This is a genomic window from Dickeya sp. MK7 (assembly GCF_000406305.1).
GTDB lineage: Bacteria > Pseudomonadota > Gammaproteobacteria > Enterobacterales > Enterobacteriaceae > Dickeya > Dickeya fangzhongdai.
In genome coordinates this window covers 4138501-4196171 of the sequence record NZ_CM001984.1, presented here as the reverse complement: position 1 = coordinate 4196171, position 57671 = coordinate 4138501, and the positions used below count along the sequence as shown (strand labels likewise).

Here is a 57671-nt window from a genome sequence, read left to right as displayed (position 1 = left end):
GACTCCGCTGATTACCAAGAACACTACTATCCCGACCAAGCACAGTCAGGTGTTCTCGACGGCGGAAGACAACCAGTCCGCGGTGACGATCCACGTACTGCAGGGTGAGCGTAAGCGCGCCCACGATAACAAATCGTTGGGACAGTTCAACCTGGACGGTATTCAGCCGGCGCCGCGCGGTATGCCGCAGATCGAAGTCACCTTCGACATCGATGCCGACGGTATCCTGCATGTTTCCGCTAAAGACAAGAACAGCGGTCGCGAGCAGAACATCACCATCAAGGCGTCTTCCGGCCTGAACGAAGACGAAATCCAGAAGATGGTGCGTGAAGCTGAAGCCAACGCCGAAGCGGATCGTAAGTTTGAAGAGCTGGTGCAGGCGCGCAACCAGGGCGACCACCTGCTGCACAGCACCCGCAAACAGCTGGAAGAAACCGGCGACAAACTGGCCGCTGCCGACAAGACCGCTATCGAAGAGGCGCTGAAAGCGCTGGAAACTGCGCTGAAAGGCGAAGACAAGGCAGACATCGAAGCGAAGATCCAGAAGCTGGCGGAAGCGTCTACCAAACTGCTGGAAGCCGCTCAGCAGCAACAGGCTCAGGCCGGTGCTGCCGGCGCCGACAATGCAGCCCGTCAGGATGATGATGTCGTTGACGCCGAGTTCGAAGAAGTCAAAGACAAGAAATAATCGCCCTTAAGCGGGCGCAGTAGCGGTAGCTCATACTGTTGCTGGCAACCAGCACGGGCGTCGGGGAAACTCTGCGCCCGTGCACGCATGTTGAGGGCAGGAAAAAAGAATGGCGAAGCAAGACTACTACGAGATTCTGGGCGTTGCGAAAGACGCGGATGAGCGCGAAATCAAAAAGGCTTACAAACGGCTGGCGATGAAATATCACCCGGATCGCAATCCGGGTGACAAAGACGCCGAGGCCAAATTCAAGGAAGTCAAAGAAGCCTATGAGATTTTGACCGATGCTCAGAAACGCGCGGCCTACGATCAGTATGGACATGCCGCGTTTGAGCAGGGCGGTATGGGCGGCGGTGGCGGCGCAGGTGGTTTCGGCGGCGCTGATTTCGGCGATATTTTCGGCGATGTTTTCGGTGATATCTTTGGCGGCGGTCGCCGTCAGCGTGCGAGTCGCGGCTCTGATTTACGCTACACCATGGAGCTGACGCTGGAAGAAGCGGTACGCGGCGTCACCAAAGAGATCCGTATCCCGACGCTGCAGGAATGCGACGTTTGTCATGGCAGCGGCGCCAGACCGGGCAGCAACGCGGTGACCTGTCCAACCTGTCACGGCAACGGACAGGTGCAGATGCGTCAGGGGTTCTTCACCGTGCAGCAGACCTGTCCGCACTGTCATGGCCGCGGCAAGATCATCAAAGATCCTTGCACGAAGTGTCATGGTCACGGGCGTGTTGAGAAAAGCAAAACGCTGTCGGTCAAGATCCCGGCCGGCGTGGACACTGGCGATCGCATCCGCCTGGCGGGTGAAGGGGAGGCGGGGGAATTTGGCGCCCCGGCCGGCGATCTGTACGTACAAGTGCAGGTGCGCGAGCACCCGATCTTCCAGCGCGAAGACAATAACCTCTACTGCGAAGTGCCGATCAACTTCGCTATGGCGGCGTTGGGCGGTGAAATTGAAGTGCCGACGCTGGACGGGCGCGTGATGCTGAAAGTACCGGCGGAAACGCAAACCGGCAAACTGTTCCGCATGCGCGGCAAGGGCGTGAAATCGGTACGCGGAGGCATTCAGGGCGATCTGCTGTGCCGGGTGGTGGTGGAAACCCCAGTCAATTTGAGCGATCGTCAAAAACAGCTGTTGCAGGAATTGCAGGAGAGCTTTGGCGGCCCGACTGGCGAAAGCAACAGTCCGCGCTCCAAAAGTTTCTTCGACGGCGTGAAGAAATTCTTTGACGACCTGACGCGCTGATCCTGATTACCACCGTGACGCGGTGATAAAAACCGGCCGGTTTATCCTGGCCGGTTTTTTTATTGCCGTTATCCACCGATTCGGTTTTTTCGAGTATTAATCCAGTTTAAAACTGCTTTTAACGATGAGTGGTGTGGCTTAACCTTGCTATCCATTATCGGGCAGTGATGAGTGATGCCCGCCGATGCTGTAAGGGAGAATAAACGTGATAAAGCTGTTCCGCTATCTGACCGGGCTGGAAGCGGCCGCCGGCATGATTTTGATTGCCGCGACTCTGCTGGCGCTGCTGGTCTCCAACATACCGGCCACATTGCCGTGGTATCAGTCCTTTCTGGAGATACCGGTGGTGATGGGCATTGGCGCGCTGGAAATTAACAAGCCGCTGCTGTTGTGGATTAATGACGGCCTGATGGCGCTGTTTTTCCTGCAGGTCGGTCTGGAAGTGAAACGCGAACTGGTGGTCGGCGCGCTGGCGAGCCGGCGGCAGGCGATACTGCCGGTGGTGGCGGCCTTTGGCGGGATGCTGGTTCCCGCGCTGTTTTTCCTGTTGTTTAACGCCGCTGAAGCGGAAACCCGTTCAGGCTGGGCGATTCCTACCGCGACGGATATCGCTTTTGCGGTCGGCATTCTGGTCCTGCTGGGTAAACGAGTGCCGGCAGGGTTGAAGGTGTTCCTGCTGGCGCTGGCGATCATTGACGATCTGGGGGCGATCGTGATTATCGCGCTGTTCTATACCCAGCAATTGCACTGGCTGGCGCTGTCGGGCGCGCTGGCGGCGATCGCTTTACTGGCGTACATGAATCACCAGCAGGTGATGAAAACGTCTGCTTATCTGCTGGTCGGGATAGTGTTGTGGGTCTGCATTCTGAAATCCGGCGTGCATGCCACGCTGGCCGGCGTGATTGTCGGTTTCTTTATTCCGCTGCGCGCTCTGGCGGGCCACCCCTCGCCCGCCAGTACGCTGGAACATGGGCTGACAAGCTGGATCGCGTTTCTGGTGATCCCGCTGTTTGCCTTTGCCAATGCCGGCATTACGCTGCAGGGCGTCGCCGTCGAACACTTGCTGTCGCCATTGACGCTGGGCATCGCCAGCGGGTTATTGCTGGGTAAACCGATTGGCGTGTCATTGTTTAGCTGGCTGGTGATCCGCTTTGGGCTGGGCAGGTTGCCGGGCGGCGTGGATTTCCGTCAGGTGATGGCGGTATCGGTGCTGTGCGGCATCGGGTTCACCATGTCTATCTTCATTACGTTGCTGGCGTTTGGCGAGGTGGCCGCGCAGGACATCCTGTACGCCAAACTGGCGATCTTGCTGACGTCGCTTACGACGGCGGTGCTGGGCTACCTGACGTTGCGTTCGGTATTGCCTGCCGCGCAACGCTAAGGCGTGCATGAGAGAGAAGGGGAACGATCGTATGTCGCACATCAACTTCAATCATCTCTATTATTTCTGGCAGGTGTGCAAGACCGGTTCGGTGGCGGGCGCCGCCGAACGGTTGTTCCTGACGCCGCAGACCATTACCGGGCAGATCAAGTCGCTGGAAGAACGTTTGCAGGGCAAGTTATTCAAACGTAAAGGGCGCGGTCTGGAGCCGACCGAACTGGGGCAACTGGTGTTCCGCTATGCGGACAAGATGTTTGCGTTGAGCCAGGAATGCTTGGATATCGTGAATTACCGCAAGGAGTCCAGCCTGCTGTTTGATGTCGGCGTTGCGGATGCCTTGTCCAAACGGCTGGTGAGCCGGGTGCTGGAAACGGTGGTGAATGAACAGACGCCGATTCACCTGCGCTGTTTCGAGTCCACCCATGAGATGCTGATCGAGCAGTTGAGTCAGCATAAGCTGGACATGATTCTGTCGGATTGCCCGGTCGATTCCGGCCAGCAGGCGGGGCTGTTTTCCCGCAAGCTCGGCGAGTGCGGCGTGAGTTTTTACTGTCGCCGACCGGGGCCGAGTCTGCCTTTCCCCGATTGTCTGTCGCAGCGTAAGCTATTGATCCCGGCGCGCCGCACCATGCTGGGCCGCAAGTTACTCAACTGGTTCAGCGAGCAGAATCTGCCGGTGGACATTATGGGCGAGTTTGATGACGCGGCGCTGATGACCGCTTTCGGTATGAACCATGACGCGGTTTTCGTCGCGCCGTCGCTGCATGCCCGCGAGATGGCCGCACAAGACGACATTATGGAAATCGGTCGCCTCGACAACATTCAGGACGAGTATTACGTCATTTTCGCGGAACGTATGATTCAGCATCCGGCGGTGCAGCGCGTCTGCAATGCGGATTTCTCTTCCCTGTTTTGCGAATGAAACAATTTCACTTTCGAGCAGGCACAAAAAAACCGGCCTGAGCCGGTTTTTTCAGCGATTCATCACGTAAACGTGATTATTGCATCGCGTTGATCTGCGCAGTCAGATTGGATTTATGACGAGCAGCTTTGTTTTTGTGGATCAGACCTTTGCTGGCCTGACGATCCACGATCGGTTGCATGTCATTAAATGCTTTCTGTGCAGCTTCTTTATCGCCACCGGCGATGGCCGCATACACTTTCTTGATGAAAGTACGCATCATGGAGCGACGGCTTGCATTGTGCTTGCGGCGCTTCTCAGACTGTACGGCGCGTTTCTTAGCTGATTTGATATTAGCCAAGGTCCAACTCCCAAATATATTCTATCGAGGACAATTCAAAGGCCGAGGAATATGCCCTTTTAGCCTTCTTTTGTCAATGGATTTGTGCAAATAAGCGCCGTTTGTACGCCAGCGCTTGTTACGTTGTGATGGCGCGGGATTTTAACAGCTTAAGCGTCGGGAATACAGCCTTTCGCGTCATAAATTCACCGTTTGCCGCCTTTGTGGCGTCAAGCGTTTGATTACGGGTTAAAAGCCGCACGCCCGGCGATGCGCCCGATTTTCGGTATATGAAAAATTCTCATCGAAGCGGGATGCTGAAATCCGCCGGGCCGGCACAAAAGGCATGAATCGCGGGTTAACCTTGCTCGCTGTACAAGGTATAATCCGCCGATTTCCACTGTTTTGAGCCAGTTATGCAGCTAATTCGCGGTATACACAATCTTCAGGCCTGCCATTACGGCTGTGTGCTAACTATTGGTAACTTTGACGGTGTCCACCGCGGACATCAGGCATTGCTTGAACGCCTGAAGCAGGAAGGGCAGGCACGCGGGTTGCCGGTGATGGTGATGATTTTCGAACCTCAGCCGCTGGAGCTGTTTGCCGCTGAGAAAGCGCCGGCACGGCTGACCCGCCTGCGCGACAAGGTGAAATATCTGGCGCAGGCCGGCGTGGATTACCTGCTGTGCGTGACGTTTGACGCCAGCTTTGCCGCTAACCATGCCAATACCTTTATCTCCAGTCTGCTGGTGGAAAAGCTGGGGGTGAAGTTTCTGGTGGTGGGGGATGACTTCCGCTTCGGGGCTGGCCGGGAGGGGGATTTCCTGTTATTACAGAAAGCTGGCGCCGAGCAGAATTTCGAGGTGATCAGCACCACCACTTTCTGCAGCAGCGGCAAGCGGGTGAGCAGCACCGCGGTGCGCGAAGCGCTGGCGCAGGACGATCTGATCCTGGCGGAGGAATTGCTGGGACACCCGTTCAGTATTTCTGGTCGGGTGGTGCACGGCAACGAGCTGGGTCGCACCATCGGTTTTCCAACGGCCAACCTGCCTCTCAAGCGCCAGGTATCGCCGGTCAGCGGCGTGTATGCGGTTCAGGTGTATGGATTGGGCGACGCGCCGTTACCCGGCGTGGCCAATATCGGCACCCGCCCGACCGTGACCGGAGACAAACGTCAGCAGTTGGAAGTGCATCTGCTGGATGTAACGCTGGATCTGTATGGCCGACATATAGATGTGGTGATGTGTAAAAAATTACGTAGTGAGCAGCGGTTTGCTTCGCTGGATGCGCTGAAGCAGCAAATCGCCAACGATGTGGTGGCCGCCCGTGAGTTCTTCGGGTTGAAGGCGCCGGTCTAATTTTTCTCTAGCCGAAAACGAAATCGAGAAGCGAATGAGTGACTATAAAACTACCCTGAATTTGCCGGAAACAGGGTTCCCGATGCGTGGCGATTTGGCCAAGCGCGAACCTGACATGCTGAAACGTTGGTATGAGCAGGATTTGTACGGGATTATTCGTGGCGCCAAGAAGGGTAAAAAAACCTTTATCCTTCACGATGGCCCGCCGTATGCGAACGGCAACATTCACATTGGTCACTCGGTTAACAAGATTCTCAAAGACATTATTATCAAGTCCAAAGGGCTGTCCGGCTATGATTCGCCGTACGTGCCGGGCTGGGACTGTCACGGCCTGCCGATCGAACTGAAAGTAGAACAACTGGTGGGCAAGCCGGGCGAGAAGGTGAGCGCCGCGCAGTTCCGCGAAGAGTGCCGTAAGTATGCCGCCGAGCAGGTTGCCGGGCAGAAGAAAGACTTTATCCGTCTGGGCGTGCTGGGCGACTGGGATCGTCCGTACCTGACGATGGATTTCAAAACCGAAGCCAACATTATTCGTGCGCTGGGCCGCATCATCGAAAACGGCCATCTGCACAAGGGCGCCAAGCCGGTGCACTGGTGCGCCGACTGCGGTTCCGCGCTGGCGGAAGCGGAAGTGGAGTATTACGACAAAACTTCTCCGGCGATTGATGTGGCGTTCAACGCGGTCGATCGCGCGGCGGTGCTGGCGAAATTCGGCCTGACCGCCGATGCGGTAAACGGCGATGTCGCGCTGGTCATCTGGACCACCACCCCCTGGACGTTGCCGGCCAACCGCGCCATTGCCCTGAACGCCGAGATTGACTACGTGCTGATTCAGGTGGCCGGCAAAGCCATCATTGTTGCCGAAGGGCTGGCCGACGCGGTCGCTAAACGCATTGCCGGGAGCGACGTCAGCGCCCGTCTGGGTCACACCGTCAAAGGCAGCGATCTGGAACTGCTGCGCTTCCGTCATCCGTTCATGGGTTTCGACGTGCCTGCCATCCTGGGCGATCACGTTACGCTGGACGCGGGTACCGGTGCGGTACATACCGCCGGCGGCCACGGCCCTGACGACTATGTCATCAGCCAGAAATACCAGTTGGAAATCGCCAACCCGGTCGGGCCGAACGGTTGCTACCTGCCGGGCACGTTCCCGGGGCTGGATGGCCTGTTCGTGTTCAAAGCCAACGACAAGATTGTCGAGCTGCTGCGTGAGCGCGGCGCGCTGCTGCATGATGAAAAACTGCAGCACAGCTACCCTTGCTGCTGGCGCCACAAGTCGCCGATCCTGTTCCGCGCCACGCCGCAGTGGTTTGTGAGCATGGATCAGAATGGTCTGCGTAAGCAGTCGCTGTCCGAAATCAAGGGAGTGCAGTGGATCCCGGACTGGGGTCAGGCGCGCATTGAATCCATGGTGGCGAACCGTCCTGACTGGTGTATCTCCCGTCAGCGTACCTGGGGCGTGCCGATGTCGCTGTTCGTTCACAAAGAGACGCAGGCGCTGCATCCGCGCACGACCGAATTGATCGAAGCGGTGGCAAAACGCGTCGAACAGGACGGCATTCAGGCATGGTGGGATTTGAACCCGGCTGACCTGCTGGGCGCGGACGCCGCCGATTATGAAAAAGTGCCGGATACGCTGGATGTCTGGTTCGATTCCGGATCGACCCACGCTTCGGTGGTGGATGTGCGTCCGGAATTCAGCGGCCATGCGGCGGATATGTATCTGGAAGGTTCCGACCAGCATCGCGGCTGGTTCATGTCCTCGCTGATGATTTCTACCGCTATCAAAGGCAAGGCGCCGTACCGTCAGGTACTGACCCACGGCTTCACCGTGGACGGTCAGGGCCGCAAGATGTCGAAATCCATCGGCAACACCGTTAGCCCGCAGGACGTGATGGATAAGCTGGGCGCCGATATTCTGCGTTTGTGGATCGGTTCTACCGATTATTCCGGCGAGATCGCGGTGTCCGACGAGATCCTCAAGCGTTCCGCCGACGCCTACCGTCGTATCCGTAACACCGCGCGTTTCCTGCTGGCCAACCTGAATGGTTTCGATCCGGCGCAGCATACGGTGAAACCGGAAGACATGGTGGTGCTGGATCGCTGGGCGGTGGGCTGCGCCAAAGCCGCGCAGGACGAAATTGTCGAAGCCTATGAGAGCTACGATTTCCACCGTGTGGTGCAGCGTTTGATGCAGTTCTGCTCCATCGAGATGGGGTCGTTCTATCTGGATATCATCAAGGACCGCCAGTACACCGCGAAGCACGACAGCGTGGCGCGCCGCAGTTGCCAGACCGCGCTGTTCCATATTGCCGAAGCGCTGGTACGCTGGATGGCGCCGATCCTCTCCTTTACTGCGGATGAGATCTGGGCTTATCTGCCGGGCGAGCGCGCGCAGTTTGTCTTCACCGAAGAGTGGTATGACGGTTTGTTCGGGCTGACCGACAGCGAGCCGATGAACGATGCCTTCTGGGCCGACATGCTGAACGTGCGCGGCGAAGTGAACAAGGTGATCGAGCAGGCGCGTAACGACAAGCGCATCGGCGGTTCATTGGAAGCCGCGGTGACGTTATATGCCGACGACGCACTGTTTACGCAGCTCAACAGCCTGCAAGGCGAACTGCACTTTGCCTTGTTAACCTCCAAAGCGCGTCTGGAACATTACGAAAATGCGCCGGCGGATGCCCAGCAGAGTGAATTACCCGGCCTGAAAGTTGTCCTTAGTAAGGCCGACGGGGAGAAATGCCCGCGTTGTTGGCACTATGAAACGGATATCGGCAGCGATGCCGCGCATCCAGAGGTGTGTGGTCGCTGTGCGACCAATGTTGGCGGCAATGGCGAAGAGCGTAAATTTGTCTGATGAGTAAATCTATTGGAGCAACGGGTCTGCGCTGGCTGTGGCTGGCCGCACTAGTACTGGTGGTCGATTTGGGCAGCAAACAGTGGGTGATGACCCACTTTCAGCTGGGCGAATCGGTATCGCTGGTGCCATTCTTCAATTTTACCTACGCCCATAACTATGGCGCGGCGTTCAGCTTCCTGGCGGACAAAGGCGGCTGGCAGCGCTGGCTGTTTGCCGTGATCGCGTTGGTGATTATTGTGGCGCTGCTGGCGATGATGCATCGTTCCAGCGCCAGCCAGAAGCTGAATAATATTGCGTATTCGCTGATTATCGGCGGCGCGATCGGCAATCTGGCCGATCGACTGGTACATGGTTATGTGATCGATTTTCTGGATTTTTATGTCGGCAACTGGCATTACCCGACGTTTAATCTGGCGGATAGCGCGATTGTGGTCGGCGCACTGCTGATTGTGTTGGAGGGGTTTCTGGCTTCTCCGCAAAAAAAGCAGGCGGAAGGTAAATAACGCATGACGGAATTCGTGACAAACGGCGGTGAAGTGCTGGTGCATTTTACGCTGATGCTGGAAGACGGTTCCGTGGCGGAAGCGACGCGCGAAAGCGGCAAGCCGGCGATGTTCCGGCTGGGCGACGGCAGTCTGTCGGCAGCGCTGGAGGCCCAGTTGCTGGACCTGCGGGTCGGCGACCGGCGCCAGTTTAGTCTGCCGCCGGAGTCGGCGTTCGGTCCCTCGAATCCGGACCTGATCCAGTTCTTTTTGCGTCGCGACTTTGCGCAGACCGGGGTGCCCGAAGTGGGCACCATCATGTTGTTCAGCGGCATGGCCGGTAACGATATGCCGGGCATTATCCGCGACGTGACGGAAGAGTCGGTAACGGTGGATTTCAACCATCCGCTGGCCGGGCACACCATCACGTTTGATGTGGAAGTACTGGAGATTCATCCCCCTTCAGACGGAGGCAACGCATGAAAATCCTGCTGGCTAATCCCCGTGGATTTTGCGCTGGCGTCGATCGCGCCATCAGCATTGTCGAGCGGGCGCTGGAAGTCTACGGCGCGCCGATTTACGTCCGTCATGAAGTGGTGCATAACCGCTATGTGGTGGAAGGGCTGCGCGAGCGCGGCGCCATCTTCATCGAGCAAATCGAAGACGTGCCGGATGGCGCTATTCTGATTTTTTCCGCGCATGGCGTATCGCAGGCGGTGAGGGCGGAAGCCAAAAGCCGGGAACTGACCGTTTTCGACGCTACCTGTCCGCTGGTGACCAAAGTGCATATGGAAGTGGCGCGCGCCAGCCGCAAGGGAACGGAAGCGATCCTGATCGGCCATGCCGGGCATCCCGAAGTGGAAGGCACCATGGGCCAGTACAACAACCCGAACGGCGGCATGTATCTGGTGGAAGGTCCCGAGGATGTCTGGGCGTTGCGGGTGAAAGACGAATCCAACCTTTGCTTCATGACCCAGACCACCTTGTCGGTAGATGATACCTCGGCGGTGATCGATGCGCTGCGGGCGCGTTTCCCGCAGATTGTCGGGCCGCGCAAGGACGATATTTGCTACGCCACCACCAACCGTCAGGAAGCGGTGCGTAATCTGGCGGCGGAAGCCAGCGTGGTGCTGGTGGTCGGCTCGAAAAACTCCTCCAACTCCAATCGTTTGGCCGAGCTGGCGCAGCGCGTCGGTAAACCGTCTTATCTGATTGACTCCGCTGATGATATTCAGGAAGAGTGGCTGAAGAATGTCGTCTGTGTCGGGGTTACGGCTGGCGCTTCCGCGCCGGACGTGCTGGTTCAGCAGGTGATCAAACGCCTGCAGAACATGGGCGGACAGATCGCGATGGAGATGCAGGGGCGCGAAGAGAACATCGTGTTTGAAGTGCCGAAGGAACTGCGTATGGACGTTCGTGAAGTGGAATAACACGTTCGCCTTATCATTATGAGAAGATGCCAGACGATGAAAATCGCCTGGCATTTTTTTGGGAGCAAGCTCATGAACCGAATCCCCATTATTCTGGATACCGACCCGGGCATTGACGATGCCGTTGCTATCGCCGCCGCCTTGTTCGCGCCTGAACTGGAGCTGAAGCTCGTCACCACGGTGGCGGGAAATGTGGATGTGGAAAAAACCACCCGCAATGCGCTGCAACTGCTGCATTTTTGGGGCTCGACGGTGCCGGTCGCACAAGGCGCGGCGACGCCGCTGACGCGCGCGTTGCGTGATGCGGCCTACGTCCACGGCGAGTCCGGGATGGCGGGGTACGACTTTGTGGCGCATGACCGGGTAGCGCTGGAAAAGCCCGCCGTGCAGGCGATGTATGAATGCCTGAACAGCAGCGACGAGCCGGTAACGCTGGTCACCATTGGGCCGCTCACCAATGTTGCACTGCTGCTGACCCAATACCCGCAATGTAAAAACAACATCAAGCGTCTGGTGATGATGGGCGGTTCGTCAGGACGCGGTAACTTTACGCCGAATGCGGAATTCAATATCGCGATTGACCCGGAAGCGGCAGGGCGGGTGTTCGACAGCGGAATCGACATTGTGATGTGCGGTCTGGACGTCACCAATAACGCGGTGCTGGCGCCGGATTACCTGGAAACGTTGCCGGGGCTTAACCAAACGGGCGCCATGCTTCATGCGTTGTTCAGTCACTACCGCAGCGGCAGCATGGCGACCGGTTTGCGTATGCATGATCTATGCGCTATTGCTTATCTGGTGAAACCGGCGTTGTTTACTCTGGAACACTGTTTTGTGGCGGTGGAAACCCGGGGCGAGTACACCGCGGGCACCACAGTGGTGGATCTTCAACATCGGCTGAATCGCCCGGCCAACGCACAGGTGGCGTTAGCGCTGGATGTGGACGGTTTCCGCGTCTGGGTGGCGCAGGTGTTGGCGCTGGCGCCTTAAGCAGCCTCGCGTAACGATGCGCCGTCGGCTAGCGTCATGAATAGGCGCTGGCGATATGAATACTTGCGGGGTTTAGTCTACTCGCCGGCGGCGGATAACCGCGGCGGCCGGGAGGCTCTGGCTAATCGATAGCTTTTACTGATATCCCCGCTGTTTTGTCATAAATTTCTAATTATTGGCGTTTTCGGCTGGCAGCCCTTGGCCGGGCTGGTTAACCTGATAACGTTTTCTCATTCATCAACAAATAAAGAGTACGAATATGCGTGATGCACAAATCCGCGTCGCCATCGCGGGAGCGGGTGGCCGCATGGGACGGCAGTTGATTCAGGCTGCGTTGCAGATGGATGGCGTAGTGCTGGGCGCTGCGCTGGAACGTGAAGGTTCGTCCCTGCTGGGCAGCGATGCGGGAGAACTGGCCGGCGCAGGTAAAACGGATGTCACCGTACAAAGCAGCCTTGAGGCGGTCGTTGACGATTTCGATGTATTTATCGATTTCACCCGTCCGGAAGGCACGCTGAGCCACCTGGCTTTTTGTCGTCAGCACGGTAAAGGGATGGTGATTGGTACCACGGGGTTTGACGATCAGGGTAAAGCCGCGATCCAGCAGGCCGCCGCCGACATTGGGATTGTATTTGCCGCCAACTTTAGCGTTGGGGTGAACGTGTTGCTCAAGCTGCTGGAAAAAGCGGCCAAAGTGATGGGCGACTACACGGACATTGAAATCATTGAAGCGCACCACCGCCACAAAGTCGATGCGCCGTCGGGCACCGCGCTGGCGATGGGCGAAGCGATCGCCGGGGCGCTGGGCCGCGATCTGAAGCAATGCGCGGTTTATGCACGTGAAGGCTATACCGGCGAACGTGAGCCGAAAAGCATCGGTTTTGCCACCATTCGGGCCGGCGATATCGTGGGCGAACATACCGCTATGTTTGCGGATGTCGGTGAGCGTATAGAGATAACGCACAAGGCTTCCAGCCGAATGACGTTTGCAAATGGCGCAGTCAGGTCCGCATTGTGGGTAAGCTCTCGTAATCATGGTCTTTTTGATATGAGAGATGTGCTGGGGCTTGATGATATATAACAGGTGAAAATCTTCCTGTCTTTAATCTATTGATTTTAATGGCGCTAAATTTAGCGCCATTGTTTTTATGTGAAAATGTTGGTTTGGTATTTATTTTTAATCAAAACCGATTTTTATCGGTGTTATCTGTCTTTTTCTCCGGTGTGCGTTAGCCATTTACGATTCCGGTTGCCGTTTTTGGCGTGATTTTAATCATTTCATTACTCATTGGCGCTGGCAACCGTTTACTTCCGATAGTTGATGTATGTTTTTGCGGGTATTACCGCATATTGCCTCCTGAAGCCATAAAATAGTGAAAAAAAATCCGGTTTGGCTAGACAACGGTCAGGGGCCTCATTAAAATGCGCGCAATTTGCCAAAAATTTGCCTTACAGGTGGTTTTTGCATTGATTTAGTACGTCAAATCTGAATTAATATGCAAATAACATGATTTTTTATTCCTTGGAGGGTGTTTTGATTAAGTCAGCGCTATTGGTTCTGGAAGACGGAACCCAATTCCACGGTCGGGCCATTGGGGCAGAGGGAACGGCAGTGGGGGAAGTGGTTTTCAATACGTCAATGACCGGTTATCAAGAAATCCTCACTGATCCTTCCTATTCCCGCCAGATTGTCACTCTTACTTATCCCCATATCGGTAATGTCGGCGCCAATAAAGCCGATGAAGAATCCCCCGCCGTTCATGCTCAGGGCCTGGTTATCCGCGATTTACCCCTGATTGCCAGCAACTACCGCAGCGAAGAAAGCCTGTCTGATTACCTCAAGCGCAACAACATCGTGGCGATTGCGGATATCGACACCCGCAAACTGACGCGACTGCTGCGTGAAAAAGGCGCGCAGAACGGCTGCATCATCGCGGGCGATGCGCCGGATGCGGCGCTGGCGCTGGAAAAGGCCAAAGCCTTCCCCGGCCTGAAAGGTATGGATCTGGCGAAAGAAGTCACCACCCGTTCCAGCTATAGCTGGCTACAGGGCAGCTGGACGCTGGAAGGCGAGCTGCCGGCGGCGAAAGAAGAGAGTGAACTGCCGTACCACGTGGTGGCGTACGATTATGGCGTGAAGCGCAATATCCTGCGTATGCTGGTGGATCGCGGCTGCCGCCTGACCGTCGTGCCGGCGCAAACCCCGGCGGAAGACGTGCTGAAACTGAATCCGGACGGCATTTTCCTGTCCAACGGCCCCGGCGACCCGGAGCCGTGCGATTACGCCATCAACGCGATCAAAGCCTTCCTGGAAACCGAGATTCCGGTGTTCGGCATCTGTCTGGGCCACCAGTTGCTGGCGCTGGCCAGCGGCGCGAAAACCATCAAGATGAAATTCGGTCACCACGGCGGCAATCATCCGGTCAAAGATCTGGACGGCAATCGGGTGATGATCACCGCGCAAAACCACGGGTTTGCGGTAGACGAGACGTCTTTGCCCGCCACGCTGCGCGCGACGCACAAATCGCTGTTCGACGGTTCGCTGCAGGGCATTCACCGCACCGATAAAGCGGCGTTCAGCTTCCAGGGTCACCCGGAAGCCAGCCCCGGCCCGCATGACGCCGCGCCGCTGTTCGATCACTTCATCGAGCTGATTGAGTCTTACCGTAGCCATACCAAATAATCAGAATCCGTTTAGTCACGCTGCGATAAAAGTACAAGGCGAAAACGCCGGCGCGGCGGTGAGTAAACGGGTTCGCAGGAGCGAAAAATGCCAAAACGTACAGACATAAAAAGTATCCTGATTCTCGGTGCCGGCCCGATCGTGATCGGTCAGGCGTGCGAGTTTGACTACTCCGGCGCTCAGGCGTGTAAAGCGCTGCGCGAAGAAGGCTACCGCGTGATTCTGGTGAACTCCAACCCGGCCACTATCATGACCGACCCGGAGATGGCCGACGCCACCTATATTGAACCGATCCACTGGGAAGTGGTGCGCAAAATCATCGAAAAAGAGCGTCCGGATGCGGTGCTGCCGACGATGGGCGGCCAGACGGCGCTGAACTGCGCGCTGGAGCTGGAACGTCAGGGCGTGCTGGAAGAATTCGGCGTGACCATGATCGGCGCTACCGCCGATGCCATCGATAAAGCGGAAGATCGTCGCCGTTTCGACATCGCAATGAAGAAAATCGGCCTGGAAACCGCTCGTTCCGGCATCGCGCACACGATGGAAGAAGCGCTGGCGGTGGCGGCGGACGTGGGCTATCCCTGCATTATCCGCCCGTCCTTCACTATGGGCGGCACCGGCGGCGGCATCGCTTACAACCGTGAAGAGTTCGAAGAGATTTGCACCCGCGGTCTGGATCTGTCGCCGACCAAGGAACTGCTGATCGACGAATCGCTGATCGGCTGGAAAGAGTATGAAATGGAAGTGGTGCGGGATAAAAACGATAACTGCATCATCGTCTGCTCCATCGAAAACCTCGACGCGATGGGGATCCACACCGGTGACTCCATCACCGTGGCGCCGGCGCAAACCCTGACCGACAAGGAATATCAGATCATGCGTAACGCCTCGATGGCGGTACTGCGTGAAATCGGGGTGGAAACCGGCGGTTCCAACGTGCAGTTCGCGGTTAATCCGAAAACCGGCCGTCTGATCGTCATCGAAATGAACCCGCGCGTGTCCCGCTCTTCGGCGCTGGCCTCCAAAGCCACCGGCTTCCCGATCGCCAAGATCGCCGCCAAGCTGGCAGTTGGCTATACGCTGGATGAGCTGATGAACGACATCACCGGCGGCCGCACCCCGGCGTCGTTCGAGCCGTCCATCGACTACGTGGTCACCAAGATCCCGCGCTTCAACTTTGAAAAATTCGCCGGCGCCAACGATCGCCTGACCACGCAGATGAAATCCGTGGGTGAAGTGATGGCGATTGGCCGCACCCAGCAGGAATCGCTGCAGAAAGCGCTGCGCGGTCTGGAAGTGGGCGCCACCGGCTTCGATCCGAAAGTGGATCTGGACGACCCGGAAGCGCTGACCAAAATCCGCCGCGAGCTGAAAGACGCCGGCGGCGACCGTATCTGGTATCTGGCGGATGCGTTCCGCGCCGGGATGTCGGTTGACGGCGTATTCAACCTGACCAACATCGACCGTTGGTTCCTGGTGCAAATCGAAGAGCTGGTGCGTCTTGAAGAGCAGGTAGCCGAGCAGGGCGCCAACGGTCTGACGAAGGAATTCCTGCGTCTGCTGAAACGCAAAGGCTTTGCCGACGCCCGTCTGGCGAAGCTGGCCGGCGTGTCTGAAGGTGAAATCCGCAAGCTGCGTTACAAATACGACCTGCACCCGGTCTACAAGCGCGTGGACACCTGCGCCGCCGAGTTCGCCACCGATACCGCCTACATGTACTCCACCTATGACGAGGAGTGCGAAGCCAATCCGAATCAGGATCGCGACAAGATCATGGTGCTGGGCGGCGGTCCGAACCGTATCGGCCAGGGCATCGAGTTCGATTACTGCTGCGTGCACGCGGCGCTGGCGCTGCGCGAAGACGGCTATGAAACCATCATGGTCAACTGCAACCCGGAAACCGTATCTACCGACTACGACACCTCCGATCGCCTGTACTTCGAGCCGGTAACGCTGGAAGACGTGCTGGAGATCGTGCGTATCGAACAGCCGAAAGGCGTCATCGTGCAGTACGGCGGCCAGACCCCGCTGAAACTGGCGCGCCAGCTTGAAGCCGCCGGCGTGCCGGTAATCGGCACCAGCCCGGACGCCATCGACCGCGCGGAAGACCGCGAGCGCTTCCAGCAGGCGGTCAACCGTCTTGGCCTGAAGCAGCCGGCTAACGCCACCGTCAGTACCATCGATCAGGCGGTGGAAAAAGCGGTCGGCATCGGCTATCCGCTGGTGGTGCGTCCGTCTTATGTACTGGGCGGCCGCGCGATGGAAATCGTTTACGACGAAGTCGATTTGCGCCGTTACTTCCAGACCGCGGTCAGCGTGTCCAACGATGCGCCGGTACTGCTGGACCGTTTCCTGGACGACGCGGTGGAAGTGGACGTTGATGCTATCTGCGACGGCGAGCGCGTGCTGATTGGCGGCATCATGGAACACATCGAGCAGGCTGGCGTGCACTCCGGCGACTCCGCCTGTTCGCTGCCGGCCTACACCCTGAGCAAAGACATTCAGGACGTGATGCGCCGTCAGGTAGAAAAACTGGCGTTCGAACTCTCCGTGCGCGGCCTGATGAACGTGCAGTTCGCGGTGAAGAACAACGAAGTGTACCTGATTGAGGTTAACCCGCGCGCCGCCCGTACCGTACCGTTCGTTTCCAAGGCGACCGGCGTGCCGCTGGCGAAAGTGGCGGCCCGCGTGATGGTTGGGCAGACGCTGGCGCAGCAGGGCGTCACCAAAGAGGTGATCCCGCCGTACTACTCCGTCAAGGAAGTGGTGTTGCCGTTCAACAAGTTCCCGGGCGTAGACCCGATCCTCGGGCCGGAAATGCGCTCCACCGGCGAGGTGATGGGCGTGGGCCGTACCTTCGCCGAAGCGTTTGCCAAAGCGATGCTGGGCAGCAACTCGCCGATGAAGAAAACCGGCCGTGCGTTGCTGTCGGTGCGAGAAGGCGACAAGGCGCGCGTGGTGGATCTGGCGGCTAAACTGCTCAAGCACGGTTTTGAACTGGACGCGACCCACGGCACCGCCGTGGTGCTGGGCGAAGCCGGTATCAACCCGCGTCTGGTGAACAAGGTGCATGAAGGCCGTCCGCACATTCAGGATCGCATCAAGAATGGCGAATACACCTACATCGTCAACACCACGGCCGGCCGTCAGGCGATTGAGGATTCCAAACTGATTCGCCGCAGCGCGCTGCAGTATAAGGTGCACTACGACACCACCATGAACGGCGGTTTCGCCACGGCGATGTCGCTGAATGCCGACCCGACCGAGCAGGTAATTTCCGTTCAGGAAATGCATGCCCGTATTCAGGGGTAACGGGTACAAAAAAAACGTGCCGGTTCCGGCACGGTTCTGTGAAAGATAAAACCGGTCAATTGCGTCTGACCGGTTTTTTTTCGTCTGTATACAGGGGGCGCGTTTAGCTTAAGGCGACTTTGATACCGAGGGTGATCAACACGCCGCCAAGCAGTTTGTCGATCAGCTTCTGGGCTTTGGTCAGGCCGCGACGTACCGGCTCGCTCTGGATCAGGATAACCAGCAGCGGCCACCAAATCAGCGTCAGTCCCCAGATGATCCCGGCGTACCACAGTTTTTCGCCAAAGCTGGAATTCAGGCTCAACACCTGGGTAAACACCGCCAGGAAAAACAGCGTGGCTTTCGGGTTCAGCAGGTTGCAGAGGTAGCCCTGCATAAAGGCTTTCCACAGCCCGACGCGCTGCGGCGCCAGACCGGACAGGTCCAGCTTGTTGCCGCCGCGCGAGCGCAGCGCCTGAATGCCCAGCCAGATCAGGTAGGCGGCGCCGACGTATTTCAGCAGGCTGAACAGCCAGGGCGTGGTGGTGATGACCACCGCCAGCCCGGCGACGCAGTAGGCCATGTGGGTGGCGACGCCGGCAATGACGCCGACAGCGGTCATCATGGCGGCCAGACGCGGGTAGCGGACCGCATTTTTGATCACCAAAAAGAAGTCCGGACCGGGAGAGATCATCCCCAGCGCGGCGATGGTCGCAACGAATAAAGAGGTTTCAAGCATGATGGATTCAGAATGACAATCAAGGAACCGACGGAAAAAGGTGGGCATAATACCGCCGGTGGCATTTTTTCGCACTATCAATCATCGATTTGAAATGTTAATAAACTTATAAAAACCGCGCTTATAGTGGTTGTATTCGGGCAGGGGACGGGAAAGTAACATGGTAAATGAAACCACACAGCAGCGGGATATCACCCGGTTGTGTATTCAGTGCGCGCTGTTGCTGTTGCAGCATGGCGCGGAAAGTATGTTGGTCGAGCAGCTGTCGTCGCGGCTCGGCGTTGCGCTGGGGATGGACAGTGTGGAAAGCTCGATTTCGGCTAACGCGATTGTGCTGACCACCATCATGCAGGGGCATTGCCTGACATCCACCCGTAAAAATGTGGATCGCGGTATCAATATGCACGTGGTGACCGAGGTGCAGCATGTGGTGATCATGGCTGAACATAAGCTGCTGGATGTGGACGGGGTGGCAAAGCGCTTTAGTCATATCAAACCGCTGCGTTATCCGCGCTGGCTGATGGTGACGATCGTGGCGCTGTCGTGCGGCTGCTTCAGCCGTCTGAACGGCGGCGGCTGGGATGCGTTTCTGGTCACGCTGATTGCCAGCGGCATGGCGATGTATGTACGGCAGGTGCTGACCGGCCGGCATCTCAATCCATTGATTAACTTCTGTATTACCGCTTTTGTGGCGACGTCGGCGTCCGGGTTGCTGATGCGAGTTCCTGGGCTGGAGCACAGCTCCTCCGTGGCGATGGCCGCCAGCGTGTTGCTGCTGGTGCCCGGCTTCCCGTTGATTAATGCGGTGGCGGATATGTTCAAAGGCCATGTCAACACCGGGCTGGCGCGCTGGACGATGGCCAGCCTGCTGACGCTGGCGACCTGTATTGGCGTGGTAACGGCAATGGCGGTATGGGGGCTGCACGGATGGGCATTGAACTGATTTGGGCGCTGATTCAGGACATGGTGCTGGCCGCGGTGCCGGCGGTGGGGTTCGCCATGGTATTTAACGTGCCGGTGAAGGCATTGCCTTACTGCGCGTTGCTGGGCGGGCTGGGGCACAGCGCGCGTTTTCTGATGATTCACTTCGGTATTCCCATCGAATGGGCGACCTTCGTGGCATCGATCATGGTGGGCATCATCGGTATTCGCTGGTCCCGCTGGTTTCTGGCGCACCCCAAAGTGTTTACCGTCGCGGCCGTAATCCCGATGTTCCCCGGTATTTCAGCCTATACCGCGATGATTTCGGTGGTGCAGCTTTCCCATCAGGGGTACAGCGAAGCGTTGATGCAAACGCTGATCACCAACTTCCTGAAGGCCAGTTTTATCGTCGGCGCGCTCTCCATCGGGCTGTCGTTGCCGGGGATCTGGATTTATCGCAAACGGCCGGGGGTATAAGGATTCGGTGTTCTCTTAAATATTGGGCGGCGACCCGGTAATCATATCGACGCATGAACGGGCTTTCCGTATAGTGGCACCAATTTTGTAGCCTGCAGGGTTTTACCATGGTGATTAGTTTGATTGCCGCACTGGCAGTGGATCGTGTGATCGGTATGGAGAACGCCATGCCGTGGCATTTGCCGGCCGATCTGGCGTGGTTTAAGCGCAATACACTCAGCAAACCCGTGATTATGGGGCGCAACACGTTCCGCTCCATCGGTCGGCCGCTGCCGGGGCGGCTGAATATTGTGGTGAGCAGTCAACCGGGCGACGATGACCGTGTGACCTGGGTGGCGTCGCTGGACGCAGCCCTGGCGGCGGCCGGCGACGTGGACGAGGTGATGGTGATCGGCGGCGGCAGTATCTATCAGCAGATGCTGTCGCAGGCTAGCCGTCTCTATCTGACCCACATTGACGCCGAGGTGGAAGGCGATACCCATTTTCCGGATTACGAGCCGGACGAGTGGGTTTCCACCTTCAGCGAGTTCCATGACGCGGACGAACAAAACTCCCACAGCTATTGCTTCGAGATCCTCGAACGCCGCTGATTGCCGCTGCTTTTCCGATATCAAACCCGCTCATCGAGCGGGTTTTTCTTTTGTTATCCTAATGTATCCACATGTAACTAACTGGTCACAATCATTGCGTAGTATCTGCTTTGGTTTTTTATCATCGCCTCAGCACCGGACGGTAACGGCGCTGGAACCAGAACGAAAGCAAGAGGACGTAGTCGAACATGACCGACAAGATTGAGCACCTGAGCACTGATGAGCTGAATGTCGACCGCCTGAGCAATCCTGCCCGCCGCAAACTGCTGGGCAATGCGGGGGCGCTGGGACTGGCCGGTTTTCTCGGCGGCGGTATCTGGTCTTTTCCGGCAACGGGGCTGGCGGAAGGTCAGCCGCCGGGTAGCAAACTGTTGGGTTTCAAGGGCATTACCGCCTCCGCCGATGATCATATCGCCATTGCCCCCGGCTACCGGGCCGAGGTGCTGATTTCCTGGGGCGACCCGCTGGTGGACGGCGCGCCGGCGTTTCATGCCGAAGGCAAGAACAGCGCCATCGATCAGGAAAAGCAGTTTGGCGACAACAACGACGGCATGAGTTTTTTCCCGATTGATGACCGTCACGGCGTGATGGCTATCAACAACGAATATGTGAACGAGCCATACCTGTTTGCGCACGGCGGCGCCAAAGCAGCCAGCCTGGAAGATGTGCGTAAATCTCAGGCGGCGCACGGCGTGTCGGTCGTGGCGGTGAAACGCGTAGCCGATTCGGCGCGCTGGGAAGTGGAACGCCCTTCACGTTATAACCGTCGTATTACCGCCAATACGGTTATGACCTTCAGCGGCCCGGCGGCGGGTCATGCGTTGCTGAAAACGGCGGCGGATCCGCAGGGCATGAACGTGCTGGGCACCTTCGGTAACTGCGCCAACGGCAAAACGCCGTGGGGCACCTATCTGACTTGTGAAGAGAATTTCGATACCTATTTCGGCACCCGGCAGGCCGATTACCACACCACGCCGGAACAGAAGCGCTATACGCTGAAAGTGCATGAACCGGAACGCAACTGGGTGGATTTTGACGAGCGTTTCGATGTGGCGAAGCACCCCAATGAATTTAACCGGCATGGCTGGATTGTAGAAATCGACCCGCTGAATCCGGCATCGACCCCGGTAAAACGTACCGCGCTGGGGCGTTTCAAGCATGAGAACGCCGCGGTGACGGTGGCGAAGAATGGGCATCTGGTGGTGTACATGGGGGATGATGAGCGCGGCGAGTTCATCTACAAATACGTTTCCAACGGCAAGGTGGATCACGCTAATCCCTCGGCCAACGCACGTCTGCTGGATGACGGCGTACTGTATGTGGCGCAGTTTGACGGCGATGCGGGCGGCACGCCGCTGAAAGGCAAAGGACGCTGGGTAGCGCTGGAGTTCGGCAAGAACGGGCTAACGCCGGAAAACGGGTTCCGCGATCAGGCGGAGGTGCTGGTTTTTGCCCGCAAAGCCGCCTCGCAAGTGAACGCGACGCGGATGGATCGCCCGGAGTGGATTGCGGTCAACCCGCATGACGGCCGCGCCTATTGTACCCTGACCAATAACAGCAAACGCGGCGAGGAAGGTATGCCGATCAATGCGGCCAATCCGCGGCCGAATAACGTCTACGGCCAGATCATTCGCTGGAACGAAAACGGCGATGCGACGGCGGACGTATTCGACTGGGACATGTACGCGCTGTGCGGTAATCCGGTGGCGCATCCGGATGGCATTAATCGCGGTACGCCGAACATCACGGCGGAAAACAGTTTCAACAGCCCGGATGGATTGGGGTTCGATCACGACGGGCGTCTGTGGATCCTGACCGACGGCAATTACAGCAACAAGGGCGATTTTGCCGGGCAGGGGAATAACCAGATGCTGGCGGGCGACCCGACCAGCGGCGAGATCCGTCGGTTCATGGTCGGCCCGAAATCCTGCGAACTGACCGGCATTGCGTTCACGTCCGACTACCGTACGATGTTCGTCAATGTGCAGCATCCCGGAGAAAAAGGGGATTCGCATTTCCCGAATAACAGTGTGCGGCCCCGTTCCTCAGTCATCATGATCACCCGTGAAGGCGGCGGCGTGATCGGGGCGTAACGGCGCGAGATACACGCGAGAGGCAATATGACCGGCGGCAGAACCGCCGGTTACATCAGATGGCGAAGGCTTCCGTATCCGGTGCCATCAGCGACGGTTGGGTGAAGTAGCGTTGGTCTTCCCAGCGCAGGCAGGTGAGAACGCCGCCCCAGCAACAGCCGGTATCCAGCGCGTAGATGCCTGCCGGCGTGCCTTTGCCTTCCAGCGACGCCCAGTGGCCGAACGCAATCGCGTATTCGGCCGCTACCGGTCCCGGCAGGTCAAACCAGGGTTTCAGCAACGACGGCGCCTGTGTCGGCGGCTCCTTGCACAGCATGTCGAGCTGACCGCCGGAGAAGCAGTAACGCATGCGGGTAAATACGTTGGTGCTGAACCGCAAACGCGCCAGCCCGCTCAGTTCCGGACTCCAGTGGTTCGGCATGTCGCCGTACATTGCGTCCAGAAACAGCGGGTAACTGTCGCTGCTGAGGATCGCTTCCACTTCCCGCGCGCACATTTTCGCGGTGTCCAGATCCCACTGCGGCGTGATGCCGGCATGAGACATCACCAGTTTGCGCTCGTCGTCCACCTGTAACAGCGGTTGACGGCGCAGCCAGTTGATCAGGTCGTCCGCATCCGGCGCCGACAATAGCGCATCCAGACGATCTTTGGGTTTGTTGCGGCTGATGCCGGCGTACACCGCCAGCAGATGCAAATCGTGGTTGCCGAGCACCATGCGCACCGCATCGCCCAGCGAACGGACATAGCGCAGCACGTCCAGCGAATCGGGGCCGCGGGCGACCAGATCGCCGGTCAGCCATAACGTGTCATACTCGGGGTCAAAGGCGACTTGCGCCAGCAGCGCTTTAAGTTCGACGGCGCAGCCGTGAACGTCGCCAACAAGATAGGTAGCCATAGTCTTTCAGTGTATCAGTGAGGGAATGGCCAGGCGGAATACCGTAATGGGGACCTGAAATGTTTCACCTTGATGGTCAATCATCTGGTAATGGCCTTCCATGGTGCCCATCGGCGTTTCCAGAATGGCGCCGCTGGTGTACTGGAATTCATTGCCCGGTTGAATCACGGGCTGCAGGCCGATCACGCCTTCGCCCTGTACTTCGGTTTGTTTGCCGTTGCCGTTGGTAATCATCCAGTAACGGCTGAGCAGTTTGACGTCATGACGACCCAGATTGCGGATAGTGATGGTGTAAGCGAACACGAAGCGCCCTTCCTCTGGCTGGGACTGCGCTTCTACATAGAAGCTCTGAACCTGTATACACACTCGGGGCGCGTTCATCATGACGACAACTCCAGCTTATTCCTGCGATGTGGGGTGCGCGGTCAGCCATTCGGCCAGACGGCAGTATTGCGCAATAGTGACGTTTTCCGCCCGGGCGTTCGGGTCCACTTCCAGCGCGGTCAATTGCTCCGGCGTGAACAGGTTGCCCAGACTGTTGCGCAGCGTTTTGCGTCGCTGATTAAAGGCTTCCGTGGTAATCCGGCTCAACATACGGGTATCCACCACCGGATAAGGCGACGTGGTGTGCGGCACCAGACGAACCACTGCGGAATCCACTTTCGGGGCCGGTTTGAAAGCCGTCGGCGGCACTTCAAGCACCGGAATCACCTGACAATAGTACTGCGCCATCACGCTTATACGGCCATAAGCCTTGCTGTCCGGCCCCGCCACCAGCCGGTTTACCACCTCTTTCTGCAACATGAAGTGCATGTCGCGAATAGCCTGAGTATAGCCGAACAGGTGGAACATCAGCGGTGTCGAAATATTATACGGCAGGTTACCAAAAACCCGCAGCGGTTGTCCCGCCTGTTGTGCCAGCGCGGCGAAATCCACCGTCATCGCATCCTGCTGGATGATGGTCAGCTTGTCCCTGAGCGTCGGGTGAACCTCCAGCCGGGCGGCCAGATCGCGGTCCAGTTCCACCACGGTAAAGTGGTCGATACGCTCGCCGACCGGAATGGTGAGCGCCCCCAGACCGGGGCCGATTTCCACCATTGCCTGACCCGGCTGCGGGTGGATGGCGGAAACAATACTGTCGATCACAAACTGATCGTTGAGAAAATTTTGGCCGAAACGCTTACGGGCGAAGTGGCCTTGATGGACGCGATTATTCATTACGGTTAGCAATCATGTGGATAGCGAGATTTAATGCGGTGCGGAAGCTGCCCGGATCGGCCTGACCGCTGGCGGCAAGCTCCAGTGCGGTGCCGTGGTCGACGGAAGTACGGATAAACGGCAGCCCCAGCGTGATGTTGACGGCCCGGCCGAAGCCCTGATATTTCAGCACCGGCAGGCCCTGATCGTGATACATCGCCAGTACGGCGTCGGCGTGTTCGAGATACTTGGGTTGGAACAAGGTGTCGGCCGGCAGCGGGCCGACCAACTGGATACCGGACTGACGCAGTTCATCCAGCGCCGGAATAATGACATCCAGTTCTTCACGTCCCATGTGGCCGCCTTCGCCGGCGTGCGGATTCAGGCCGCAGACGTAGATGACCGGTTGGGCGAGGCCGAACTTGCGCTGCAAGTCCTGATGCAGAATGGTGATCACTTCATGCAGGCTGTCGCGGGTGATGGCGTCCGCGACGTCTTTCAACGGCAGATGCGTGGTCGCCAGCGCGACGCGCAGCTCCTCGGTCGCCAGCATCATCACCACACGCCGGCAGTGGCTGCGCTCGGCAAAAAACTCGGTGTGGCCGGAAAACGGAATCCCTGACTCGTTGATGATGCCTTTGTGCACCGGCCCGGTGATCAGCGCGGCGAAGTCGCCGTTCAGGCAACCGTCGCAGGCGTGGGTCAGCGTGTCCAGCACATAGCGGCTGTTCGCCACGTTCAGTTGCCCCGGCACCACGGTGGCGTCGGCGGCGACCGGCAGCAGCGTCAGCGTCCCGGCGGCCTGCGCCTGCGCACTCTGGTGCGGCTGGTATTCACGTAACGTCAGCGGCAGTTTCAGCGCCAGCGCGCGGCTCAACAGCAGCTCTGCGTCAGCGCACACCACCAGTTCCACCGGCCAGTTTTGCTGGGCCAGCGCCACCACCAGGTCAGGACCAATCCCGGCGGGTTCGCCGGGGGTGATCACCACTCGCTGCACCAGCGCTTCAGTCGGCATCAGTTCTGCCCATTCAGGATTTTCACGTAAGCCGCGGCGCGTTTTTCCTGCATCCAGGTTTGCGCTTCCTCGGCGAATTTACGGTTAAACAGCATGCGATAGGCGCGATCTTTCTGGGCGGCGTCGGTCTTGTCCACCTGACGGGTATCCAGCAACTGAATCAGATGCCAGCCGAAGGAGGAATGCACCGGCGCGCTGATTTCGCCTTTCTTCAATTGGGTCAACGCGTCACGGAATGAGGGGTCATACATGTCCGGCGATGACCAGCCCAGATCGCCGCCCTGATTGGCGGTGCCCGGATCCTGCGACAGCTGTTTGGCGGCGTTGGCAAAGCTTAACTTGCCGCTTTTGATCTGGCTTGCGATGTCTTCCAGTCTGGCTCTGGCCTGCGCATCGTTCATTACCACCGAGGTACGCAGCAGAATATGACGGGCGTGAACTTCGGTCACCGATACGGACTGATCGCCGCCGCGGGTGTCGTTGACGCGCAGAATATGGAAACCGACGCCGGAGCGGATCGGCCCGATAACCTGGCCTTTCTGCGGATTGGTCAGACGTTCGGCGAACAGCGACGGCAATTCCTGCGGACGGCCCCAGCCCATTTGTCCGCCTTTCAGCGCCTGCGGATCGGCGGAGTAGGTGATGGCCAGTTTGCCGAAGTCGGCGCCCTGCGAGGCTTCTTTCACCAGACGATTAGCCAGGCTTTCCGCTTTGTCGACCTGATCCTGCGTCGGGTTTTCCGGCAGCGGGATCAGAATCTGGCTCAGGTTAACCTCGGGACCGCTCGCTCCCTGGCTGGCAATCTGCTGGGCCAGCGAATCCACTTCCTGCGGCAGCACGGTGACGCGACGGCGCACTTCGCTGTTGCGCACTTCGGCAATGACCATGTCTTTGCGAATCTGGTTGCGGTAGGTATCAAAGCTGACGCCTTCGGCCGCCAGGCGGCTACGCAACTGGTCCACGCTCATGCGGTTCTGCGCGGCGATGTTGGCGATGGAACGATCCAGTTGCTCGTCGGTTACCTGAACGCCCATCTTCTGCGCCATCTGCAGGACGATGTTATCCATGATCAAGCGCTCCAGAATCTGGTGCCGGAGCGTGGCGTCGTCCGGCAACTGTTGACCGGCTTCTTGCGCGTTCAGCTTGACGGACTGCAGCAGGCTATTGATATCGCTTTCCAGAACCACACTGTTGTCGACGACCGCGGCGATCTTGTTGACCTCCTGCGGCGCCGCAAACGCCATGTTGGCACTCAGTGCCAGCCCCAGAACAAGCGCTCTCCAGTTCTTCATACCTTTCCCGTTAATTTTATCCGCCAGGGCGGGTTAAATGTTTAATCGCTACCGGTCATTAGACGTTTATTGCCGCCAGAGTTCCCGGCGTTACCTCATCAGAACGCGCGCTGGTAAGGCAAAATACCGTTTTTCAGCATTTTTTCCGTACCCAGACCGTAATTGCTGCTCAGGCCGCGCAGTTCAAAGCTGAAGCCAATCTTGTTGTCGTAAACGCTTTGATTGGTGTTGCTATCCCACTTGGTGATTTTGCGCTCATAGCCGACGTTCACCGCCCAGCAGCAGGTATTGTATTGCAGGCCCAGCAACTGGTCGGCCGGTTGGTTGGCCTTGGTATCGTAGTAGTAAGCGCCCACGATAGCCCAGCGATCCGTCAACGGCCAACTGGCGGTGGCGCCAATCTGGGAAATGCCTTGCTGGAAGCCTGGGTTGGTCACGGTCGGCAACATAGCCTGAATATATTTCGAGCTGGCGAAACGGTAGTTCAACTGGAACATACGTTCGCCGCCGCCACGGTATTCCAGCACGGCGTCGCCGAGCGTGAAATCTTTCAGGCGTTGGTCATACTGCGCGCCGCCCCGGATACCCCAGTTGTCGGCGAACTTCCAGTAAGAGTCCCCCGCCCAGCTCAGGCTGCCGCGGTCATCGTTCTGGTCAATGGTGGACGCAGTCCCGGTACGCGGACGTTCAAAGTAATAAATCTGCCCCAGCGAGGCGTTGAAACGTTCTTCCAGCGTGCTGTCGTACAAACGGGTGGTGACGCCGGTCGAGACCTGATTGGCGGACGCGATGCGATCCAGACCGCTGAAGGTGCGATCGCGGAACAGGCCGGCGTAATCCGCCTGCAGCAGCGTGGAGTCATAAGCGCGGATCGTAGACTGGTCGCGGTATGGCACATACAGGTATTGCGCCCGCGGCTCCAGCGTTTGGGTGTAGCCTTTGGCCCAATCCATGTTGCGTTCAAACACCATCTTGCCGTCGGTTTTGAACTGCGGCATCACACGGTTGACGTTGTCTTTCAGTCGTTGCGATTCTAATCGTTGCTCTGCTGAATTATTGGGGTTGTTTCTATAAGTATCCAGATTTTCCTGCTGATAGTGGGTGGCCATCAGCTTGGTTTCGGTATTCAGGCTGGCCCAGCCGTTGGAAAGCGGCAACGACAGCGTCGGCTCAATGTGGAGCCGCGTGGCGTCCGGCATGTTCGGGTTGACGTTGGTAAATTTCGCCGCCTGACCGTAAAGGTATAAATCGAAGGGGCCGATATCATTCTTGGCAAAGTTGATATCCAACTGCGGCATGGCCCGGTACACGTCCCGATTAGCCAGGTTGCTGAAGATCTGATACTGGCGGGTCGACAGCGTGGCGTCCCAGTTGCGGGTGGCGTAACCCAGGCTGAACTTCTGGGTGGCGTAACCGTCGGTGGTGTTACCGTAGACCGAGTCCAGGTCGGTGAAATAGTTCTGATCGCTGACCTTGGTGTAGTCGACGTTGATACGCCAGACCTGATCGACAACGCCGCTGTGCATCCAGTGGAACAGCCAACGGTTGTAATTATCATCAGCCGCGTAGCCTGACTTTCCAGACAGCACATCGCTTTTATACTGTCTGTCGTTTTGCAGCCAGTCGAATTCGACCACGCTGAAACCGAAGCGGGACAGATTACGGAACTCGTTCTGCCACTGAATGCCGCGGTTGGTCTGCACATGCGGCGTGATGGTGGCATCGTAGTTGGGGGCGATGTTCCAGTAGTAAGGGGTGATCAGTTCAAAACCATTACGGTTACCGTATTTGGCATTGGGGATCAGGAAACCGGAACGGCGCTTATCGCCGATAGGCAGTTGCATGTAAGGGCTGTAGAACACGGGTACGCCGGCGATGTGGAAGCGGGCGTTCCAGATTTCAGCCACTTCTTCCTGCCGGTCCTGGATCACTTCCGAACCGACTACACTCCAGCTATCATCACCGGGCAAACAGGATGTAAACGAGCCGTTATCCAGAATAGTGTAACGGTTATTTTCACGCTGCTTCATCTTGTCGGCATCGCCGCGCCCCTGACGGCCCACCATCAGATAGTCGCCGTTTTCCACGTCGGTATCTTTGGTGTTGAGATTGGACCAGGCTCGCGGACCTTTCAGGATGACCTGGTTGTCATAGTAATGCACGTTGCCGATGGCGGTGACGGTGCGGATAGGGTCGGCCTGACCGGGCTGCGGCTTCTGGTGCAGCTGTACCTGATCGGCGGTGAGCACGCGGTTACCCTGCTCGACGTTGACGTTACCCGTAAAAACGGCGCTATCCGGGTAATTAGCCTGTGATTGATCGGCTTTGATGTGCACCGGCAACTGGCTGGTGTCGCCATTAACCAGCGGACGATTATATACGGGGACGCCCGACATACACTGAGAGGCGAGATCGGCCAGCGCGTGCTGGCTGTACAGCGCCGACCAAATTAATGAGGCCAGCAGGGTTGGAAAACTTTTTTTCATACGCGGTATCTGGTGTTCCGTCATCAAGGGCATCATGCCGGCAAACGGTCAGAGACTATATCAGCCACCGGCGTGGCGCCAGTGCAAAATCCCCGCCATTTTCTATGCGTTGCCGTTAGGAGCAAAGATAAATGACGGGTATGATAAAGCAATTTTTGGCCGACGGCATGGGGATTTGAGGAGTATATGCGGTATTGGGGAAAGTTGCTGGGGCTAGCGCTGGGGATTGCGTCCAGCGCCGGTGTCGGCGGGTTGATAATCGGACTGTTGTTGGGTCATTTGCTTGACAGAGCCCGTGCATCCCGTCAGCGCGACTTTTTTTCCGCGCAAGCCACCCGCCAGGCGCTGTTTTGTCTGACAACCTTTCAGGCGATGGGGCATCTGGCCAAGTCGAAAGGCCGGGTGACGGAGTCCGATATCCGTATCGCCACCACCATGATGGACCGGCTGGAACTGCATGGCGAGGCGCGCAATGCCGCGCAACAGGCGTTTCGCGAAGGCAAAGCCAGCCAGTTTCCGGTACGCGGCAAACTGCGCAAACTGCGTGACGCCTGTATCGGCCGCTTTGATTTGATCCGGATGTTTCTGGAGATTCAGCTACAGGTGGCGTTTGTGGACGGCGCGCTGCACCCTAGCGAGCGGCGGTTGCTGTATCTGTTCGCCGATGAACTGGGCGTGACCCGCGAACAGTTCGAGTTGTTCATGCGTAATATGGAACGCGGCAACCACCAGTCATCAAAACAGAACAACAGCAGCGGTTACCAGTCGCGGCAGGGCAACAATTATCAATCACGACAGGGCAGCCATCAGTCGCGGCAGAACAGTAATTATCAGTCCCGACAAAACAGCAATCAGTCATCGCGTCAGGGCAACAAATCTTACCAGCGGCGAAACCAGTCGTATGGCGGACAGTCTTACGGCCAGCGGCCGCCTGTGTCGTCGCACGGGCCGACGGTTGAGAGCGCCTGCCGCACGCTGGGAGTGCGCAGCAGCGATGACGCCGCCACGGTGAAACGGGCTTACCGTAAACTAATGAGCGAACACCACCCCGATAAGATGATGGGCAAGGGCCTGTCGCCGCGCATGATTGAAATGGCCAAGCGCAAAGCGCAGGATATTCAGGCCGCCTATGAGTTTCTCAAAATCAACAAGTTTTCCCGCTGATCCTCTTCCCTTTGTCCTCTGACCGTCTCCTGTTAGCACTTGTTTGGCAGGAATCGTCGTTTTCTGTGAACCCGATTTAGCGCCCGGGCCCGTGCGCTAGAAATCCGCTTCACAGCGAAAATGCATCGGCGTGTTAAAAGCCGGATGGGTGATCGCCAGTTCCTGCGCGTGCAGCAGCAAGCGGGGCGCCATGGCTTTTGCCTGCGGGTGGGCGTAGAAGCCGTCGCCGAGAATCGGGTGGCCCAGCGCCAGCATGTGGACGCGTAACTGGTGCGAGCGGCCGGTGATCGGCATCAGCTTCACACGGGTGGTGCCGTCGCCGTCCCGTGATAACACGGCATAACCGGTCTGAGCGGGTTTACCCTGTTCAAAACAGACTTTCTGTTTTGGGCGGTTCGGCCAGTCGCAAATCAGCGGCAAATCCACCAGCCCGTCATCCGACGCCAGATGGCCCCAGACGCGGGCAATGTAGGATTTCTTCGGTTCCCGTTCGCGGAACTGGCGTTTCAATTCCCGTTCCGCCGCTTTGGTCAGCGCCACCACCATCACGCCGCTGGTCGCCATGTCCAGACGATGGACGGATTCGGCTGCGGGAAAGTCGGCCTGAATGCGGGTCATGATGCTGTCCTTGTGTTCCTCGGCGCGGCCGGGAACGGAGAGCAATCCGCTGGGTTTGTTCACCACCATGATGTGCTGATCCTGATACAGGATGTGCAGCCAGGGATCGCGGGGCGGGTTGTAGGGTTCCATGAATGGCTCCGGCATCGCGGCAAGAAGATCTTGCCGCGAAGTATATAGACAACCGATGGGGCTTACTGGTGCGCCACCACCACCAGACGGATGGCATCCAGACGCCAGTTGGCCTGCTGCAGGTTGAGCAGCACCTGTTCGCGCTGTTCTGCCAGCGCCTCCAGTTCGTCGTCACGGATGTTCGGGTTGACCGCCTTGAGCGCTTCCAGCCGCTCCTGTTCGCGGCGCAGCTGCGTTTCGGCGTTGCGCTGCGCGTCGGCGATCAGCGCTTGCGCCTGCGCTTCCACCAACGGTTGGGCTTTCTGCAGCATGTCATGCACATCGTCCTGCACCGCATTCACCAGTTTGCTGGAAGTGTGGCGATTGACCGAACTCAGTTGGCGGTTGAAGCTCTCGAATTCCACCTGTGCCGCCAGATTGGTGCCTTTGCGGTCCAGCAGCACGCGAATCGGCGTTGGCGGCAGGAAGCGAGTCAACTGCAATTTCTTCGGCGCCTGCGCTTCCACCACGTATACCAGTTCCGCCAACAGGGTGCCGACCGGCAGCGCCTTGTTTTTCAGCAGCGACACGGCGCAACTGCCGGTGTCGCCGGACAGGATCAGATCCAGACCGTTGCGGATCAGCGGGTGTTCCCAACTGACGAACTGCGCGTCCTCGCGGGACAGCGCCTGATCGCGGTCGAAGGTGATGGTGCAACCGTCCTGCGGCAGACCGGGGAAATCCGGCACCAGCATATGATCGGACGGCGTCAGCACGATCAGGTTATCGCTGCGGTCGTCCTGATGAATACCGATGATGTCGAACAGGTTGAGGGCGAAATTCACCAGATTGACGTCGTTATCCTGCTTGGCGATCGCTTCGGCCAGCGCCTGCGCTTGTTCGCCGCCGTTGGAATGCATCTCCAGCAGGCGGTCGCGGCCTTGTTCCAGTTGGGTCTTCAGCGCGTCATGCTGCTGGCGACAGGTGTGGATGAACTCGTCCAGCCCCGTCTGTTCGGACGGTTTGGCGAGCAGGTTGATTAATTGCTCGTAGTGGCTGTCGTAAATCGAGCGGCCGGTCGGGCAGGTGTGCTCGAACGCATCCAGCCCTTCGTGGTACCAGCGTACCAGCAGCGCCTGAGCGGTGTTTTCCAGATAGGGCACCAGAATCTGGATATCGCGGCTCTGGCCGATACGATCCAGTCGACCGATGCGCTGTTCCAGCAGATCCGGGTTGAATGGCAGATCAAACATGATCAGGTGACTGGCGAACTGGAAGTTGCGGCCTTCGGAACCGATCTCGGAACAGATCAGCACCTGCGCGCCTTCCTCTTCGGAAGCGAAGTACGCAGCGGCGCGGTCGCGCTCCAGAATCGACAGCCCTTCGTGGAACACCGCGGCGCGGATGGCTTCGCGGGTGCGCAGCACCTGCTCCAGCTGCAGCGCGGTGGCTGCTTTGGCGCAGATCACCAGCACCTTCTCGTCGCGGTGGCTGGTCAGAAAATCCAGCATCCATTCGACGCGCGGATCGAAACTCCACCAGGTGGCGTTGTCGTCTTCAAATTGCTGATAGATCTGCTCCGGATAGAGCATGTCGCGCGCGCAATCTTCAGCGGATTTACGGGCATTCATGATGCCGGACACGCGGATCGCCGTCTGGTACTGCGTCGGCAACGGCAGCTTGATCTGATGCAGTTCGCGTTTCGGGAAGCCTTTCACCCCCTGACGGGTGTTGCGGAACAGCACGCGGCTGGTGCCGTGGCGGTCCATCAGCATGGTGATCAGTTCCTGACGCGCCGCGGCGCTGTCGTCGCTGCCGCTGGCGATGGACTTCAGCAGCGGCTCGATATCCTGCTCGCCCAGCATGTCGCCGAGCGCGTTGCGATCGCTGTCGTTGATGCTGTTGCCGCTCAGCAACAGGGTGACCGCGTCGGCCACCGGGCGGTATTGCTGTTGTTCGGCGATAAATTCGTGGTAGTCATGGAAACGGTTCGGATCGAGCAGCCGCAGACGGGCAAAGTGGCTCTCCTGACCCAATTGTTCCGGCGTCGCGGTCAGCAACAGCACCGCGGGGATGGCGCGCGCCAGACGCTCGACCGCCTTGTATCCGGCGCTGGGCGCGGCTTCGCTCCATACCAGATGGTGCGCTTCGTCCACCACCAGCAGGTCCCAGTCGGCGTCCAGCAGTTGTTCGAAACGGGACGGGTTGCGGCGTACAAAATCCAGCGAACAGATGATCAACTGCTCGGTTTCAAACGGGTTGTCGCTGTCAAGGCGGGCTTCGGCGTAGCGCTCGTCGTCGAACAGCGAGAACAGCAGGTTGAAGCGGCGCAGCATCTCCACCAGCCACTGATGCTGTAATGTTTCCGGCACCACGATCAGCACGCGTTCCGCCCGGCCCGCCAGCAACTGCTGGTGGATAATCATGCCGGCTTCAATGGTTTTGCCCAGCCCCACTTCGTCCGCCAACAGCACGCGCGGCGCATGGCGCTGGCCCACTTCGCGGGCGATGTGCAACTGGTGCGGAATCAGGCTGGCGCGCATGCCGCGCAGTCCGCCCCACGGCTGCAACGCCTGTTCGAGCTGGTGACGGTGCGCGCGGTAACGCAGCGCAAAGCGATCCATTCGGTCGATTTGACCGGCGAACAGCCGATCCTGCGGCTTATTGAACGTCAGCTTGCTGTCGAGGAACACTTCCCGCAGTTCGGCGGGTTCATCGGTGTCCAGCCGCTGGCCGATATAGGTGCGCAGACCATTCTCGTCACGCACGTCCTCCACCCGTAACTGCCAGCTTTCGTGGCTGGTGACGGTATCGCCGGGATTGAACATGACACGGGTAATGGGGGCGTCATTTCTTGAATAGAGACGGTTTTCGCCACTGGCCGGAAACAGCAGAGTGACCATGCGGGCATCCATCGCCACTACCGTACCCAATCCTAAATCGCTTTCTGTATCGCTGATCCAGCGTTGACCAAGTGTAAAAGGCATAAATTCTAAGCTCGATACTCGTCGTTGTCGGAGAATGTCTGAACAGAGGGCCGCCGACCCCTGCGTCCGGCAATACCTGACCCGCCCTGCGCGACAGTGGTGATGTCGGGCACAGCCTGTGATGCGGGTGTGGGGAACGCCCCGGGTATTCCGGTTATAACCGTCATACTTCAAGTTGCAGGTGCGTTGGCTTCCTTGGCTCATCCCGGTCACTTACTTGAGTAAGCTTCCGGGGATTCGCTGCGTCGCCGCCTTCCTGCAACCCGAATTATTTAGGGTATATTTAATTGACCGCTGTCTAACAGACAGACGTGGACTCACGCCTGATATTTTTGAAAGGGCGCTATGGTACTGGATGGTAGCCTGTTCGTCACCTGTCAGGCACCATCGGATTGTTAAAATAGCCCCATCTGTCCGGTAATCAGTGTAGCAAAATCATCGTGAATGAAAGGCAGTATCGCATCGGCCACCGGTTGTAACTGCTTTTCCACGTAGTGACTGTAATCCAACGGCGAGCGGCGATTCTCCAGCGGTTCCGGACCATTCACCGTGATGACGTAGCTTATCCAGCCGCCGCTTTGGTATTGCAACGGCCGGTCATGCTGGCGGTTGTAGTCGTCGGCCATTCTGGCGGCGCGAACCTGCGGCGGCACGTTACGCTGGTAGTCGCTCAGTTTGTGACGCAGACGTTTGCGGTACACCAGCAGGTCGTCGTGTTCGCCGTTCAGCGTCTTCGCCACGTACTCCCGCACCCATTCCTGATACGGTTCGTGGTGGAAGATGCGCTGGTAAAGTTGTTGCTGGAATTGCTGCGCCAGCGGCGTCCAGTCGGAACGCACCGTTTCCAGCCCTTTGAACACCATCTGCTCGCCTTGCCCGGTAATGGTCATGCCGGCGTAGCGTTTTTTGCTGCCCAGTTCAGCGCCGCGGATGGTGGGCATCAGAAAACGGTGAAAATGGGTTTCGTACTCCATCTCCAGCGCGCTGTTCAGCCCGTGCTGCTGGTGGAGGTGCTGTTGCCACCAGTCGTTGATATAGGCCACCAGTTCACGGCCGATAGCATCCGCCTCATCCTCGCGGTGAGCGCGTTTAAGCCAGACGAAGGTAGAGTCGGTATCGCCGTAAATCACCTGATAGCCTTTGGCTTCAATCAGAGAGCGAGTCTGGCGCATGATCTCATGGCCGCGCAGGGTGATGGAGGAGGCGAGACGCGGATCGAAAAAGCGGCAGCCGCTGGATCCCAGCACGCCGTAAAACGCATTCATGATGATTTTCAGCGCCTGCGACAACGGTTTGTTGTTTTCCTGCTTGGCGAGGTCGCGCTCATGCCAGATGCCTTCCACGATGGCGGGCAGACAATGGTGCCGGCGGGAGAACCAGGCGCCGCGAAAGCCTTCCACCGCATGTTGCTCATCCGGCTGCTGTAAACCGGTTACCAGACCGACCGGGTCGATCAGAAAAGTGCGGATGATCGAGGGATACAGGCTTTTGTAGTCCAGCACCAGCACCGAATCGTACAGACCGGGGCGGGAATCCATCACGTAGCCGCCGGGGCTGGCTTCCGGCGGCACTTCGCCGAGATTGGGCGCCACAAACCCGGCCCGGTGCATACGCGGCAGGTACAGGTGGGTGAACGCCGCCACCGAACCGCCGCTGCGGTCCGCCGCCAGCCCGGTTACGCTGGCGCGCTCCAGCAGAAAAGGCATCAGGTGGGTTTTCTCGAAAATGCGCGTTACCAGTTCGCAGTCTTTCAGGTTGTAGCGCGCCAGCGCGGGCTTGTCTTGCTGAAAGCGTTGTTCAATCTCTTCCAGCCGCTGATAGGGATTATCGCTGGCCTTGCCTTCGCCCAGCAGCGATTGGGAAACAAATTCCAGGCTGAACGAGGCAAAGTTCCAGGTGGCGGATTTTAGCGCCTCGATGCCGTCCACGATCAGCCGGCCCGGCGCGCCGGCGAAGAAGTGCCCTTGCCGGTAGCCGTGTTCGCGCCATTCCAGCTCCTGGCCGCCGCGCCCTAGCCGTAGCGGAATGCGGTAGCGCTCGGCGTGCTGTTGCAGCACCCGCAGGTCAAACTGCACCAGATTCCAGCCGATGATCACATCCGGGTCGTGGGTTTGCAGCCACTGGTTGAGTTTTTCCAGCAGTTGCGGGCGGCTGGCGACGTATTCCAGCGTCAGATCGCCGGCATCGTCGACGTTGCCGTTCTCCGGCCCCAGCATAAATACCTGACGCTGGCCGCAGCCTTCCAGACCGATGCAGTACAGCTCGCCGTGACGGCTGGTTTCGATATCCAGCGACACGGTTTTCAGCGGCGGGCGATAGTCGGGCGCCGGTTTCAGCCTGACCTGGTCGATCAAACCATCGGCGCTTTCTTCGCCGCTGAACCAGACCGGGGCGGTAATAAAGCGCTCCATCAGAAACCGTTCCGGCGGGCGGATATCCGCCTCGTACACCGGAATCCCGGCTTCCTGCAGTTTCTTTTCCAGGCGCAGCAATTGGCGATATTGCAGGCAGTAGAGCCCGAGTTGCGGTTCGTGGTGGAAGTTTTTCAGCGCCAGCGGCCGCAGTTGCCAGTTCCTTTCGCCGCTCAGTAGCTGGGTAATCTGTGCCTGATGCCGCATCGGCACAAACGCCACGGCCTGCTGCGGAGATAGCCTGACCCGGCAGGGGCCGTTATCGGTCGCCAGCCAGCATTCGACCTGAACCCCGGCGGGCGTGTCCTGCCAGTGGCGGGTCAATACGAATCCCTGACGCGGTGGTGAAAGGGTCATGGCGTGTAGTCAGATGGATAAATGAAATAATGCAGTAAATTATGTATATGCATACAGTATTTGTCCAGCGCTATTCCCCTGCATCGTGATGGCTGGCCTGGTGTGTTGCGTCATTGTTAAAAACGTTTATTTATTTAACCTGAGCGTATTCCATTCAGAATAAAACAACTCAGAATAAAACGACGAAAACGAAATTATTCCAGAAATAATCGCTGAAACCGGCAGGCCGAAAAAGGATAAACAGAGAATAATACATTTATGGGGAAATACATGAGCATCAATATGGCATGTTTTGCTATTGGTTGATTTATCTGTGAAAAATTACGCCGTTTTCGCACTAATAAAAAGCATGGCGGTGACGAATTGGTGCATGAGCGTTAACGGTTAATCAGCTGAGCTGGAAATTATTCATATCTTTTTCTTTTACGTTTTGATTATTAATACATTAATTATTTTTGTGTATTTGGCATATTTATTGCTGCCTCTTCCCCGGTGAACAGCCTGGATATCCTGTCACACAGATCTTCTTTTTATCACCCTGTATACAGCGTCATTTCATAGCTGAAATGTGATGTTTATTTTTGAAGAGGCGATCATGAAGAACAAATTTTTCAGATTTACTGTCGCAGCGGTAGCCGTATCGTCTTCACTGGCTTCAGTGGGGGCGTGGGCGGATGACATCAAGATTGGCGTGGTATTGCCCCTGAGCGGTGCATTGAGCGGTTACGGTCAGCCGTCCCTGAAAGGACTGGAGCTGATTAACGGTATCGAAACCAAACTGAAGAATGGCGACACCATCAAGCTGGTGGTGATTGACGACAAGAGCGACAAAGTGGAAGCGGCCAACGCCATGCAGCGACTGGTGTCCAGCGATAAGGTGGACGCGGTGATCGGCGAGGTAACCTCCACCAATACTATGGCGATGACCAAGATGGCGGAAGATACCAAAACGCCGATCGTCTCGCCGACCGCCACCAACGACCGGGTGACCAAAGGCAAAGAGTACGTCAGCCGCGTCTGCTTCTCCGACAGTTTTCAGGGCGTAGTGGGCGCCAACCTGGCGACGCGCGATCTGAAAGCGAAGAAAGCCGCCATCATGTTCGATAGCAGTAATGACTATTCGGTCGGGCTGGCCAAATCGTTCCGCACCCAGTTCCTGAAAAACGGCGGCACCATTCCGATTGAAGTACAGGCGCCCGGCGGCAGTAAGGATTTCAAAGCCCAGCTCTCCACCATCAAATCTCACAATGTGGACGTGATCTATATGCCGATTTACTACACCGAAGGCGCGCTGATCGCGGTGCAGGCCAAACAGCTCGGGCTGAAGGTGCCGGTGGTCGGCGGCGATGGTCTGGCGGCGGACCCGGTGTTCTTCAAAATGGGACAGGACGCGGTGGAAGGGTGGATGACCACCGACTACTACTCGCCGAACGCCAAAGAGCAGACGCCGGAAGGGGAAAAGTTCATCAAAGCCTGGACCGCCAAATACAAGGAACCGACCCACACCTGGGGAGCGATGACGGCGGATGCCTACAAGATGATCGTCAACGCCATGAACACCTGTAGCGATCCGCACGATCGCGTTTGCGTCAACAAGGCGATCCGCGCCACCAGCAACTTCACCGGCATCACCGGCACCCTGACCCTGAAAGACGGCGACGCCATTCGTCCGGCGGTGATCAACGAGGTGAAAGGCGGCGAGATGGTGTTTAAAACGGTGATCAATCCGTAATCGGCGGTGCCCGCGGCCGACATGCCGCTATCAACGCGCAGGACGCGGGTTCACAGGAGCCGATGGACAAGCCCGATAATGCAGAAAGCGGATGCCCTATTTTTTCCGCGCCGCTGCGTGACTCGCCGCTGGTCTGGTCTACCACACTTCACGGCTGGCGCCCTGCCGCGCGGAACCCTCGCCGCCAGCGGCATCCGCGAATAAAAAGGCGGGGCGCCGCCTAACAGTAAAGGATGACATGATGGATCTTGCCGTTTTCTTACAGCAAGTGGTCAATGGCATGAGCCTTGGCAGCATGTACGCGCTGATCGCTATCGGCTACACCATGGTGTACGGCGTGCTGCGGCTGATCAACTTTGCTCATGCCGATATCATGATGGTCGGGGCTTTTATGGCCCTGCTCGGTTTTACTTCCCTCGGGCTGCCTTTCGGGGCCGCCGTGATTCTCGCCATTCTCATCGCCGCGCTGCTGGGGATCGCCATCGATCAAATCGCTTACCGCCCGCTGCGGCAGGCGTCGAAGATCTCGATGTTGATCACCGCCATCGGCGTCAGCTTTTTTCTGGAGAATCTGTTCAATGTGGTGTTCGGCGGTAGCCCGCGCTACTTCGAGTCGCCGCCGTTCTTTAATCAGACCATCAATCTCGGGCCGATCGTCGTCACCAATGTGGCCTGGATCGTACCGTTGATGACGCTGGCGCTGCTGGCGGTGATCCTGTGCATTCTGTATCGCACCCGGCAGGGGATGGCGATCCGCGCGGTGGCGTTTGACGTCAACACCGTGCGGCTGATGGGTATCGACGCCAATCAGATCATCGCCTTCGTGTTCGCCCTCGGCAGCGCGCTGGCGGCGCTGGGCGGCGTGTTCTACGCCATCAGTTATCCCTCAATCGATCCGCTGATGGGGGTATTGATCGGTTTGAAAGCCTTCGCGGCGGCGGTGCTGGGCGGCATCGGCAGCGTCACCGGCGCAGTGATCGGCGGTTTTATCCTTGGGTTCACCGAAGTGGTGGCGGTGGCGATGTTTCCGGAACTGGGCGGCTATAAAGACGCCTTTGCCTTCATGTTTTTGATTCTGGTGCTGCTGTTCCGACCGGTGGGCATCATGGGCGACGAACGACTGGAAAGGAGCCGTTTCTGATGAGAATGCCGCGGACTTCCCCGACGATGTGGCTGGGGTACCTTGCTGTGTTTGCGCTGGCTTTGCTGGCGCTGACCGGGTTGGATACGCTGTTCGACGACTATATCGTGCGCATCTTCTGTAACATCTTCATTTTTATGATTCTGGCGGTCAGCTATAACCTGATTAACGGCGTGACCGGGCAATTGTCTCTGGAGCCTAACGGTTTTGTGGCGATCGGCGCTTACATTACCGCGCTGCTGTTGCTGAGCGCAGACGCCAAAACCAACATGTTCGAGATGACGGCGCCCAGCCCGCTGATTCTGGCGGTGCATGCGTCGTTTCTGCCGGCGCTGATCATCAGCGGCGTATGCGCGGCGGCGGTGGCGGTGTGCCTGTCGTTTCCGGTATTTCGCGTGCGCGGCGATTATCTGGCGATCGTCACGCTGGGGTTCGGCTTCATCATCAAGATTTTCGCTATCAACAATCCACAATTCACCAACGGCGCCATCGGCCTGAACGAGATCCCGCAGGTCAGTCACATTCTGTACTGGTGCGGTTTCATTGCGCTGGCGGCGGTGTTGTTCATCCTGCAGGTGGTGTACTCCAAATACGGCCGCGCCATGAAAGCGGTGCGTGACGATGAAGACGCCGCCATTGCGATGGGCATCAATACCTTTCGCATCAAGACCTGCGCTTTCGCCACCAGCGCCTTTTTCGAGGGGATCGGCGGCGGGCTGCTGGCGTCGCTGTTGACCATCATCTCGCCGGATCTGTTCGACTTCATGCTGACCTTCCAGTTGCTGATCATCATCGTACTCGGCGGGCTGGGCAGCACCACCGGCGCCATGCTCGGCACGATCATTGTGATCGGCAGCGGCGAGTGGCTGCGCTTCCTCGATCAACCGCTAACGCTGTTCGGCCAGGATCTGGGCGCGCATCCGGGGCTGCGCATGGTGGTGTTTTCGCTGGTGCTGCTGGTGATCATGCTGTTTGCCCGTGAAGGGCTGCTGGGCAAGCAGGAAGTCTGGGATATCCGCAGGAGAAGCGCGAATGGAAAATAACCCGTTATTGCGTGTTGAGGGCGTCACCATGCAATTTGGCGGCCTGCGCGCCATCGATAGCGTCAGCTTTACTATCAATCCGGCGGAGATCTTTGGGCTGATCGGCCCCAACGGCGCCGGTAAAACCACGATGTTCAACGTGATCACCGCCAACTATAAACCGACCGGCGGCGCCGTCTGGCTGGACGGGCAGACGCTGGCCGGGCTGAAACCCAATCAGGTGGTCAACCGCGGTATCGCCCGTACTTTCCAGAATATCCGCCTGTTTCCGTCGATGACGGTGCTGGAGAACGTACTGATCGGTCTCGATCGCTTTATCCCGTACTCGTTTCTGGAGGCGGCGCTGCGTATCGGCCGCTTTTTCCGCGCCGAGCGACAGGCGCGGGAAACCGGCATGGCGTTGCTGGAATACATCGGCATCGCCGAACACGCGCATTCGCTGGCCACCAACCTCAGCTACGGCAACCAGCGCAAGGTGGAGATTGCCCGCGCGCTGGCGACCTCGCCCAAGCTTTTACTGCTGGACGAGCCGGCTGCCGGCATGAACCCACGAGAGACGGCCGAGCTGGCGCAGCTGATTTTCCGCATGCGCGCCGACTACGGCCTGACGGTACTGCTGATCGAGCACGATATGTCGTTCGTCAACACACTGTGCGAACGAGTGATGGTGCTGGATTACGGCAAACCGCTATTTAGCGGTACGCCGCAGGATGCGGTAAATCACCCCGAGGTGATCGCCGCCTATCTGGGGGACATCGATTATGCTTAAAGCCAGCGATCTGCAGGTGTTTTACGGGCTGATTCAGGGGCTAAAAGGCATCGATCTTGAGGTTAACAACAGCGAAATCGTCACCCTGATCGGCAGTAACGGCGCCGGGAAAACCTCAACCCTTAACGGCATCATTAATCTGGTGAAATCCACCGGGACGGTCGGTTTTCTCAACGAGGATATTTCCCACAGCCCAACGCATCAGATCGTGCGTAAAGGGCTGGCGCTGGTGCCGGAAGGGCGCAAGGTGTTCACCAATCTGACCATTGAGGAAAACCTGCGCATGGGCGCCTACAACAACCCGGTCAATTTCGCCTATCTGCGCGACAAAATGTATGCGCTGTTCCCGCGTCTCAAAGAGCGGCGCAGCCAGATGGCGGGCACCATGAGCGGCGGCGAACAGCAGATGCTGGCGATCGCCCGCGCGCTGATGAGCGAACCGGTGTTGCTGATGCTGGACGAGCCAAGCCTGGGGCTGGCACCGAAGGTGGTAGGCGAATTATTTTCAACCATCAAGCAGTTGCAGAGGGAAGGCATCACCATCCTGCTGGTAGAACAGAACGCCACCGCCGCATTGAAAATCGCCGATCGCGCCTATGTGCTGGAAAACGGACGTATTGCATTGCACGGCCCGGCGCAGGACATTCTCGCCAATCCAGAGGTGAAAAGGATGTATTTGGGGGGATAGATGATGGTGTGCCGATGACGCTTACACGGGACCCTGCTTTGCATAAAGCGGGGAAACCTGGATTAATGCGTCGTCGATAGGGCAATTTTTATTGATTAGACTTATGGATAGATAAGATAAATTAAATTATTATAATTGCCTTATTGCTTTGCTTATGCTTTACACCATCAATTATATTGAATTAAAGGGAATTTTATGGCCAATATCATTTATCTGAAAATAGAAGGCAAAAACCAGGGGCTGATTTCTTCAGGGTGTGGATCTTATGACTCAATGGGGAACAAATGGCAGAAAGGTCATGAGAATGAAATTTTTGTCTATGAGTTAAACAATGCGGCAGAGCGCATTGATAATGTTGCATATCAACCTGTTGAAATTAGAAAACCAATCGATAAATCGACGCCGCTATTGCTAAGCGCGTTAAACGAAAATGAATACTTAACCTGTACCTTCATTTTCTACCGAACCTCAGAAAATGGAGGGATGGAGCAATATTTTTCAATGAAACTGACTGATGCAAAAGTAAAAAATATCAGAATGCATTATCCCAGTTCGATAACACACAACGAATATCAACCAGAAGAATTTATCTCTTTTACTTATAAAAACATGCTGTGCGAACATATCAAAGCTGGAACCAGTGCATATTGTATTTGGGAAAGTCAGTCGTTTTAATTAGCAGTTCTTCCTGTGTTATTATCTGGCATCATCGTGTGATATTAGGTGCCAGATAATTAGTTTTAAATTTAGTGTTTTTAGCTTTTCACAGCTTACGGATTTTCTTCAAGATATTTTTTAAGATCAATGATGCTTTTCTTTTCAGAATAAAACTGTAGCTTTTTAATTGTATTACTTATATCGGTTATCGTTTTTCTTTCTTTATCTAATTCAAGTAAGAAATAGTTTTTCGATGTTCTGTCGCGCAATGCTACGGTATAAACAAAACCAATGAACGTTTTTCCTTTAACTTCAATTTTTCCTACCGCATCGAGACTCAGGCAGGTCACTGTTTCAAAAAATCCCCGACCGATAGAAATTTTTATATCTGAGATATTTTTATTATCTGAAGACCATCCAATGAAACAGAGTGGTTCAATGTTGTTGTAATATCCTTCTGCAGGTACGATAGTGCCTATGTATTTCCCGTTTTCGCTGATGTCGAAAGTCTGATCTTTCTGTATTTTTATACGGCTTATTTCTGATGATTTCCCCTTTTTTATTAAATTATTCAATATGCTACTATCATCATTTTGAGTTAGTCTAATAGTAGAGTATGAATTCAATGGAATTATCAATATGAGTATTGTCAACAGAGCTTTCATTCTTTCTTTTCCATCATTTTTTTAAGATGTTTTCTGATTGCAGCAATAATTTTTAATCGATGCATAAGATTGTAATGAAATTATCATTGTGAATATCACTATGTTGCTCTCACTCTTGTCTTTCCTCGAAATTTTCAAGATATTTTCGTAGCGCTGCAATGCTTTTTTTCTCACCATTATTTTGTAGAGTATCAACAATTGTACTTTTATCTATGATTGTTCTTTTCTCTTTATCTAACTCTAGCACGAAATAGTTTTTCGCTCGTCTATCTCTCAAACCAACTGTGTAAACAAATCCTATATATGTTTTTTCTCTAACTTCTATTTTTCCAACAGCATCAAGGTTTAGACAGATTGAGTTTTCAAAATCACCCTGGCCAATAGATTGAACGATATTACTAATGTTTTTTTTGTCTACAGACCAACCAATAAAACACATCGGGTTGTATTTTTTATAATATCCTTTAGCAGGAATTAATGTACCTATATATTCCTCATTTTCAATGATGTTAAAAGATTGACCCTTATGTGTTTTTATCTGGTCTATTTCCAAGAGCTGAGATTTTAGAGATACTAATGATAATAGATTATTGCTATCAATCGGCATTAATGTAATTGATGCATACGCTTGAAGTGATATTGATAATATCATTATTACCAGTAATTTCTTCATGCTATTTCTCATCGATTTTCTTTATATCTCTTCTGAGATCAGCTATACTCTTTTTTTCTGAGTCATTTTGAAATTTTTCAATAAGTTGACTTTTATCTTCTATAGTTGTTTTTTCTTTATTCAGTTCGATGAGAAAGTAGTTTTGAGCATACCTGTCTCTCAACCCTACAGTGTATACAAAACCAATAAAGGCTCTTCCTTTTTCCTCTATTTTTCCTATTGCATCAAGTTTTGAACAGAGGGAAAGCTCAAAATACCCTTGCCCTATTGATGGGATAATTTTTGATATTGTTTTTTTATCAGTTGACCAGCCAATAAAGCATAATGGATCATAATTATTATGAAACCCTTTTGCAGGTATTATTGTTCCGATGTATTTTCCATCATCAGTAATATCAAACTGTTGATTGTCTTGAATGCTTATCTCAATAATTCCCTTGCTATTTCCTTCTTTTATTATTTCACTTGATAAAGTTTTATCTTCATTTTTTATTAAATTAATAGTTGCATTCGAATGGAACGAAACCAGTAGTGCCATTAATAGTGAAGCTAATGCTATTTTCTTCATATAATATTACCTATTAGTTAATCTTTGATAATTATTTGCTATTTTAACATCGTAGTGCTTTTCTGCGTAGGACACACCATTATAAGATCGTGCAAATTTTACCCAGTCTTTATGCCTTAATGCAGAAAGTAGAATAGGGGTATTTTTTACATGATTAATGAAAGCGAACACCTGACCGTCAATACTTCTCATTGCAGAAACGAAACTTTCGATATCATCAAAGCCTGCGGTTCTATAATTCTCCCCCATAATCTGGAATGCCCCCCATGAGGCTGACATCCACGCTGCTCGTCGATCCAGTATCATTGCTGTTTCAAGTCGTTCATATTGTTGGCTTTCTAAACCATAGGATGTATAACGAGAACCCGATATATCCGGATGTGACCGGTCGTATCTACCTTGTGTCAGACGACGAAAGTAGTGTCGTTCATAAAGTATCTTGGGTTTTCCCGGACTGAGAAACGCGCTATTTAGCGCGGTTTCGGTCATCACAACTGCTTTAATTGCCGCCACTTCACAGTTCAGCTCTCTGGCCGCATTCAGGTAGAGCTCTTCGGAAACGCTGTCGCCAGAATTGTCAGAGAAAGAAGGCTGAGAGGTTGCCGGGCGTCGGGTGTGAAGGTGGTTTAATTTTCTCAGTGTGGGTCCGTGTGGGGAGACGATGCCGTCAGGCGTACCCATTCCTAATATCTGGCGTTGAAATTGAGTAATCGCGGTTTGTGTTCTGATGCCGACAATACCATCAACGCTCAGAGTTCCGTTTGACCGGCTATTCAGCAACTGTTGAACGGTTTTTACGTCTTCAGCCCTGTTAACCTGCCCCTTGCCAACAGGAAAAGCAATCCTGGCTTCTTCCATGAATCAATCCATTTATTTTCTTAAAGTGATGCTTTTATAACAACAAAATGGCGCAGCTTCAAGGAAGTGGCCGTCCGGTAATGATGAACCTCGCGTCAGTTGCGTTTTTACTACTATCTGCCATATTCCCGCCGTTTCCTGCTATCATCCCGTTATCTTTGTTCATAAAAAAGCAGAAATGTAGAGATTTATGGAAGCCTGGCTGGAGCATCTGATCACTCAATCGTTAGCGTATTCGCTGACGGCGGTACTGCTGGTGGCGTTTCTGGAGTCGCTGGCGTTGGTGGGGCTGCTGTTGCCCGGCACGCTGATGATGGCGTCGCTGGGCGCATTGATCGGCAGCGGCAATATGGGGCTTTACCCGGCCTGGGGCATGGGCATTATCGGTTGCCTGCTGGGAGACTGGATTTCCTATTTCATTGGCTGGCGTTTCAAGGATCGGCTGCATAACTGGTCTTTCCTGCAAAAGCACCGCGCTTACCTGTATCGCACCGAAAAAATGCTGCATCAGCACAATATGGCGACCATTCTGATTGGGCGGTTTTTTGGCCCGACTCGTCCGCTGATCCCGATGGTGGCGGGAATGCTGGAGTTGTCGCCCCGGCGCTTTGCGTTGCCGAACATCATCGGCTGTCTCACCTGGCCGCCGGTTTATCTGATGCCCGGCATTTTGGCCGGAGTGGCGATCGATATCCCCAAGCAGGCCGACAGCGGCAGTTTTAAATGGCTGCTGTTAATCACGGCTATCCTGCTGTGGGGAGCGGGCTGGTTGGTGTGGCGTCTGTGGCGTGCGCGTCGTGGAGCAAAAGCCGAATCAACCGGTTGGTTGACGCCTGCCCGTTTGTACTGGATGGCGCCGCTGGTTTCGGTTATCGCCGCCGCCAGTCTGTGGCAGTTGTGGCAGCATCCGTTGATGCCGGTGTACCGTCGCCTGCTGTGGCAAATTCTGATTGGTTGAATCCGGCTCGAGGGCCATACCAGGAATCGGTATGGCCCCTGCGGCTCAGCGGTAAAACTCCGCGACCTGATCAAAGATACGCATCTCTTCGCCGTGGCGGGTCACCTGCAGTACATCTTCCAGCTTTTCCACCTGACTGATCATCTGCGGTAGGCGTTGATCGTCTTTCACCAGCAGCCAGATGCGGCTCTGCTCGTTGCCCGGCAGCGGCATACACATGATGCCTTCCACGTTGAAAGCGCGACGGGCGAACAGCCCGCACACGTGCGACATCACGCCCGGATGGTTGCGTACCGATAGTTCCAGCGTGACCTGTGCGGTAATGGATGGGGTCTGCATGATTTAATCTCCAATCATCTCAATGTTGGCGGCACCCGGCGGTACCATCGGGAACACTTTTTCGTTGATATCGATAGCGGCGTGGATCAACGTCGGGCCGGGTCGTTGCAGTGCGTCGCGCAGGGCGGCTTGCGGATTATCCGCCGCGTTCAGATCGCAAGTGGCGAAGCCGAATCCGGCGGCAATCGCCAGAAAATTAGTCTGATAGCGGTAGTCGGACGCCACAAAATTCTGCTGGTAGAACAGATCCTGCTGCTGGTGCACCAGCCCCAGCGACTGATTGTTCATCAGCACGATTTTGACGTTCAGGTTCTCTTCCACGGCGGTGGCCATTTCCTGAATGTTCATCATCAGGCTGCCGTCGCCGGAAAAACAGACCACGGTTCGCTGTGGTTCCGCCAGCGCGGCGCCGATAGCTGCGGGCACGCCAAAACCCATCGTGCCGAAACCGCCGGAGGTCAGCCACTGGCGTGAGCGTCGCAGCGGATACGCCTGCGCCACCCACATCTGATGCTGACCGACGTCGGTAGTAATGATGGCCTGATCGTCCAGTTGCTCGGCCACGGCGCGGATCAACCCGTAGTGACTGAGCGGGTCGTCGGCGTTTGGCATGCTGAATGGGAATTCACATTGCAGCGCGCGCACCTGAGCGAGCCAGTCGGCGCGTGGTTGACGGTCAACCAGCGGCAGCAACTGATCCAGCGCCTGCGCCACATCGGCGTGGAGCGCCACGTGCGGCTGACGGATCTTGCCGAACTCCGCCGGATCGATATCGATATGGACAACGCGGGCATCCGGGCAGAACTCTTCCGCTTTGCCGATGGCGCGATCGTCAAAGCGGGCGCCCAGTACGATCAGTAAGTCCGATTGTTGCAGGATCATATTGGTGTAACGGGCGGCGTGCATGCCGAGCATGCCAAGCGACAGCGGATGATCCACCGGCATGGCGCCCAGCGCCATCAGCGTCATGGTGGTGGGCAGCCCGGCGCGTTCCGCCAGGTCGATAGCCTGCTGATGTGCGCCGGCGCTGATGATGCCGCCGCCCAGATACAGGATCGGTCGCTTGGCCTGATTGATCATCGCGGCGGCGGCGCGAATGGCATCCTGATCCACTGCTGGCGCAGGGGTCAGTTCGGCCGGCGCGGGCAGCTCCGCCAGTTCGATGGTGGCGGTTTGCACGTCTTTGGGGATGTCTACCCAGACCGGGCCGGGGCGACCAGACTGCGCCAGCCGGAAGGCGTCATTGATGACCTGCGGCAGTTCGCTGATGTCGCGCACCAGATAGTTGTGTTTGGTGACCGGAATCGAGATGCCGTAAGTGTCTACTTCCTGAAAGGCATCGGTGCCGATCATGCCGGACGGCACCTGGCCGGTGATGCACACCAACGGAATGGAGTCGAGTTTGGCGTCGGCGATGGCGGTGAGCAGGTTGGTGGCGCCGGGGCCGCTGGACGCCATGCAAACCGCGGCTTTACCGCTGGCGCGCGCCATACCCTGCGCGATGAATCCGGCTCCCTGCTCATGGCGGGCGAGTACGTGGCGAATGGTGCGGCTTTTTCCCAGCGCATCGTACAGCGGCAGCGCCGCGCCGCCCGGGATGCCGCTCACTGTGGTGATGCCTTGCTGCTCCAGCAGACGGATGATCAGCTCAGCTCCTGTATAACGCATAGTCATATCCTTTATCAGAGCCGGTGTCAGGAGGAGCGGGGAGGGTGGAAAAAAGAAACCCCGCTCGGCTTGCGCCGGCGGGGTTTGGGAATCTAGGCTTGATTCGGAACCCGTTACGGCGCGCTGCCGACCACGACCACCACGCGCACGACGACGACCGCGTCAAGCAGCGCGGTGTTGTTTAGTAGTGCGAAAGTAGAGGCGGCGTGTTTCACGGAGAACCTTATATTCGTTTGGGTTAATCAGCGTCTTCATCTAACCATGAGTGCGGAAAATCAGACAAGGCTCCGTTACGCTGAAAAAGCAAAATCGTGCGATAGATCACATTTTTTTGGTAAGGGTTTCACTTTGTCATTTCAGACCGAACTGTCATCCCAGACCGAGCACCCGCGCCGCATCCGGATGGCTAGCCAGTTCGTTGGTCGGGCCGTCGTGATAGATGCGGCCGTCCACCACCAGCACGCTGCGCGGCGCAATACGCGCGGAGTCTTCCAACTGGTGAGACACCATCAGCAGCGTCAACTGGCGATCCCGGCAGATCTCGTCCACCAGCGATAACATCTCCTGACGCAGGGCCGGGTCGAGCGCCGAGAACGGCTCGTCCAGCAGCAGGATCGGCTGCCGGCGGATCAGACAGCGCGCCAGCGCCGCCCGTTGTCGTTGACCGCCGGAAACCTGCGACGGCAGGCGCTCCAGCAGCTCCGACAGTCCCATGCGGCCGGCGATATCGCGCAACGTATCTCGCTGTTCCGCATTCAGTTTCAGGCCGGGATGCAGGCCGAGCGCGATATTCTGCGCCAGCGTCAGATGGGGAAACAGGTTGTTTTCCTGAAACAGGATCGACACCGGGCGTTTTGCCGGTGGCGTGGCGCGGTGATCCTGTCCATTAAGCTGCAAGCGGCCGCCGTCGGCTGGCAGAAAACCGGCGATCAGGCTGAGCAAGGTACTTTTTCCCGCGCCGCTTGGGCCCAGAATGGCGATACGCTCGCCGGGCTGCGCCTGTAAATCGAAGCGCATCGGCAGGTGTTGGTAGAGATAGGTCAACTTATCGAGCGCGATCATTAAGGCCTGCCAGTTTTTCAATCAGGGTAAACAGCATAAAACACAACATCAGCAGTAAAAGCGCCGTCACCGCGCCGTCGGCGCTGCGATAAGCGCCAATCTGCTGATAGAGATAAAACGGCAGGGTGCGAAACTGTTCGTTGCCGAACAGGGCGATGATGCCGAAATCGCCCACCGAGAGCACGCTGGCAAAGGCCAGCGCCTGGGCGATGGGCGCGCGCAGCGCCTTTAGTTCCACCACTCTGAGACGGTGCCAGCCGCGGATATCCAACGACTGGCACAACAGACTATAACGCGCCGCCGTGTCATACATCGGGTTTTCCAGCACTTTCATCGCATAGGGTATTGCCAGCAGCGCGTTGGTCAACACCACCAGTCCGTAGGGAGAAGCCGGTAATCCGATGGTGCGGTTAAACAGCAGGAAAAAACCGGACGCCAGCACAATCCCCGGCATCGCCAGAATCAGCATCCCGCTTATATCCAGCAACTGGGCGGAGAGCCGCCGCCGGCGCAGTTTCAGTTCCCGGCTGCTCCACAGCAGCATCAATGTCAGCACCACGCTAAGCGCGCCGGCGGCCAGCGCGATGCGCAGCGACGTCCAGAGCGTTTGCCATAACGCGGGCTGACGCAAGACATCCGGCAGCGAACGGTTCAGGCCGTCCGCCACCACCGCCAGCAGCGGCGGCAACAGCAGTAGCAACGCTGCCGCAATCAGCAGCGTATCGGTAACGCGGCTGAACCCGCTGTCCTGCGGATCGCGCCAACGCAGGCGGCTACTGGCTCCCACCGCCAGCAGCCGGCTCAGCCGCTGACTGAACAACACCAGCCCCAGACAGCACGCCATCTGCAACAGCGCCAGCAGCGCGGCGCGCGCCGGGTCATAGTCGAAGCTCAACGCCTGATAGATCGCCAGTTCGATGGTGGTGGCCTGCGGGCCGCCGCCCAGCGCCAGTACGGTGGCGAAGCTGGCGAAACACAGCATGAAAATCAGCGCGCCGGCAGGCAACAACTGACGGCGCAGCCACGGCCACTCCACCAGCCGGAAAAAGTGCCAGCCGCGCAGGCCGAGCTGGGCCGCCAGTTGACGCTGCTCAGTGGCGATGCCTTCCAGCGCCTGCACAAACAGCCGGGTCGCCAGCGGCAGATTAAAAAAGACGTGGGCCAACAGAATGCCCTGCAAACCATAAGGCGAAAAACGGTATTCGATACCGAATTGCATCAGCAGGCGCGCCAGCCAGCCTTCGCGGCCGTAGACGCTGAGGATGCCGAATACCGCCACCAGCACCGGCAGCACCAGCGTCATCGCGCACAGGCGCAGCAGCAGGCGATGGCCGGGAAAGCGGCGGCGGTACAACGCCCGCGCCAGAAACAGCGCGGGCAGCGTGGAAAGCAGCGCCGACAGCAGCGCCTGCCAGAAGCTGAAGCGAATGACATGCCACAGGTAGCTGTCATCCCACAGCGATCGCCAGGGCGCGCCGGGCGCGTCCAGCCACAGCGCGGCGAACGCCAGCGCCGCGGTGCCGGTCAGCAGCGCGGCCGCCAGCAGCCCCGGCCACAGCCAGCCGGGAATCAGCGGCTGACGGCGCGTTGCCATGCCTGTACCCAATTCGCGCGCTGCTCGGCCACCTGTTGCGAGGTGAACTCCAGCGCGGTAGCCGGCAACGACAGGGTGTTATAGCCCGCGGGCAGCTCGGTTTTGACAACCGGGTACATCCAGTTGGTGGTCGGGATGATCTGCTGGAAGGTCGGGCTGACCATAAACTGCAGGAAGCGCGCCGCCAGTTGCGGATTTTTGCTGCCGGCCAATTGCGCGGCTACTTCGACCTGTAGATAGTGGCCTTCGCTGAAATTGGCCGCCGCGTAGCTGTCTTTCTTCTCGGCGATGAGGTGGTAAGCCGGGGAGGTGGTGTAGCTCAACACCAGATCGGCTTCGCCTTTCAGGAACAGGCCGTAGGCTTCGCTCCAGCCTTTGGTGACGGTGACGGTTTTGGCCGCCAGTTTCTGCCAGGCTTGCGGCGCCTTGTCGCCATAGACTTTCTGCATCCACAGCAACAGGCCCAGACCCGGCGTGCTGGTGCGCGGATCTTCATAGATCACTTTCCACGGCTGGTCGCTTTCCACCAGTTCGCGCAGGCTCTTGGGCGGGTTTTTCAGTTTGTCCTTGTTGTAGACGAAGGCGAAATAGCCATAGTCGAAGGGCAGGAAGGTGTCATTATGCCAGCCGCCGGGCACCGTCAACTCGCTGGTGTTGACGCCATGCGGGGCGAACAGGCCGGTCTGCGCTGCCGCCTGTACCAGATTGTTATCCAGCCCCAGCACCACATCCGCCGGGGTATTTTTGCCTTCCATACGCAGGCGGTTGAGCAGAGCGACGCCATCTTCCAGCGCCACGAATTTCAGCTCGCAGTTGCACTCTTTTTCAAACGCGGTTTTGACGCCCGGACCGGGGCCCCATTCCGAGGCGAACGAGTCGTAGGTGTAGACCGTCAGGGTCGGTTTGGCGAACACAGGGGCGGACAGCAGTAACAGGCAGGACAGTAATTTCTTTAACACTTTGCGCTCCAATTGTTGAAGGCGGCAAAGGTCTTTGAGCAAGCGGGATGCAGTCTCAAATCCCTTCGCCGGTATTAACCGGATCAGGTTCGACGGGTATTTTCTCAGCGATGCAACGCCTATGCGCGTTGACCGCACCCCGTTGAGAACGGCGGTATTGTAAAGTGTTTGTCACATCAGGAAAAGCGCCATGACCGGCGACGAGCGCTCATGGCGTCGGGTTCGGCGGCGCAAACCAGGCGGATTTGAAATCGAACCAGCCCAGCGTGTTCATGCGTAGCCCCCGCATGCTGGCCTGCCCCTGCAACCGCAACCAGTGGTGGAACAACGGGTGGAGTTGCTGGCGGCTGACCAGCGACTGGCACCATTCCGCCAGCGACAGCTCGCTCTGACGCCACTGACGCGCGGTGTGTTCCAGCTCGTCATCGCCCAGACAGTGCCGCAGCAGCGGCAGCTCGTACAGCATCGCGAACAGCGAAAATTCCAGCGGTAGATAAAAGTTGGCGCTGCCAAGCCAGAGATCGCTGGCGTCGTCGCCCTGACACCAGGCATCGAACTCCAGGCAGCGTAGCGTCAGCGTGACGCCGTGCGACGCCAGCAGGCGGCTCATGATGCTGCTTATCACCGCGTATTCGGGATGGTCACGGTAGCAGATGAGGGTGAGGTGGGTCAGGCCAACCGGTTTTTCCCGTACCGCCCGCGGTGGGCTGTGATGCCAGCGCGGCAGCAGGCCATAGGCGGGGGACCAGTCGCTCTGGTACGGGCTATCGGCCAGGCCAAGCATCGCCACCGGGCTTAACACCTGACACAGCCAGTGACGGATCTCCGGATCCGCCATCTGCGGCGAACGGCGGTCGAACAGCAGGAAATAGCAGCCTTCTTCCAGCCGGTTCTCCAGTTCATTGTCCGTGGTGTCGTCTCCCTGCAATGTAACCGTACAGGCGGGAATGATCGGCGCGTCCGGCAGCACCCAGATACTGACTTCGTCAATCAGCGCCCGGTAGCCGAAGTAGTCGTCAAACGCGGCGATTTTCAACTGGTTGGGCGAGTTGCGCACCACCTGATACGGCCCGGTGCCGATGGGCTGGCGCATAAAGTCCGGCAGCGTTTGCCACTCTTTGGGCAAGATCATCGCCGGTACGCTGCCGAGCAGCCACGGCAGCCAGTCATCCGGCATGCTGAGCCGGATATCCAGTACGAACGGCGTAGGGGAGGAGATGTCGGTCAGGTGTGAGAACAGCGGCAGCGCCGTCAGCCGGGATAGCGAGGCGATCACGTCCTCCATGGTCAGCTCCCGACCGTGGTGAAAACGGATGGCCGGGCGCAGATAGAAACGCCAGTGCAGCGGCGACAGCGCCTGCCAGTGGTGAGCGATATCCGGCAACAGTTCCCCATTTTCCTCATTTAAGCTGGTCAGCCCGCTGAAAATCTGACGGGCGATGTGGGTTTCCGAACGCCGCAACGCGCTGCCGGGCAACAGGTTGTGCATCGGCCGGTAGTACAGGATACGCAGCAGATGGCGCCCTTGCCGCACGCTACGCCCGAGGTGGGACAGCAACATCTGGCGCACGGTTTCCTTGTCGCCCACCAGTTGCACCAACTGGTCGATGCGGTCCTGCTCCAGCAGGTCTTCGGCGCGCTGCTGTTGCAGGGCTAACCCCGTGTAGAGAAAGCCGAGGCGCGAGCGTTTGCCGCGCCCGGCTTCCGCCTGCCAGGTGAGCCAACCCTGTTGTTGCATGGCGTTCAGCAGAGAGCGGATATGACGGCGGGAGCAGTTGAGCAGCAGCGCCAGTTCCTGCAGCGTGGTGTCGGTATCCTGACCTTGCAGGCATTGCCATAACCGGATGAATTGTTGTTGCAGGCGTGGCGAGGACATAAAAGAGGAACTCCGTGGCTCAAGCTCATCAATATATTTTTCCCTATATTACGCGGATACTTTCAGTCAGTGAATGGTTCAGTACGTGAACCGCCGCGAAGGGGAGGCAATATGTGCCGGTTATTCCGCTTTTATCATCACTGGCTCTGCCGGGGATGCCGCCGGGGATGGGGCGCACTCACCGCCGCCCAGCGGATGGCGTTGCTGCTGCAGGTTACCCAATGGCAGATCCGGGACATGGATGAGGAAGACTATCGTCGCTGGTTGTAAGGCCGGCGGCGACATCGAATGAGAGTGAGAACAGCGGCGGGAAACCGCCGCAGTGTTCTGAGTAATGGTGCTGTTCACCAGCCAGCGGCGTATTCCGCTGGCTTTTTTTATGGCGGAGCGTTATTCCACCGGTTTCAAGCGGGCGACAAAGTGGCGTAATACCGGCGGTTCGTAGGTAAAAGTCAGGCCTTTGATGCTGCCGGCTCTTTCCTTCAGCGCGATCAGCGAGTCGGCGATGTAATCCATGTGGTCGTTGGTATACACCCGACGCGGGATGGTCAGGCGCAGCAGTTCCAGCGGCGACGGTTTCTGCTCGCCGGTGTCCGGATCCCGCCCCAGCAACAATGAGCCGATTTCCACGCTGCGGATACCCGCTTCCAGATAGAGCTCGTTATTCAGCGCCTGCGCCGGGAACTGTTCCGCCGGGATATGCGGCAGCAGCTTTTTGGCATCGACAAACACCGCGTGCCCGCCTACCGGGTATTGAATCGGGATACCGCCGGCGCGCAGGCGCTCGCCGAGGTAGGTCACCTGACCAATGCGGTAGGTCAGATAGTCCTCGTTCATGCCTTCTTCCAGCCCGATGGATAACGCTTCCATGTCGCGCCCGGCCAGGCCGCCATAGGTGACGAAGCCTTCCATCGGCACGCAGCGAATACGCACCTCATTGAACAGCTCTTCGTCACTGCGAAAACAGCACAGGCCGCCGATGTTCACCATCGGATCCTTTTTCGCCGACATGGTGAGCATGTCGCCGTACTGATACATCTCGTGGACGATCTCTTTGATCGAACGGTTTTCATAGCCGGCTTCGCGCTGTTTGATAAACCAGGCGTTTTCGCAGAACCGGGCCGAGTCGATCACTACCGGGATCCCGTGCTGCTGCGCGATGCGATACACCGCGCGCATGTTGCCCATCGAGATCGGCTGGCCGCCGGAGCTGTTACAGGTGACGGTGGTAATGATCGCCACCACGTTGTCCGCGCCGTGCTGTTCAATGGTGGTTTGCAGCAGGTCAAGGTCGAAATCGCCCTTCCAGTCGTAATAGGTGGTGGTATCGAAGGCTTTTGGCGTCACCACGTTGATGGCGCGCGCGCCGTTCAGTTCCACGTGGGCGGCGGTGGTATCGAAATGGAAGTTGGAAATAAACACCGGTTTCTTGCCGCCGCCGGCGCGCTGTTTTTTGGCGATCAGACACGGGAACAGGATTTGCTCCGCGCCGCGCCCCTGATGGGTCGGAATGGTGAACGGATAACCCAGCAGCGCCTTCACCTGATCACACAGGTGGTAGTAGTTGCGCGACCCGGCGTAGGCCTCGTCGCCCATCATCAGCCCCGCCCACTGGCGGTCGCTCATGGCGCCGGTGCCGGAGTCGGTCAGCAGGTCGATATAAACATCTTCGCTGCGCAGCAGAAACGGGTTGTAGCCTGCTTCCTGCAGGGCGCGTTCCCGTTCGTCGCGGGTGGTCATACGGATGTTTTCTACCATTTTGATGCGAAAAGGCTCAGGAATGCGTTTCATGCGATATCTCCATGACGCCCGTCGGCAGACGTAACCGCCGCGGTATGACGTCAAAAATAAATTGAAATAAAAGGGAAAAATCAGAGCAAAGCTGAATCAGGCATGAAACGGGCGTGGGAAATCGTTGGTGAGACGGTGGTCGATGTTGAACCAGGGGCGACAATCGCCGGAGAGGCTCAGGCGATAACACCGGATAACGCGTGTCATGAGGTCTCCTTATCTCGTGAGTAACGAATAATCAGAATAGGCGAAAAGCGGCGGACAAAACCGTGATCCCGCAGGCAATCCGGAGGTGGCTGGCGATGATTGATGTGAGAATAGAAATTGAGTCAATAATGTTTCTCATTATCGTGAGTAAGTGATAAAACTGTGCGGGGTTTGAGGCCGTTATCGGCACAAGTCATTAACAGGCGGCACGTTGCCGGAGAGTCACAAGCAGAGAGGTAGAGGCGAGTTATGGCTGGGGTAAAGGAATATAAAGTGTTTGATGTTACGTTGTCCCACAAGACATTGCTTACCCCATCGCTGATGCGTTGTGTATTCAGCGGCGAAGCGGTGAAGAAGATGAAAATCTGCTCGCCGGATCAACGAATTAAAGTATTGCTGCCCGCCGAGGACGGCACGCCGCCGCGTCTGCCGGATGTCGGCGAGTGGTACAAGCTGGTGCAGGCAATGCCCAAAGCGCAACGCCCGATTCCCCGCACCTACACGCTGCGCAGTCTGGATACCGTCGCCGGAGAAATGGTGGTGGAGTTCGTGGTGCACGGCACCGAAGGCCCGGCTTCAGCCTGGGCGATGAGCGCGCAGCCCGGCGAAGAATTGCAGGTAGTGGCGCCGCGCGGCGATTTTGCCGGCGATAACGGCGGCTATGAATGGGTACTGTCGGAAAATACCCGTCAGGTGCTGCTGATGGGGGATGAAACCGCGCTGCCGGCGATCAAAGGCATTCTGGAACAGTTATCGCAACTGGATAACCCGCCGCAGGTGCAGGCTTTTATCGAAGTACCGTTGCAGGCGGATTGCATCGACTATCGCCATCTGGCGTTCGCCGAAGTGGTGTGGCTACCGCGCGAAGGTACCGACGCGAGCTATGGCGAGCGCTTGCTGGACGCGGCGCGTCAGTCGGTACGTCTGCCGGAAAACACTCACGCTGGCGCGGTAACGGTGGCTGAGATTCCGGATGGCGAAATCATGTGGGAGCGGGCAAATGCCCAGCAAGGTCAGTTCTTCGGCTGGGTAGCGGCCGAATCGTCAGCGGTGAAAGCACTGCGCCGTTACCTGTTGGGAGAAAAAGGCATGACGCAGGAGTCCATCACTTTTATGGCTTACTGGAGCCGCGGTCCGCGTCCACACTGAGGTTGTTGACAAACAACCGTGTTGTTTTGTTGCTGGCGAATTTATGCAAGAGCAGTGAGAAGTTTCGTGCGTGATAAAGACGGTTGTTCCTTTGCAACGTCATCGCACGCACGACAAGGAGAGGCTTGTATCTTGCTCATGTCGTGATTAGCTATCACGACATGAAACAGAGTGAGCTTCGAAGGAGAGCCAGGGCTATAAACCTTGTGGTTGAGTTTAAGCCCTATGTTTCACCTTTCACGCCAGCATTAACATTGAACGGTTACCT

Annotated in this window: 50 protein-coding genes and 1 riboswitch (1 of these 51 running past the window's edge); of the genes, 27 read left to right on the top strand and 23 right to left on the bottom strand. The window is 57.0% G+C overall.

Annotated elements, in window-relative coordinates; translation table 11 throughout:
* From dnaK to nhaR, 4 genes are all read left to right on the top strand, one after another.
* On the top strand, positions 1-688 hold the end of the coding sequence (gene dnaK, locus DXXMK7_RS18125) for a molecular chaperone DnaK (protein WP_038920274.1). Its footprint begins 1223 nt before the window's first position; 688 of the gene's 1911 nt are visible here — the last part of the coding sequence; its start codon lies off the left edge, out of view; the stop codon is at positions 686-688.
* Between the two features lie 109 nt (positions 689-797).
* Complete coding sequence (dnaJ, locus tag DXXMK7_RS18120) at positions 798-1934, top strand: molecular chaperone DnaJ (RefSeq protein ID WP_038920273.1); 1137 nt, start codon at positions 798-800, stop codon at positions 1932-1934.
* Positions 1935-2139: 205 nt separating this feature from the next.
* Positions 2140-3315, top strand: a complete 1176-nt coding sequence (gene nhaA / locus DXXMK7_RS18115) for a Na+/H+ antiporter NhaA (protein WP_038920272.1) — start codon at positions 2140-2142, stop codon at positions 3313-3315.
* 31 nt (positions 3316-3346) lie between these two features.
* A complete protein-coding gene (gene nhaR / locus DXXMK7_RS18110) occupies positions 3347-4237 on the top strand; it encodes a transcriptional activator NhaR (protein WP_038920271.1) in 891 nt (296 codons plus the stop codon).
* Positions 4238-4313: 76 nt separating this feature from the next.
* Here the strand turns inward: nhaR and rpsT are convergent, their stop codons facing one another.
* Positions 4314-4577, bottom strand: a complete 264-nt coding sequence (gene rpsT / locus DXXMK7_RS18105) for a 30S ribosomal protein S20 (RefSeq protein WP_038665549.1) — start codon at positions 4575-4577, stop codon at positions 4314-4316.
* A gap of 395 nt (positions 4578-4972) precedes the next feature.
* Between rpsT and ribF the strand changes: the two genes are divergently transcribed.
* The 9 genes from ribF to carB all read left to right on the top strand — a co-directional run bounded on the left by ribF (position 4973) and on the right by carB (position 17674).
* On the top strand, positions 4973-5914 hold the full coding sequence (gene ribF, locus DXXMK7_RS18100; RefSeq protein WP_038920270.1) for a bifunctional riboflavin kinase/FAD synthetase: 942 nt from the start codon (positions 4973-4975) through the stop codon (positions 5912-5914).
* Between the two features lie 34 nt (positions 5915-5948).
* Positions 5949-8774, top strand: a complete 2826-nt coding sequence (ileS, locus tag DXXMK7_RS18095) for an isoleucine--tRNA ligase (RefSeq protein ID WP_038920269.1) — start codon at positions 5949-5951, stop codon at positions 8772-8774.
* Positions 8774-9280 (top strand): signal peptidase II, encoded by a 507-nt coding sequence (lspA, locus tag DXXMK7_RS18090; RefSeq protein ID WP_038920268.1) that lies wholly within the window; start codon positions 8774-8776, stop codon positions 9278-9280. The genes ileS and lspA overlap by 1 nt, the downstream gene beginning before the upstream one ends.
* Before the next feature lie 3 nt (positions 9281-9283).
* On the top strand, positions 9284-9742 hold the full coding sequence (fkpB, locus tag DXXMK7_RS18085) for an FKBP-type peptidyl-prolyl cis-trans isomerase (RefSeq protein ID WP_038920267.1): 459 nt from the start codon (positions 9284-9286) through the stop codon (positions 9740-9742).
* Complete coding sequence (gene ispH / locus DXXMK7_RS18080) at positions 9739-10689, top strand: 4-hydroxy-3-methylbut-2-enyl diphosphate reductase (protein ID WP_038920266.1); 951 nt, start codon at positions 9739-9741, stop codon at positions 10687-10689. Before fkpB ends, ispH begins: the two co-directional genes overlap by 4 nt.
* Positions 10690-10761: 72 nt before the next feature.
* A complete protein-coding gene (rihC, locus tag DXXMK7_RS18075; RefSeq protein ID WP_038921125.1) occupies positions 10762-11679 on the top strand; it encodes a ribonucleoside hydrolase RihC in 918 nt (305 codons plus the stop codon).
* A 259-nt stretch (positions 11680-11938) separates the two neighbouring features.
* Positions 11939-12760 carry a 4-hydroxy-tetrahydrodipicolinate reductase gene (dapB, locus tag DXXMK7_RS18070; RefSeq protein WP_038920265.1) on the top strand — a complete coding sequence of 274 codons (822 nt, stop codon included), beginning with the start codon at positions 11939-11941 and terminating at the stop codon, positions 12758-12760.
* Positions 12761-13213: 453 nt separating this feature from the next.
* Positions 13214-14362, top strand: a complete 1149-nt coding sequence (gene carA, locus DXXMK7_RS18065; RefSeq protein ID WP_038921124.1) for a glutamine-hydrolyzing carbamoyl-phosphate synthase small subunit — start codon at positions 13214-13216, stop codon at positions 14360-14362.
* 87 nt (positions 14363-14449) lie between these two features.
* The gene (carB, locus tag DXXMK7_RS18060) at positions 14450-17674 is read left to right on the top strand and encodes a carbamoyl-phosphate synthase large subunit (protein WP_038920264.1); all 3225 of its coding nucleotides are present in this window, start codon (positions 14450-14452) and stop codon (positions 17672-17674) included.
* Between the two features lie 103 nt (positions 17675-17777).
* On the opposite strand, the gene DXXMK7_RS18055 is transcribed toward carB, so the two are convergent.
* Positions 17778-18392: a LysE family translocator gene (locus tag DXXMK7_RS18055; protein WP_038665573.1), complete on the bottom strand. Its 615-nt coding sequence runs from the start codon at positions 18390-18392 to the stop codon at positions 17778-17780.
* Between the two features lie 160 nt (positions 18393-18552).
* Between DXXMK7_RS18055 and DXXMK7_RS18050 the strand changes: the two genes are divergently transcribed.
* From DXXMK7_RS18050 to DXXMK7_RS18035, 4 genes are all read left to right on the top strand, one after another.
* Positions 18553-19335 (top strand): threonine/serine exporter ThrE family protein, encoded by a 783-nt coding sequence (locus DXXMK7_RS18050; protein WP_038665576.1) that lies wholly within the window; start codon positions 18553-18555, stop codon positions 19333-19335.
* On the top strand, positions 19320-19790 hold the full coding sequence (locus DXXMK7_RS18045) for a threonine/serine exporter (protein WP_024107322.1): 471 nt from the start codon (positions 19320-19322) through the stop codon (positions 19788-19790). The genes DXXMK7_RS18050 and DXXMK7_RS18045 overlap by 16 nt, the downstream gene beginning before the upstream one ends.
* Positions 19791-19900: 110 nt before the next feature.
* The gene (folA, locus tag DXXMK7_RS18040) at positions 19901-20380 is read left to right on the top strand and encodes a type 3 dihydrofolate reductase (RefSeq protein WP_174213778.1); all 480 of its coding nucleotides are present in this window, start codon (positions 19901-19903) and stop codon (positions 20378-20380) included.
* Positions 20381-20568: 188 nt separating this feature from the next.
* On the top strand, positions 20569-22473 hold the full coding sequence (locus tag DXXMK7_RS18035) for a PhoX family phosphatase (RefSeq protein WP_038920262.1): 1905 nt from the start codon (positions 20569-20571) through the stop codon (positions 22471-22473).
* Between the two features lie 55 nt (positions 22474-22528).
* Here DXXMK7_RS18035 and apaH read toward each other — a convergent pair whose 3' ends face one another.
* The 6 genes from apaH to lptD form a co-directional block, all read right to left on the bottom strand.
* Positions 22529-23368: a bis(5'-nucleosyl)-tetraphosphatase (symmetrical) ApaH gene (apaH, locus tag DXXMK7_RS18030; RefSeq protein ID WP_038920261.1), complete on the bottom strand. Its 840-nt coding sequence runs from the start codon at positions 23366-23368 to the stop codon at positions 22529-22531.
* Between the two features lie 6 nt (positions 23369-23374).
* Entirely contained in the window at positions 23375-23752 is a 378-nt protein-coding gene (apaG, locus tag DXXMK7_RS18025) for a Co2+/Mg2+ efflux protein ApaG (protein ID WP_038665589.1), read from the bottom strand.
* 15 nt (positions 23753-23767) lie between these two features.
* Positions 23768-24586, bottom strand: a complete 819-nt coding sequence (gene rsmA, locus DXXMK7_RS18020) for a 16S rRNA (adenine(1518)-N(6)/adenine(1519)-N(6))-dimethyltransferase RsmA (protein WP_038920260.1) — start codon at positions 24584-24586, stop codon at positions 23768-23770.
* Positions 24579-25580 (bottom strand): 4-hydroxythreonine-4-phosphate dehydrogenase PdxA, encoded by a 1002-nt coding sequence (gene pdxA, locus DXXMK7_RS18015; RefSeq protein WP_038920259.1) that lies wholly within the window; start codon positions 25578-25580, stop codon positions 24579-24581. The genes rsmA and pdxA overlap by 8 nt, the downstream gene beginning before the upstream one ends.
* Entirely contained in the window at positions 25580-26872 is a 1293-nt protein-coding gene (gene surA, locus DXXMK7_RS18010; RefSeq protein WP_038920258.1) for a peptidylprolyl isomerase SurA, read from the bottom strand. Before surA ends, pdxA begins: the two co-directional genes overlap by 1 nt.
* Positions 26873-26970: 98 nt before the next feature.
* Positions 26971-29394, bottom strand: a complete 2424-nt coding sequence (gene lptD, locus DXXMK7_RS18005; RefSeq protein ID WP_082202664.1) for an LPS assembly protein LptD — start codon at positions 29392-29394, stop codon at positions 26971-26973.
* 150 nt (positions 29395-29544) lie between these two features.
* On the opposite strand from lptD, the gene djlA reads away from it, so the two are divergent.
* Entirely contained in the window at positions 29545-30522 is a 978-nt protein-coding gene (djlA, locus tag DXXMK7_RS18000) for a co-chaperone DjlA (protein ID WP_038665599.1), read from the top strand.
* 96 nt (positions 30523-30618) lie between these two features.
* Here the strand turns inward: djlA and rluA are convergent, their stop codons facing one another.
* The 3 genes from rluA to DXXMK7_RS17985 all read right to left on the bottom strand — a co-directional run bounded on the left by rluA (position 30619) and on the right by DXXMK7_RS17985 (position 37006).
* Positions 30619-31272, bottom strand: coding sequence for a bifunctional tRNA pseudouridine(32) synthase/23S rRNA pseudouridine(746) synthase RluA (rluA, locus tag DXXMK7_RS17995; protein WP_038920257.1), 654 nt, complete (start codon positions 31270-31272; stop codon positions 30619-30621).
* A 62-nt stretch (positions 31273-31334) separates the two neighbouring features.
* Positions 31335-34238: an RNA polymerase-associated protein RapA gene (gene rapA / locus DXXMK7_RS17990; protein ID WP_038920256.1), complete on the bottom strand. Its 2904-nt coding sequence runs from the start codon at positions 34236-34238 to the stop codon at positions 31335-31337.
* 395 nt (positions 34239-34633) lie between these two features.
* A complete protein-coding gene (locus DXXMK7_RS17985; protein WP_038920255.1) occupies positions 34634-37006 on the bottom strand; it encodes a DNA polymerase II in 2373 nt (790 codons plus the stop codon).
* Positions 37007-37601: 595 nt separating this feature from the next.
* Here DXXMK7_RS17985 and DXXMK7_RS17980 point away from each other — a divergent pair.
* From DXXMK7_RS17980 to DXXMK7_RS17955, 6 genes are all read left to right on the top strand, one after another.
* A complete protein-coding gene (locus tag DXXMK7_RS17980; protein WP_038669270.1) occupies positions 37602-38738 on the top strand; it encodes an ABC transporter substrate-binding protein in 1137 nt (378 codons plus the stop codon).
* A 241-nt stretch (positions 38739-38979) separates the two neighbouring features.
* Entirely contained in the window at positions 38980-39879 is a 900-nt protein-coding gene (locus DXXMK7_RS17975; RefSeq protein ID WP_038920254.1) for a branched-chain amino acid ABC transporter permease, read from the top strand.
* The gene (locus DXXMK7_RS17970; RefSeq protein ID WP_038920253.1) at positions 39879-40922 is read left to right on the top strand and encodes a branched-chain amino acid ABC transporter permease; all 1044 of its coding nucleotides are present in this window, start codon (positions 39879-39881) and stop codon (positions 40920-40922) included. The genes DXXMK7_RS17975 and DXXMK7_RS17970 overlap by 1 nt, the downstream gene beginning before the upstream one ends.
* Positions 40912-41691 (top strand): ABC transporter ATP-binding protein, encoded by a 780-nt coding sequence (locus DXXMK7_RS17965; protein WP_038920252.1) that lies wholly within the window; start codon positions 40912-40914, stop codon positions 41689-41691. The genes DXXMK7_RS17970 and DXXMK7_RS17965 overlap by 11 nt, the downstream gene beginning before the upstream one ends.
* Positions 41684-42379: an ABC transporter ATP-binding protein gene (locus tag DXXMK7_RS17960; protein WP_038665620.1), complete on the top strand. Its 696-nt coding sequence runs from the start codon at positions 41684-41686 to the stop codon at positions 42377-42379. The genes DXXMK7_RS17965 and DXXMK7_RS17960 overlap by 8 nt, the downstream gene beginning before the upstream one ends.
* A gap of 195 nt (positions 42380-42574) precedes the next feature.
* Positions 42575-43054 (top strand): Hcp family type VI secretion system effector, encoded by a 480-nt coding sequence (locus DXXMK7_RS17955; protein ID WP_038665623.1) that lies wholly within the window; start codon positions 42575-42577, stop codon positions 43052-43054.
* 95 nt (positions 43055-43149) lie between these two features.
* Here the strand turns inward: DXXMK7_RS17955 and DXXMK7_RS17950 are convergent, their stop codons facing one another.
* The 4 genes from DXXMK7_RS17950 to DXXMK7_RS17935 all read right to left on the bottom strand — a co-directional run bounded on the left by DXXMK7_RS17950 (position 43150) and on the right by DXXMK7_RS17935 (position 45800).
* Positions 43150-43701, bottom strand: coding sequence for a hypothetical protein (locus tag DXXMK7_RS17950; RefSeq protein WP_038920251.1), 552 nt, complete (start codon positions 43699-43701; stop codon positions 43150-43152).
* A 109-nt stretch (positions 43702-43810) separates the two neighbouring features.
* Positions 43811-44374, bottom strand: coding sequence for a hypothetical protein (locus tag DXXMK7_RS17945; RefSeq protein WP_038920250.1), 564 nt, complete (start codon positions 44372-44374; stop codon positions 43811-43813).
* Between the two features lies 1 nt (position 44375).
* On the bottom strand, positions 44376-44942 hold the full coding sequence (locus DXXMK7_RS17940) for a hypothetical protein (protein ID WP_038920249.1): 567 nt from the start codon (positions 44940-44942) through the stop codon (positions 44376-44378).
* Between the two features lie 6 nt (positions 44943-44948).
* A complete protein-coding gene (locus tag DXXMK7_RS17935; RefSeq protein WP_038920248.1) occupies positions 44949-45800 on the bottom strand; it encodes an N-acetylmuramidase family protein in 852 nt (283 codons plus the stop codon).
* Between the two features lie 190 nt (positions 45801-45990).
* Between DXXMK7_RS17935 and DXXMK7_RS17930 the strand changes: the two genes are divergently transcribed.
* Positions 45991-46758 carry a DedA family protein gene (locus tag DXXMK7_RS17930; protein WP_038920247.1) on the top strand — a complete coding sequence of 256 codons (768 nt, stop codon included), beginning with the start codon at positions 45991-45993 and terminating at the stop codon, positions 46756-46758.
* A 45-nt stretch (positions 46759-46803) separates the two neighbouring features.
* Here DXXMK7_RS17930 and ilvN read toward each other — a convergent pair whose 3' ends face one another.
* From ilvN to sgrR, 6 genes are all read right to left on the bottom strand, one after another.
* The gene (gene ilvN / locus DXXMK7_RS17925) at positions 46804-47097 is read right to left on the bottom strand and encodes an acetolactate synthase small subunit (protein ID WP_013319493.1); all 294 of its coding nucleotides are present in this window, start codon (positions 47095-47097) and stop codon (positions 46804-46806) included.
* A 3-nt stretch (positions 47098-47100) separates the two neighbouring features.
* On the bottom strand, positions 47101-48765 hold the full coding sequence (gene ilvB / locus DXXMK7_RS17920) for an acetolactate synthase large subunit (protein ID WP_038920246.1): 1665 nt from the start codon (positions 48763-48765) through the stop codon (positions 47101-47103).
* Positions 48766-49134: 369 nt separating this feature from the next.
* Positions 49135-49827 carry a thiamine ABC transporter ATP-binding protein ThiQ gene (gene thiQ / locus DXXMK7_RS17915; RefSeq protein WP_038920245.1) on the bottom strand — a complete coding sequence of 231 codons (693 nt, stop codon included), beginning with the start codon at positions 49825-49827 and terminating at the stop codon, positions 49135-49137.
* Entirely contained in the window at positions 49811-51421 is a 1611-nt protein-coding gene (thiP, locus tag DXXMK7_RS17910; protein WP_038920243.1) for a thiamine/thiamine pyrophosphate ABC transporter permease ThiP, read from the bottom strand. The genes thiQ and thiP overlap by 17 nt, the downstream gene beginning before the upstream one ends.
* The gene (thiB, locus tag DXXMK7_RS17905) at positions 51397-52380 is read right to left on the bottom strand and encodes a thiamine ABC transporter substrate binding subunit (protein WP_038921122.1); all 984 of its coding nucleotides are present in this window, start codon (positions 52378-52380) and stop codon (positions 51397-51399) included. Before thiB ends, thiP begins: the two co-directional genes overlap by 25 nt.
* Positions 52381-52422: 42 nt before the next feature.
* Positions 52423-52532, bottom strand: a riboswitch (TPP riboswitch).
* Positions 52533-52588: 56 nt separating this feature from the next.
* On the bottom strand, positions 52589-54256 hold the full coding sequence (sgrR, locus tag DXXMK7_RS17900) for an HTH-type transcriptional regulator SgrR (protein ID WP_038920242.1): 1668 nt from the start codon (positions 54254-54256) through the stop codon (positions 52589-52591).
* Between the two features lie 111 nt (positions 54257-54367).
* Between sgrR and sgrT the strand changes: the two genes are divergently transcribed.
* Positions 54368-54526, top strand: a complete 159-nt coding sequence (sgrT, locus tag DXXMK7_RS17895; protein ID WP_038920241.1) for a glucose uptake inhibitor SgrT — start codon at positions 54368-54370, stop codon at positions 54524-54526.
* Positions 54527-54646: 120 nt separating this feature from the next.
* Here sgrT and tnaA read toward each other — a convergent pair whose 3' ends face one another.
* Together tnaA and tnaC are read right to left on the bottom strand one after the other, a co-directional pair.
* Positions 54647-56047: a tryptophanase gene (gene tnaA / locus DXXMK7_RS17890; protein ID WP_038920240.1), complete on the bottom strand. Its 1401-nt coding sequence runs from the start codon at positions 56045-56047 to the stop codon at positions 54647-54649.
* A gap of 96 nt (positions 56048-56143) precedes the next feature.
* Positions 56144-56254, bottom strand: coding sequence for a tryptophanase leader peptide (gene tnaC, locus DXXMK7_RS22105; protein WP_071603989.1), 111 nt, complete (start codon positions 56252-56254; stop codon positions 56144-56146).
* A gap of 249 nt (positions 56255-56503) precedes the next feature.
* On the opposite strand from tnaC, the gene DXXMK7_RS17885 reads away from it, so the two are divergent.
* On the top strand, positions 56504-57403 hold the full coding sequence (locus DXXMK7_RS17885) for a siderophore-interacting protein (RefSeq protein ID WP_038920238.1): 900 nt from the start codon (positions 56504-56506) through the stop codon (positions 57401-57403).
* Positions 57404-57671: the final 268 nt, after the last annotated feature.

What these genes read in the sequence shown, in the direction of transcription:
- dnaJ (WP_038920273.1), top strand. Translation starts at nt 798, where the DNA reads ATGGCGAAGCAAGACTACTACGAGATTCTGGGCGTTGCGAAAGACGCG.
- nhaR (WP_038920271.1), top strand. Translation starts at nt 3,347, where the DNA reads ATGTCGCACATCAACTTCAATCATCTCTATTATTTCTGGCAGGTGTGC.
- ribF (WP_038920270.1), top strand. Translation starts at nt 4,973, where the DNA reads ATGCAGCTAATTCGCGGTATACACAATCTTCAGGCCTGCCATTACGGC.
- ileS (WP_038920269.1), top strand. Translation starts at nt 5,949, where the DNA reads ATGAGTGACTATAAAACTACCCTGAATTTGCCGGAAACAGGGTTCCCG.
- lspA (WP_038920268.1), top strand. Translation starts at nt 8,774, where the DNA reads ATGAGTAAATCTATTGGAGCAACGGGTCTGCGCTGGCTGTGGCTGGCC.
- fkpB (WP_038920267.1), top strand. Translation starts at nt 9,284, where the DNA reads ATGACGGAATTCGTGACAAACGGCGGTGAAGTGCTGGTGCATTTTACG.
- ispH (WP_038920266.1), top strand. Translation starts at nt 9,739, where the DNA reads ATGAAAATCCTGCTGGCTAATCCCCGTGGATTTTGCGCTGGCGTCGAT.
- rihC (WP_038921125.1), top strand. Translation starts at nt 10,762, where the DNA reads ATGAACCGAATCCCCATTATTCTGGATACCGACCCGGGCATTGACGAT.
- dapB (WP_038920265.1), top strand. Translation starts at nt 11,939, where the DNA reads ATGCGTGATGCACAAATCCGCGTCGCCATCGCGGGAGCGGGTGGCCGC.
- carB (WP_038920264.1), top strand. Translation starts at nt 14,450, where the DNA reads ATGCCAAAACGTACAGACATAAAAAGTATCCTGATTCTCGGTGCCGGC.
- DXXMK7_RS18055 (WP_038665573.1), bottom strand. Translation starts at nt 18,392, where the DNA reads ATGCTTGAAACCTCTTTATTCGTTGCGACCATCGCCGCGCTGGGGATG.
- DXXMK7_RS18050 (WP_038665576.1), top strand. Translation starts at nt 18,553, where the DNA reads ATGGTAAATGAAACCACACAGCAGCGGGATATCACCCGGTTGTGTATT.
- DXXMK7_RS18045 (WP_024107322.1), top strand. Translation starts at nt 19,320, where the DNA reads ATGGGCATTGAACTGATTTGGGCGCTGATTCAGGACATGGTGCTGGCC.
- DXXMK7_RS18035 (WP_038920262.1), top strand. Translation starts at nt 20,569, where the DNA reads ATGACCGACAAGATTGAGCACCTGAGCACTGATGAGCTGAATGTCGAC.
- apaH (WP_038920261.1), bottom strand. Translation starts at nt 23,368, where the DNA reads ATGGCTACCTATCTTGTTGGCGACGTTCACGGCTGCGCCGTCGAACTT.
- apaG (WP_038665589.1), bottom strand. Translation starts at nt 23,752, where the DNA reads ATGATGAACGCGCCCCGAGTGTGTATACAGGTTCAGAGCTTCTATGTA.
- rsmA (WP_038920260.1), bottom strand. Translation starts at nt 24,586, where the DNA reads ATGAATAATCGCGTCCATCAAGGCCACTTCGCCCGTAAGCGTTTCGGC.
- pdxA (WP_038920259.1), bottom strand. Translation starts at nt 25,580, where the DNA reads ATGCCGACTGAAGCGCTGGTGCAGCGAGTGGTGATCACCCCCGGCGAA.
- surA (WP_038920258.1), bottom strand. Translation starts at nt 26,872, where the DNA reads ATGAAGAACTGGAGAGCGCTTGTTCTGGGGCTGGCACTGAGTGCCAAC.
- lptD (WP_082202664.1), bottom strand. Translation starts at nt 29,394, where the DNA reads ATGATGCCCTTGATGACGGAACACCAGATACCGCGTATGAAAAAAAGT.
- djlA (WP_038665599.1), top strand. Translation starts at nt 29,545, where the DNA reads ATGCGGTATTGGGGAAAGTTGCTGGGGCTAGCGCTGGGGATTGCGTCC.
- rluA (WP_038920257.1), bottom strand. Translation starts at nt 31,272, where the DNA reads ATGGAACCCTACAACCCGCCCCGCGATCCCTGGCTGCACATCCTGTAT.
- rapA (WP_038920256.1), bottom strand. Translation starts at nt 34,238, where the DNA reads ATGCCTTTTACACTTGGTCAACGCTGGATCAGCGATACAGAAAGCGAT.
- DXXMK7_RS17985 (WP_038920255.1), bottom strand. Translation starts at nt 37,006, where the DNA reads ATGACCCTTTCACCACCGCGTCAGGGATTCGTATTGACCCGCCACTGG.
- DXXMK7_RS17980 (WP_038669270.1), top strand. Translation starts at nt 37,602, where the DNA reads ATGAAGAACAAATTTTTCAGATTTACTGTCGCAGCGGTAGCCGTATCG.
- DXXMK7_RS17975 (WP_038920254.1), top strand. Translation starts at nt 38,980, where the DNA reads ATGGATCTTGCCGTTTTCTTACAGCAAGTGGTCAATGGCATGAGCCTT.
- DXXMK7_RS17970 (WP_038920253.1), top strand. Translation starts at nt 39,879, where the DNA reads ATGAGAATGCCGCGGACTTCCCCGACGATGTGGCTGGGGTACCTTGCT.
- DXXMK7_RS17965 (WP_038920252.1), top strand. Translation starts at nt 40,912, where the DNA reads ATGGAAAATAACCCGTTATTGCGTGTTGAGGGCGTCACCATGCAATTT.
- DXXMK7_RS17960 (WP_038665620.1), top strand. Translation starts at nt 41,684, where the DNA reads ATGCTTAAAGCCAGCGATCTGCAGGTGTTTTACGGGCTGATTCAGGGG.
- DXXMK7_RS17955 (WP_038665623.1), top strand. Translation starts at nt 42,575, where the DNA reads ATGGCCAATATCATTTATCTGAAAATAGAAGGCAAAAACCAGGGGCTG.
- DXXMK7_RS17950 (WP_038920251.1), bottom strand. Translation starts at nt 43,701, where the DNA reads ATGAAAGCTCTGTTGACAATACTCATATTGATAATTCCATTGAATTCA.
- DXXMK7_RS17945 (WP_038920250.1), bottom strand. Translation starts at nt 44,374, where the DNA reads ATGAAGAAATTACTGGTAATAATGATATTATCAATATCACTTCAAGCG.
- DXXMK7_RS17940 (WP_038920249.1), bottom strand. Translation starts at nt 44,942, where the DNA reads ATGAAGAAAATAGCATTAGCTTCACTATTAATGGCACTACTGGTTTCG.
- DXXMK7_RS17935 (WP_038920248.1), bottom strand. Translation starts at nt 45,800, where the DNA reads ATGGAAGAAGCCAGGATTGCTTTTCCTGTTGGCAAGGGGCAGGTTAAC.
- DXXMK7_RS17930 (WP_038920247.1), top strand. Translation starts at nt 45,991, where the DNA reads ATGGAAGCCTGGCTGGAGCATCTGATCACTCAATCGTTAGCGTATTCG.
- ilvN (WP_013319493.1), bottom strand. Translation starts at nt 47,097, where the DNA reads ATGCAGACCCCATCCATTACCGCACAGGTCACGCTGGAACTATCGGTA.
- ilvB (WP_038920246.1), bottom strand. Translation starts at nt 48,765, where the DNA reads ATGCGTTATACAGGAGCTGAGCTGATCATCCGTCTGCTGGAGCAGCAA.
- thiQ (WP_038920245.1), bottom strand. Translation starts at nt 49,827, where the DNA reads ATGATCGCGCTCGATAAGTTGACCTATCTCTACCAACACCTGCCGATG.
- thiP (WP_038920243.1), bottom strand. Translation starts at nt 51,421, where the DNA reads ATGGCAACGCGCCGTCAGCCGCTGATTCCCGGCTGGCTGTGGCCGGGG.
- sgrR (WP_038920242.1), bottom strand. Translation starts at nt 54,256, where the DNA reads ATGTCCTCGCCACGCCTGCAACAACAATTCATCCGGTTATGGCAATGC.
- sgrT (WP_038920241.1), top strand. Translation starts at nt 54,368, where the DNA reads ATGTGCCGGTTATTCCGCTTTTATCATCACTGGCTCTGCCGGGGATGC.
- tnaA (WP_038920240.1), bottom strand. Translation starts at nt 56,047, where the DNA reads ATGAAACGCATTCCTGAGCCTTTTCGCATCAAAATGGTAGAAAACATC.
- tnaC (WP_071603989.1), bottom strand. Translation starts at nt 56,254, where the DNA reads ATGACACGCGTTATCCGGTGTTATCGCCTGAGCCTCTCCGGCGATTGT.
- DXXMK7_RS17885 (WP_038920238.1), top strand. Translation starts at nt 56,504, where the DNA reads ATGGCTGGGGTAAAGGAATATAAAGTGTTTGATGTTACGTTGTCCCAC.